General features: G+C 57.7%; 56 protein-coding genes, 1 pseudogene and 1 riboswitch (2 of these 58 running past the window's edge). Of the genes and pseudogenes, 30 read left to right on the top strand and 27 right to left on the bottom strand.

Annotated elements, in window-relative coordinates:
- From ACTNB1_RS07795 to ACTNB1_RS07775, 5 genes are all read right to left on the bottom strand, one after another.
- A protein-coding gene (locus ACTNB1_RS07795; RefSeq protein WP_441168688.1) for a recombinase family protein crosses the window boundary here: on the bottom strand, positions 1–408 show its 5' end (the start). Its footprint begins 795 nt before the window's first position; 408 of the gene's 1,203 nt are visible here — the first part of the coding sequence; its start codon is at positions 406–408; the stop codon falls past the left edge of the window.
- Between the two features lie 204 nt (positions 409–612).
- Complete coding sequence (locus ACTNB1_RS07790; RefSeq protein WP_441168687.1) at positions 613–3,333, bottom strand: DEAD/DEAH box helicase; 2,721 nt, start codon at positions 3,331–3,333, stop codon at positions 613–615.
- Positions 3,266–4,873, bottom strand: coding sequence for a DUF4435 domain-containing protein (locus ACTNB1_RS07785; protein WP_441168686.1), 1,608 nt, complete (start codon positions 4,871–4,873; stop codon positions 3,266–3,268). Before ACTNB1_RS07785 ends, ACTNB1_RS07790 begins: the two co-directional genes overlap by 68 nt.
- 18 nt (positions 4,874–4,891) lie before the next feature.
- Positions 4,892–6,655: a site-specific DNA-methyltransferase gene (locus tag ACTNB1_RS07780; RefSeq protein ID WP_441168685.1), complete on the bottom strand. Its 1,764-nt coding sequence runs from the start codon at positions 6,653–6,655 to the stop codon at positions 4,892–4,894.
- Between the two features lie 208 nt (positions 6,656–6,863).
- Positions 6,864–7,070 (bottom strand): DNA-binding protein, encoded by a 207-nt coding sequence (locus ACTNB1_RS07775; RefSeq protein ID WP_320864358.1) that lies wholly within the window; start codon positions 7,068–7,070, stop codon positions 6,864–6,866.
- Positions 7,071–7,484: 414 nt separating this feature from the next.
- Between ACTNB1_RS07775 and mobC the strand changes: the two genes are divergently transcribed.
- From mobC to ACTNB1_RS07755, 4 genes are all read left to right on the top strand, one after another.
- The gene (mobC, locus tag ACTNB1_RS07770) at positions 7,485–7,814 is read left to right on the top strand and encodes a plasmid mobilization relaxosome protein MobC (RefSeq protein ID WP_320864357.1); all 330 of its coding nucleotides are present in this window, start codon (positions 7,485–7,487) and stop codon (positions 7,812–7,814) included.
- A 19-nt stretch (positions 7,815–7,833) separates the two neighbouring features.
- Entirely contained in the window at positions 7,834–8,049 is a 216-nt protein-coding gene (locus ACTNB1_RS07765) for a hypothetical protein (protein ID WP_320864356.1), read from the top strand.
- 93 nt (positions 8,050–8,142) lie between these two features.
- Complete coding sequence (locus tag ACTNB1_RS07760) at positions 8,143–8,796, top strand: replication initiator protein A (protein WP_441168684.1); 654 nt, start codon at positions 8,143–8,145, stop codon at positions 8,794–8,796.
- Complete coding sequence (locus tag ACTNB1_RS07755; RefSeq protein ID WP_320864354.1) at positions 8,793–9,644, top strand: ATP-binding protein; 852 nt, start codon at positions 8,793–8,795, stop codon at positions 9,642–9,644. Before ACTNB1_RS07760 ends, ACTNB1_RS07755 begins: the two co-directional genes overlap by 4 nt.
- A 38-nt stretch (positions 9,645–9,682) precedes the next feature.
- Here ACTNB1_RS07755 and ACTNB1_RS07750 read toward each other — a convergent pair whose 3' ends face one another.
- Positions 9,683–9,898 (bottom strand): helix-turn-helix domain-containing protein, encoded by a 216-nt coding sequence (locus tag ACTNB1_RS07750; protein ID WP_021899267.1) that lies wholly within the window; start codon positions 9,896–9,898, stop codon positions 9,683–9,685.
- Between the two features lie 196 nt (positions 9,899–10,094).
- On the opposite strand from ACTNB1_RS07750, the gene ACTNB1_RS07745 reads away from it, so the two are divergent.
- The 13 genes from ACTNB1_RS07745 to ACTNB1_RS07685 all read left to right on the top strand — a co-directional run bounded on the left by ACTNB1_RS07745 (position 10,095) and on the right by ACTNB1_RS07685 (position 20,944).
- A complete protein-coding gene (locus ACTNB1_RS07745; RefSeq protein WP_118685717.1) occupies positions 10,095–10,277 on the top strand; it encodes a hypothetical protein in 183 nt (60 codons plus the stop codon).
- A gap of 54 nt (positions 10,278–10,331) precedes the next feature.
- Entirely contained in the window at positions 10,332–12,047 is a 1,716-nt protein-coding gene (locus tag ACTNB1_RS07740; RefSeq protein ID WP_441168683.1) for a recombinase family protein, read from the top strand.
- Positions 12,048–12,077: 30 nt separating this feature from the next.
- Positions 12,078–12,593 (top strand): flavodoxin family protein, encoded by a 516-nt coding sequence (locus tag ACTNB1_RS07735; RefSeq protein WP_441168682.1) that lies wholly within the window; start codon positions 12,078–12,080, stop codon positions 12,591–12,593.
- Positions 12,578–13,180 carry a hypothetical protein gene (locus tag ACTNB1_RS07730; RefSeq protein WP_441168681.1) on the top strand — a complete coding sequence of 201 codons (603 nt, stop codon included), beginning with the start codon at positions 12,578–12,580 and terminating at the stop codon, positions 13,178–13,180. The genes ACTNB1_RS07735 and ACTNB1_RS07730 overlap by 16 nt, the downstream gene beginning before the upstream one ends.
- 38 nt (positions 13,181–13,218) lie before the next feature.
- Positions 13,219–13,878: a YczE/YyaS/YitT family protein gene (locus ACTNB1_RS07725; protein ID WP_441168680.1), complete on the top strand. Its 660-nt coding sequence runs from the start codon at positions 13,219–13,221 to the stop codon at positions 13,876–13,878.
- Between the two features lie 107 nt (positions 13,879–13,985).
- Positions 13,986–15,860 (top strand): heavy metal translocating P-type ATPase, encoded by a 1,875-nt coding sequence (locus tag ACTNB1_RS07720; RefSeq protein WP_441168679.1) that lies wholly within the window; start codon positions 13,986–13,988, stop codon positions 15,858–15,860.
- A gap of 238 nt (positions 15,861–16,098) precedes the next feature.
- Positions 16,099–16,881: a threonine/serine exporter family protein gene (locus tag ACTNB1_RS07715; RefSeq protein ID WP_441168678.1), complete on the top strand. Its 783-nt coding sequence runs from the start codon at positions 16,099–16,101 to the stop codon at positions 16,879–16,881.
- A 1-nt stretch (position 16,882) separates the two neighbouring features.
- Positions 16,883–17,362 carry a threonine/serine exporter family protein gene (locus ACTNB1_RS07710; RefSeq protein WP_441168677.1) on the top strand — a complete coding sequence of 160 codons (480 nt, stop codon included), beginning with the start codon at positions 16,883–16,885 and terminating at the stop codon, positions 17,360–17,362.
- Positions 17,349–18,053: a YjjG family noncanonical pyrimidine nucleotidase gene (locus tag ACTNB1_RS07705; protein ID WP_441168676.1), complete on the top strand. Its 705-nt coding sequence runs from the start codon at positions 17,349–17,351 to the stop codon at positions 18,051–18,053. Before ACTNB1_RS07710 ends, ACTNB1_RS07705 begins: the two co-directional genes overlap by 14 nt.
- A 27-nt stretch (positions 18,054–18,080) precedes the next feature.
- Positions 18,081–19,013, top strand: coding sequence for a GDSL-type esterase/lipase family protein (locus ACTNB1_RS07700; RefSeq protein WP_441168675.1), 933 nt, complete (start codon positions 18,081–18,083; stop codon positions 19,011–19,013).
- Positions 19,010–19,489 (top strand): DUF4358 domain-containing protein, encoded by a 480-nt coding sequence (locus ACTNB1_RS07695; RefSeq protein WP_441168674.1) that lies wholly within the window; start codon positions 19,010–19,012, stop codon positions 19,487–19,489. The genes ACTNB1_RS07700 and ACTNB1_RS07695 overlap by 4 nt, the downstream gene beginning before the upstream one ends.
- A 104-nt stretch (positions 19,490–19,593) precedes the next feature.
- Positions 19,594–20,088, top strand: a complete 495-nt coding sequence (locus ACTNB1_RS07690) for a sigma-70 family RNA polymerase sigma factor (protein ID WP_441168673.1) — start codon at positions 19,594–19,596, stop codon at positions 20,086–20,088.
- Positions 20,081–20,944 (top strand): DUF3298 domain-containing protein, encoded by an 864-nt coding sequence (locus ACTNB1_RS07685; RefSeq protein ID WP_441168672.1) that lies wholly within the window; start codon positions 20,081–20,083, stop codon positions 20,942–20,944. The genes ACTNB1_RS07690 and ACTNB1_RS07685 overlap by 8 nt, the downstream gene beginning before the upstream one ends.
- A 46-nt stretch (positions 20,945–20,990) precedes the next feature.
- Here the strand turns inward: ACTNB1_RS07685 and ACTNB1_RS07680 are convergent, their stop codons facing one another.
- The 10 genes from ACTNB1_RS07680 to ACTNB1_RS07635 form a co-directional block, all read right to left on the bottom strand.
- Positions 20,991–22,829: a glycoside hydrolase family 13 protein gene (locus tag ACTNB1_RS07680; protein ID WP_441168671.1), complete on the bottom strand. Its 1,839-nt coding sequence runs from the start codon at positions 22,827–22,829 to the stop codon at positions 20,991–20,993.
- 14 nt (positions 22,830–22,843) lie between these two features.
- Complete coding sequence (locus ACTNB1_RS07675; protein ID WP_441168670.1) at positions 22,844–25,024, bottom strand: penicillin-binding transpeptidase domain-containing protein; 2,181 nt, start codon at positions 25,022–25,024, stop codon at positions 22,844–22,846.
- Between the two features lie 18 nt (positions 25,025–25,042).
- Positions 25,043–26,497: a DUF6056 family protein gene (locus tag ACTNB1_RS07670; protein ID WP_441168669.1), complete on the bottom strand. Its 1,455-nt coding sequence runs from the start codon at positions 26,495–26,497 to the stop codon at positions 25,043–25,045.
- An 18-nt stretch (positions 26,498–26,515) separates the two neighbouring features.
- Positions 26,516–27,028 (bottom strand): rod shape-determining protein MreD, encoded by a 513-nt coding sequence (gene mreD, locus ACTNB1_RS07665; RefSeq protein ID WP_441168668.1) that lies wholly within the window; start codon positions 27,026–27,028, stop codon positions 26,516–26,518.
- Positions 27,029–27,052: 24 nt separating this feature from the next.
- Positions 27,053–27,898 (bottom strand): rod shape-determining protein MreC, encoded by an 846-nt coding sequence (gene mreC, locus ACTNB1_RS07660; RefSeq protein WP_441168667.1) that lies wholly within the window; start codon positions 27,896–27,898, stop codon positions 27,053–27,055.
- Positions 27,899–27,910: 12 nt separating this feature from the next.
- Positions 27,911–28,504, bottom strand: a complete 594-nt coding sequence (locus ACTNB1_RS07655; protein WP_441168666.1) for a Maf family protein — start codon at positions 28,502–28,504, stop codon at positions 27,911–27,913.
- Between the two features lie 20 nt (positions 28,505–28,524).
- A complete protein-coding gene (gene dut, locus ACTNB1_RS07650; RefSeq protein WP_441168665.1) occupies positions 28,525–28,974 on the bottom strand; it encodes a dUTP diphosphatase in 450 nt (149 codons plus the stop codon).
- 6 nt (positions 28,975–28,980) lie between these two features.
- The gene (locus tag ACTNB1_RS07645) at positions 28,981–31,059 is read right to left on the bottom strand and encodes a DUF3656 domain-containing U32 family peptidase (protein ID WP_441168664.1); all 2,079 of its coding nucleotides are present in this window, start codon (positions 31,057–31,059) and stop codon (positions 28,981–28,983) included.
- Between the two features lie 35 nt (positions 31,060–31,094).
- A complete protein-coding gene (locus ACTNB1_RS07640) occupies positions 31,095–31,409 on the bottom strand; it encodes a cell division protein ZapA (protein ID WP_441168663.1) in 315 nt (104 codons plus the stop codon).
- A gap of 92 nt (positions 31,410–31,501) precedes the next feature.
- The gene (locus ACTNB1_RS07635) at positions 31,502–32,113 is read right to left on the bottom strand and encodes a SurA N-terminal domain-containing protein (protein ID WP_441168662.1); all 612 of its coding nucleotides are present in this window, start codon (positions 32,111–32,113) and stop codon (positions 31,502–31,504) included.
- A gap of 173 nt (positions 32,114–32,286) precedes the next feature.
- On the opposite strand from ACTNB1_RS07635, the gene ACTNB1_RS07630 reads away from it, so the two are divergent.
- Positions 32,287–33,261 (top strand): DnaD domain protein, encoded by a 975-nt coding sequence (locus ACTNB1_RS07630; protein ID WP_441168661.1) that lies wholly within the window; start codon positions 32,287–32,289, stop codon positions 33,259–33,261.
- A 3-nt stretch (positions 33,262–33,264) separates the two neighbouring features.
- Positions 33,265–34,269 carry an ATP-binding protein gene (locus tag ACTNB1_RS07625; protein WP_441168660.1) on the top strand — a complete coding sequence of 335 codons (1,005 nt, stop codon included), beginning with the start codon at positions 33,265–33,267 and terminating at the stop codon, positions 34,267–34,269.
- Between the two features lie 40 nt (positions 34,270–34,309).
- On the opposite strand, the gene ACTNB1_RS07620 is transcribed toward ACTNB1_RS07625, so the two are convergent.
- Positions 34,310–34,639, bottom strand: coding sequence for a hypothetical protein (locus ACTNB1_RS07620; protein ID WP_441168659.1), 330 nt, complete (start codon positions 34,637–34,639; stop codon positions 34,310–34,312).
- A 238-nt stretch (positions 34,640–34,877) separates the two neighbouring features.
- On the opposite strand from ACTNB1_RS07620, the gene ACTNB1_RS07615 reads away from it, so the two are divergent.
- Positions 34,878–36,473 carry an ABC-F family ATP-binding cassette domain-containing protein gene (locus ACTNB1_RS07615; RefSeq protein WP_441168658.1) on the top strand — a complete coding sequence of 532 codons (1,596 nt, stop codon included), beginning with the start codon at positions 34,878–34,880 and terminating at the stop codon, positions 36,471–36,473.
- 21 nt (positions 36,474–36,494) lie between these two features.
- Here the strand turns inward: ACTNB1_RS07615 and ACTNB1_RS07610 are convergent, their stop codons facing one another.
- Complete coding sequence (locus ACTNB1_RS07610) at positions 36,495–37,811, bottom strand: MATE family efflux transporter (protein ID WP_441168657.1); 1,317 nt, start codon at positions 37,809–37,811, stop codon at positions 36,495–36,497.
- Positions 37,812–37,990: 179 nt separating this feature from the next.
- Between ACTNB1_RS07610 and ACTNB1_RS07605 the strand changes: the two genes are divergently transcribed.
- Positions 37,991–38,806 (top strand): hypothetical protein, encoded by an 816-nt coding sequence (locus ACTNB1_RS07605; protein ID WP_441168656.1) that lies wholly within the window; start codon positions 37,991–37,993, stop codon positions 38,804–38,806.
- Entirely contained in the window at positions 38,799–40,853 is a 2,055-nt protein-coding gene (metG, locus tag ACTNB1_RS07600) for a methionine--tRNA ligase (protein WP_441168655.1), read from the top strand. Before ACTNB1_RS07605 ends, metG begins: the two co-directional genes overlap by 8 nt.
- Before the next feature lie 46 nt (positions 40,854–40,899).
- On the opposite strand, the gene ACTNB1_RS07595 is transcribed toward metG, so the two are convergent.
- Positions 40,900–42,078, bottom strand: a complete 1,179-nt coding sequence (locus ACTNB1_RS07595) for a cation:proton antiporter (RefSeq protein WP_441168654.1) — start codon at positions 42,076–42,078, stop codon at positions 40,900–40,902.
- 50 nt (positions 42,079–42,128) lie between these two features.
- Positions 42,129–42,201, bottom strand: a riboswitch (Fluoride riboswitch).
- 82 nt (positions 42,202–42,283) lie between these two features.
- Here ACTNB1_RS07595 and ACTNB1_RS07590 point away from each other — a divergent pair.
- On the top strand, positions 42,284–43,051 hold the full coding sequence (locus ACTNB1_RS07590) for a TatD family hydrolase (RefSeq protein WP_441168653.1): 768 nt from the start codon (positions 42,284–42,286) through the stop codon (positions 43,049–43,051).
- Between the two features lie 14 nt (positions 43,052–43,065).
- Complete coding sequence (locus tag ACTNB1_RS07585) at positions 43,066–43,683, top strand: TatD family nuclease-associated radical SAM protein (protein ID WP_441168652.1); 618 nt, start codon at positions 43,066–43,068, stop codon at positions 43,681–43,683.
- A gap of 45 nt (positions 43,684–43,728) precedes the next feature.
- Here the strand turns inward: ACTNB1_RS07585 and spoIIP are convergent, their stop codons facing one another.
- Positions 43,729–44,889 carry a stage II sporulation protein P gene (gene spoIIP, locus ACTNB1_RS07580; RefSeq protein ID WP_441168651.1) on the bottom strand — a complete coding sequence of 387 codons (1,161 nt, stop codon included), beginning with the start codon at positions 44,887–44,889 and terminating at the stop codon, positions 43,729–43,731.
- Between the two features lie 167 nt (positions 44,890–45,056).
- Between spoIIP and ACTNB1_RS07575 the strand changes: the two genes are divergently transcribed.
- Together ACTNB1_RS07575 and ACTNB1_RS07570 are read left to right on the top strand one after the other, a co-directional pair.
- Positions 45,057–45,530, top strand: coding sequence for a MarR family winged helix-turn-helix transcriptional regulator (locus tag ACTNB1_RS07575; RefSeq protein ID WP_441168650.1), 474 nt, complete (start codon positions 45,057–45,059; stop codon positions 45,528–45,530).
- Complete coding sequence (locus tag ACTNB1_RS07570; RefSeq protein ID WP_441168649.1) at positions 45,527–46,396, top strand: DegV family protein; 870 nt, start codon at positions 45,527–45,529, stop codon at positions 46,394–46,396. The genes ACTNB1_RS07575 and ACTNB1_RS07570 overlap by 4 nt, the downstream gene beginning before the upstream one ends.
- Positions 46,397–46,449: 53 nt before the next feature.
- On the opposite strand, the gene asrC is transcribed toward ACTNB1_RS07570, so the two are convergent.
- The 4 genes from asrC to ACTNB1_RS07550 form a co-directional block, all read right to left on the bottom strand.
- Complete coding sequence (asrC, locus tag ACTNB1_RS07565) at positions 46,450–47,517, bottom strand: sulfite reductase subunit C (RefSeq protein ID WP_441168648.1); 1,068 nt, start codon at positions 47,515–47,517, stop codon at positions 46,450–46,452.
- A 17-nt stretch (positions 47,518–47,534) separates the two neighbouring features.
- Positions 47,535–48,326 (bottom strand): anaerobic sulfite reductase subunit AsrB, encoded by a 792-nt coding sequence (asrB, locus tag ACTNB1_RS07560; RefSeq protein WP_441168647.1) that lies wholly within the window; start codon positions 48,324–48,326, stop codon positions 47,535–47,537.
- A 15-nt stretch (positions 48,327–48,341) separates the two neighbouring features.
- The gene (gene asrA / locus ACTNB1_RS07555) at positions 48,342–49,379 is read right to left on the bottom strand and encodes an anaerobic sulfite reductase subunit AsrA (RefSeq protein ID WP_441168646.1); all 1,038 of its coding nucleotides are present in this window, start codon (positions 49,377–49,379) and stop codon (positions 48,342–48,344) included.
- 188 nt (positions 49,380–49,567) lie between these two features.
- Entirely contained in the window at positions 49,568–50,449 is an 882-nt protein-coding gene (locus ACTNB1_RS07550) for a LysR family transcriptional regulator (protein ID WP_441168645.1), read from the bottom strand.
- A 121-nt stretch (positions 50,450–50,570) separates the two neighbouring features.
- Between ACTNB1_RS07550 and ACTNB1_RS07545 the strand changes: the two are divergent.
- Positions 50,571–50,693 (top strand): annotated as a pseudogene (locus ACTNB1_RS07545) (sporulation transcriptional regulator SpoIIID); the annotation flags it as partial.
- A 648-nt stretch (positions 50,694–51,341) separates the two neighbouring features.
- Here ACTNB1_RS07545 and ACTNB1_RS07540 read toward each other — a convergent pair.
- The 3 genes from ACTNB1_RS07540 to ACTNB1_RS07530 all read right to left on the bottom strand — a co-directional run bounded on the left by ACTNB1_RS07540 (position 51,342) and on the right by ACTNB1_RS07530 (position 54,795).
- Positions 51,342–53,030, bottom strand: a complete 1,689-nt coding sequence (locus ACTNB1_RS07540) for an AlwI family type II restriction endonuclease (RefSeq protein WP_441168644.1) — start codon at positions 53,028–53,030, stop codon at positions 51,342–51,344.
- A 14-nt stretch (positions 53,031–53,044) separates the two neighbouring features.
- Positions 53,045–53,893 carry a DNA adenine methylase gene (locus ACTNB1_RS07535; protein WP_412569580.1) on the bottom strand — a complete coding sequence of 283 codons (849 nt, stop codon included), beginning with the start codon at positions 53,891–53,893 and terminating at the stop codon, positions 53,045–53,047.
- Between the two features lie 92 nt (positions 53,894–53,985).
- The gene (locus ACTNB1_RS07530) at positions 53,986–54,795 is read right to left on the bottom strand and encodes a helix-turn-helix domain-containing protein (RefSeq protein ID WP_441168643.1); all 810 of its coding nucleotides are present in this window, start codon (positions 54,793–54,795) and stop codon (positions 53,986–53,988) included.
- Positions 54,796–54,993: 198 nt separating this feature from the next.
- On the opposite strand from ACTNB1_RS07530, the gene ACTNB1_RS07525 reads away from it, so the two are divergent.
- The 3 genes from ACTNB1_RS07525 to mobV form a co-directional block, all read left to right on the top strand.
- On the top strand, positions 54,994–55,401 hold the full coding sequence (locus ACTNB1_RS07525; protein WP_441168715.1) for a cysteine-rich VLP domain-containing protein: 408 nt from the start codon (positions 54,994–54,996) through the stop codon (positions 55,399–55,401).
- Between the two features lie 111 nt (positions 55,402–55,512).
- Positions 55,513–55,908: a replication initiator protein A gene (locus ACTNB1_RS07520; protein ID WP_441168642.1), complete on the top strand. Its 396-nt coding sequence runs from the start codon at positions 55,513–55,515 to the stop codon at positions 55,906–55,908.
- Between the two features lie 182 nt (positions 55,909–56,090).
- Positions 56,091–56,575: the 5' portion of a MobV family relaxase gene (gene mobV, locus ACTNB1_RS07515; RefSeq protein WP_441168641.1), read on the top strand. It continues 463 nt past the right edge of the window; the window shows 485 of its 948 coding nt (coding positions 1–485); it begins with the start codon at positions 56,091–56,093; its stop codon lies off the right edge, out of view.

The following is a 56,575-nucleotide window of genomic DNA, read 5'->3' as shown; positions in this document are numbered from 1 at the left end:
GGTGAGAATCAGGTCAATCTTCCCGTCAACTGCGTCGGCAATCATTTTCTGAAAGCCAAGACGTTTTTCAACGGTAGTTGCGCTGATGCCCTCGTCTTGATAAATCTCAACCAGCTCCCATTGCGGATTTGCCTCAATCCTCTTGGTAAAATGGTGAATCTGCATATCAAAGCTGCCGACCTGCTGTTCCTCCTGTGTGCTGACGCGGCAATACGCCGCAACACGGAGTTTGGGCGGCTCATCTGCAAGTTCCCGCCGTTTCTGCGGTGGAATAATAATAACACCATTTCCACGCTGGTTATAAGAAATCTCGTCCTGCATCTGGCTGCGTTTCTGTTCCCGGCGTTCAGCTCGGCTGCTGGTTTGCCGCTCTGCCTCTATCGCTTTGGGGTCAAGCGGTTTTGCCATATTCCGCCTCCTGCATCAGAATCCGTCTGCGTTTTCTGCTTTGCATCGGCGCACCACCTCCTTTGAACGGTTTCCAATTTCATTACTACCACGCTCCTTTTTGAAAATTATGACAATCCGCAGACCATAGCCAGCGGAATAGCCATCCAAAGAAAAAGGCAGCAGAATCACTCCTGCTGCCTGAATCCGTATGAATTTTTACACTTACAGTGCCTTTATCGTCTCCACAAACTGGCTCATGCTGACAGCTCCCGGCAGGAGATTTTCTCCATCCCTGAACACCATGTAATAACGGTACTGGCTCCCGGCGGCAGTCCGCCACGCGCGTCCCAATTCAATCTTTTCCCGGCTGTCATCGTTTTTCAGATGCTCGCCCTTGGTTTCTGCAAAGATTACCTTGCCGCTCTGGGTCATAATCATAATGTCCGGGTAGTGCTTGATATAGCCGTTGATGGCAAAGCCATGCCGGGAGAGATTGCGGTGCCACCAGCGAATGTTCGGAAGGGCGGTCAGCTCCATGATCAAATCCTGTTCCAGCTTGTTGATGTTGCCATCCTCGGCTTCATACAAAGAACCGCCGTATATGTCTGTGCTGGTCGTGGGATGAATAACTGACGGCAGCCGATAGGACGGCTGGCATACGATGCGTTCGGTTTCCAGCCATTTTGCAAAGGCTTCCCGATAATGCGCGTCCAGCAGGGATTCAATCTTTTCCTTGATTTTCTTGGCATATCCCAGCGGAGCCTTCTCCATAGCGGCGATCTGTGCCTTGTCCATATCGTCCACGATGCGGTTTATGTAGGATTTCAGTTCGGCGGCGTCCACCATGTTCAGCTTATTAAGCTGATTGAACATCATATCCTTGCACTGGCGCACACGGCTCTCCGGCGGCAGACTGTTGAAATATTCCTTGAAATACCGCTGTTCTGCGCTGGTCATTTTGAACACCTTGGGCAAGCCGCCCTCGTTTGCCCGCACATCGACCTCTGCAATCTCATCATCGGCAGCGCCAAAATCAATGTCGTATGCCTTTCCTTTCAGCGTGAAGCCTTCGGCGAGCTGTTCTTTTTCCAGCAGTTCCAGCGTACCTTCCGTAAACAGGGTATCGGGGATCACTTGGAAAAACTGCGGGATCATGATCGTTTCAAGGTCACTCTGGAATTGGGGACGAACACGGAAAGTAGCCACTTGTTCCCGCACCTCCCAAGGAAGATTTTGAATCTGCGGATCATCCTTCCCCTGTTTTACGGCGTTGTTGTACGCTTCACCGGCTTTATTGGCATCATCCAGCATACTGTCGGCTTTCGGGGTGATTTCTGCGGATTTTTCCTGTTCCCGGCGGCGTTCCAGTTCTGCCCCGATGGATTTCCCATCCAGCCCTGCAAAATCGTCCTGTTCCGTCTCCAAAGGGGCTTCCGTATCGGAAACTCCTTGCAGTTCGGTAATGTCGATCTGCACTGGGGGCTGCTCCGAGACCTGGGGCTTCACAGGTTCAGCCAGACGATAATCCTTGTCGCTGAATCCTGCACTGTTCAATCCCTTGATGATGTGCTGCACGGTAGTGTTAAAATCGTTGGAGGAAGTCAGCACATAGGACATATTCAAAGCCGATTGTGTGTGCTGGCGTGTATGGGGCAGACGGAGGATGCGCCCCAAAATCTGCTCCACATCCACCTGGCTGGTCTTGTTGGCAAGGGAGGCAAGAATATAGGCAAAGGGACAATCCCAGCCCTCTTTCAGTGCATTGACCGTGATAATATAGCGAACAGGGCAATCGGAAGACATCAAATCCACATTTTTCAGTTCGTTCACATCAGCCGTGCGAATGGCAATCTGCTCTGCCGGGATGCCAGCGTCCACCAGCTTGTCCCGCAGCTTTTCAAAAGTGGTAGCGTCCTCCTTGCCTTTCGGCTGCGCCTGGAACAGAGCGATGGGGCGAATATACTTGCCTGTTTTTGTATATTCCGCACAGGCGAGTTCTTCCAGCTTATTTCGCAGATCGATCGCGTCAATCAGCACATCGGTTTGGCTGTCCCGGTTGTAAACAATCACGGGCAGCTTGACCATGTTTTCCGTCTTTAACTGAACCGCGTCCACATAGGAGATAATGTTGCTCTCCTTTTTCGGGGTAGCGGTCAAATCCAGAACAAAGCAGGGATTGAAGTTCTCCAGCATTTCAAGGCTGAGATCAGACCGGGCGTGGTGGCTCTCGTCCACAATGACAAGCGGGTTAAGCTGATTGATAATCTGGAACAGGGCGGTTTCGTCCGCCTTTTCAATGGGGCTGTCGGGCTTGCCAAGCACCTTGGCGAACTCCGCAAGATTGCTGTTCTCCTGATAGGCTTTCAAGCCCTCCTTGCCGCGCCCACGGAAAGAATCATAGGACAGCACCATGATGGAAAGCTGTTCGGTGACGGCAGTGGGATTGAAGTTCTGCCCGTTCAAAAGCTCCTGCTTGGTGTATACCTCCACGCGCCCGCCAAAATCCACATCAATTTTCTGACGGTAGGGATGCTGTGTGTCTTTGAGGGCTTTCAACGTCTGCGCAAGGATTGCGTCTGAGGGAACGAGCCATACCACCGCCTTTGTCTTGGTAACTGGCAGCGCGTCAAAAATGGGACGAATGGCGTTGCAGGCAATAAAGGTCTTGCCGCCGCCTGTGGGCACCTTGAAGCAGAGGTTGGGGACACCGGGCAGAATATCCTGATAGTACCCCAATGTGGGCGCGCTTTTTTCCTGCCAGAAGAAGCGGAACGCCGCTTCATAATTCTTGGTTTCATTCAGCAGTTCCAAATAGCGGGTCAAGTCCGCTATGACCTTTTTCTGATAAGATTTCAGTTCCATAGAGCATACCTCTTTATCTTGGAATTTCCGGAGGCAAATAAGCCGAAATAGCGTTTGAAATTGCATCGCGCATTTTTCCATTGAGAAGCGCCAGTACAGTTTTACAGTACTCCTTATCTACCAATCCGAGAAAATGCCCAACGGAGCTTATTAAGCCCTTTTCGTTGAATACACCAAGTACTTTGGCATAGTCATCTTCACATAATGCTCCGTTGAATTTTGACTCCTCCTCTGCTTTTGTTTTCTCGTAGTCAATATTCTGCAATGCAGCATTTAAGCTGTTTCTTGCTTCGTCATCATTCTTTTTTGACAACTCAATAGCGGTTAACTTATACTTCAAATGCGCAACTACGCTTTGGCAAATTTGCCGATCAATTTGAGAGGCAAAGCGAGTATGGATAATGTACCCTTTTACTTTGGCAAAGCTATCATCAGGCGCTTGCCCAAGATGATCTGCTATCAGGCGTATCAATTTCTCTACCAAAAACAGATTTTCCACCTCTGCGACTTTGAGTGTATAAATCCCGTCATCTTTATATTTTTCGATCTCATAATCGGAGCGGTAATCCCGGTCGATAAGACCATACACTTGACAGTGATGCAGTGAAGGACTATTTCGGAAAGCCTTTGTTCTCGAAATAACCTGTGTACAGCTACCACAGGCAATTACATAGTAGTTCGGATACAGAATGCTATATAGCTGAGTGTCATAGCTGTTTTTTTCGCCCTCAACAAACAGCACATTTTTTCGACTGCCTAATATGTCAAAGAGTAATTCTTCCGGGAGCTCGCTATCTTCCAGCTTTTCAAGCTTCCAATGAGTTCCATCAAAATCTTTGATCCAAATTTTATCTGACTGTCCATGTGCCGCAGCGAATTGCGTATCATGGGTGATATAAATGAACAGGCAATCAGGCCGAAAACTTTCAAGAGCAGACCATAATCTGTTCATAATGGAACGGTGTAAATGTATCTCTGGCTCATCAATAATTAGCGTTTTATTTGCGGGGACGCAAAGTACTTGTGCAGCTAAATATAGAACGGCGCGTTCTCCATCGCTCATTTGATTTGAGCTATACTGAATCTCGGATTCGCCGCGAGTTAAAATAGCTAAGAATTTTGCATCTTCAATTCGCAGTGTTCTTTGGGGAAATATCATATCCCATATTTGAATCAGTTTATCTATTGCAGTAAACGGAGGATCTGGTCTTTCTTCACGGGTAGGAGCGGTTTTACATTCGATTACGAATTTTTCGTTATCATTATTTTTTAAGGCAATTAGTGCAGCTAATACATTGTTGAAATCGTCCATCAATTTCGTTGTATACGATTTTCCCCAATTCCATCGTTGGTTTTTGCCTCTCTGGCTGGATTTATCATCAGTACCATAGAAAACGAAGTCCTCCGCTTGAGAATAGCTCTTCAATGGTATGTTTTCTTGAAAATTCAGATTTCTTTGTGCACCAATACGATGGACCCCCTCCATGTTTTGCTGTTCAATCCATGCACCCAACTTACTCTTTCCCGACCCATTTGCACCAATGATAATTACTGCATTTGAGGAAGTTCCGTATTCAACCTTGTTTCCGTTCTCATCTGGGAGATAGTATGTAAAAGCCATGATAAACCCACGTCCTTTTTACAGTCTGCTGATGTCGCGGGGAATCTTCTTAAAGGTAATTCCCATCTGCGCCAGCTTGTCCTCACCGATGGAGCAGCGGTCGGCATAAATGACCGTTCCATCGGCTTTTTCTTTGATGGTGGCAAGAAACGCATAGTCCAAAACCGTCACGCGCTGCGGCTCATAGTAGAAGTAGTAACCCGTGCTGTTGTGCTTGCCCAGATAATACGGATTGCCGCTGCTGAGTGGGGCATAGGGCGTTTTGGTTTCCATGAACCAGATGTATTCGCGGATTTTTTCGGGGGCAACCGCTTCATTCAAGCAATCGCCAACAAGCAGCGGTTCGCCCAAGTCATAGAAGCTGAAATTGCCGCCCGTGCCCTCTACGGCGTTCTTGCCCTCACCATAGCCATGAATAACACGCTTGACCCGCTCGGCGGTGATGCTGTCGGCGTAGTCCATCATCTCAATCAGGATGAACTTGCGATGTCCGCCATCGGCTTTGTTCATATTCAGAACGGCGTGGGCGGTGGTGCCGGAACCGGCGAAGGAGTCAAGAATAATGTCAGTATCTTTCGTTATTGCTTGAATTACACTTTCAATTAGTGCGACAGATTTTGGATAATTGAACATTTTTGGCGATTCAGGAAAAATGTCTTTAAGTGTCTGCGTTCCATTAACAGTGAAAAAAGCCTTTTCAGCCCATATTGTAGGGATCTGCCCGCCTACGGTCTGATTTTCTCCAAAGAGCAAGGTTGGAACACCATCTTCATGCCCCAAAACTTCCAATTCGCCGTTTTTAATTTTCTTAATGACTCCACTCGGCAAATACTGAACACTGTACTGGTTCTCATTGCTTTCGCTCTTGTTTTTTGAAATCTTTATGTACCCTTTTTCCCAATCTGCTCGCAACCGCCCCGGTATTTGCCGCCAGACACACTGCTTGCCTTTTGCTGTTACAGGCCAAACGGCAACCGTCCCTTTTGGAGCGATAGAGTAGTCATATGGAAAATCAGCTTTTTCACCGGTATATGAGCCATCATCAATTTGCTCTTGTAATGATTTTCCAACTCCGGCAAACACTCCATTTTCATCTATAAAAATTGGATATGTCTGATTCGGACGCTGTGTTTTGTCAAATGTACTTAGCGTAAGCCCCTCAAATGGGGTCCTGCTATTTCCGCCGCAAAAAGCGAGCGCGTTTGCATGAAAGTCCGTAGGCACAACAAAAATTAGATACTCGTGTACATAGTTGAACCCGCCAGATGGTTTTCCGCCGGAGGTTTGCACCGTAACAGTTACAACCTGCTTTGTTCCAAAAATTTCTCGCAAAAGATTCACAAGATTATATAGTTCGTGGTAACCGATGCTTATAATTAGGCAACCATCCTCCGCCAACAGCTTTTGCAGCAGCTTCAGCCGGGGGTACATCATGCATAGCCATTTGTCATGGCGGGTCAAATCCTCGCCCTCTTTGCCGACAACCTCGCCCAGCCACTTCTTGATTTTTGGGTCGTTGACATTATCGTTGTAGACCCAGCCCTCGTTGCCCGTGTTGTAGGGCGGATCGATGTAGATGCACTTGACGCGCCCCTCGTACCGGGGCAACAGGGTTTTCAGGGCCTCCAGATTATCGCCCCGGATAATCATATTTTCGCTGCCGTTATCTTCTTCATGCTGGCCCTGCTCGTCATAGCTGTATTGGCGCTCCAACACCCGGAACGGCACTTCCTGATGGTGATTGATGACTTTACTTTTTCCGATCCATTCCAGTGTTGGCATGGTGTGTTCCTCCACAAATCTATTCTCGTAAAAGACCTGTCCTGTCACGGAAGGGCTAATATTTGTTGAATTGCGTCCAATCTTGTCGTAGTCTGTCGAATAGACGATTTCGGACGTGTTGTAAACCAAGGGTTTAGTGCGCCCATTCGCACCCTTGGGGTGGAATGCACCCCATTATTTCGAGTCGGAGTTGCGTCAAAACGGCGGCTCATTTTTCGTTTTCGGCGGGCTTCTTCTTGATGTACTTTCCGTTTTTAATCCGCGCGTCCGCTGGCTTCTCTGCGTCCTCTGGAATCCCCCAGACCGAGCCGATGCGAATAGCACCGGGGACGCGCCCCTCGCCGCACAGAATCTGAATACGGCGGGTGGAGATGCCCCAGCGTTCGGCGGTTTGCGTGATGGATAAATACTTCATGGTCGGTACTCCTGTCGCAGCTTGTTTCTGCGTCTGCTTATAAAATCACAATATAATTATAATCGTCAAAGCGAATAAAAGCAAGCCCTTTCCGGAAAAGCTCAGTAAGTATCTTCAATTTAGAAATCAAGGGTTTGGGGCTTTCCCCAAAAACAATATGGGCGTATCGGCTACAAAGCTGAAACGCTCATTTTTCCGGTGTGTACGGACACCGGATGTGCTTGCTATTCTCCATAATTTCATATCCGCAGATACAACGCGCTCCCGCTTTCGCAAAAGCAGGGGCGCATATTTTTTAAGAGGGTGTCAAGTTTTTGAGAAAAAAGTCCGTTAAAAAGTAAAAAGAAATTTTTCGCGTTACCCCCCCCATTCGCAGAAAATCTGTCCGTTGTAAAGTGAAAGGAGTGTTTTATCATGCCAGACCGCACGCGGCCCATCCGCAAGGAAATCTGCCTGAATGAGCAGGAACTAAATCTCATCCAACATAAGATGCGCCAGTTGGGAACGCACAACTTCGGCGCTTACGCCCGCAAGATGCTCATCGACGGGTACATCATCAAGGTCAATTACATCGAGCAAAAAAAGCTGGCTGCTGCCGTCAGCCGCGTTGCCTCAAACATCAATCAGATTTGCCGCCGCATCAATCAGACCGGGCGATTCTATGCTGCCGATATTGCCGAGCTGAAAGCACGTCAGGAAGAAATATGGTCGCTTTTGAAAGAATCGCAAAAACAGGAATTATGAATGTAAGGGGGGTCACAATATGCCGCGCATGAGTAAATCAAGAAAGCTGGAATGGTCGTTCTTTCTCAACGACCGTGGCCGCATCACCTTTAACGCCCTCTGCCGGAAATGCGTCCACGACTGCAAGCAGAGTTTCCGGACGGTCTTGATAGAGTGTCCGCACTATCGCTCCAAACGCGCAAAAGCTGAGCATGACGTTTCATTTCCAAGAGGTCCGACGGACAAGCCGCCATAGGCACAATATCCTGCTGTACCAGAGAGGAAGTGATGGAAAATCTATTTCAAACGCAATACCGCGCTGCCACCGTTTATTCCCTTGCCGCGCTTCATGCTGACAGGCGAGTATTCCATCAACGCCAAGCTGTTATACGGGCTGCTTTTGAACCGCACCATGCTTTCCCAGAAAAACGGTTGGGAGTCTGAGAATGGAAATGTGTATGTGATTTATACGATCAAGCAGATGGCGAATGATCTTGATCGGAGCGAGAGGACAGTCAAGACCGCTCTGCGGGAACTGGAAAACGCAGGGCTGATAACCCGCGTCCGTCAAGGCTGGAATCAGGCAAATCGTATATTCTTGCAAATCCCGGATGGGGTGCAGTTTTCTTCCCGCCCAGAGGGAAATATTTGCCCGATGGATGGGCAGGATTCTTCACCCAGCATAGGGCAGGAATTGCCCACAAGTAATACTGAACAGGAATATAAAGATAAAAGCCAGACAGAAAAAGCAGAGAGAACACGCCACCGTTATGGAGAGTTTGAAAATGTTTTTCTCTCGGATGGTGAAATCTCTGCCCTGCAAGCTGATTTTCCCAATCAGTACGATGAGTACATCCAACGCCTGTCGCGATATATGGCATCCAACGGCAGACACTATGCAAATCACTACGCAACAATCCGAAAATGGCTTGACGAGGACAACAGGGGAAAGTCCGCTAAGAACTACACATATGATGATTATAACGAGGGAGAATGTCTATGAAAAATATGAACCCTATTCTATCCGCTATTATTGATACGACCGAAACGCTGAACAGCGCACCTGATGATTACATCGATCCCTCTGATGGGCTGAAATATTGCGGCAAATGTCACACTCCAAAAGAAGCGTTTTATCCCGCCGATCTACAAAATCAGGGCTTCCATAAGCACCCGGTCATGTGTCAGTGCGCTGCCGAAAAGCGAGATCGCGAAGAAGCTGAACGCCGGGATTTTGAACGCATGACCCGAATTACCACTCTTCGCTCCGAAGCGTTCCGCGATATTCCCGCTGCTGGATGGCAGTTTGATCATGCCGTCGTTACACCCCAGCTTGCTAAGGCAAAAGAGTACGCAGAAAATTGGGACAGCTTCAAGCAAGACGGCATCGGCCTGCTGCTGTTTGGGGATGTCGGGACAGGAAAGTCCTATGCCGCTGGCTGCATTGCCAATGATCTCATTGACCGTATGGAGTCTGTGCTGTTCGTGGGAATGGCCGATGTGGTGAATCGTATGCAGGGAAATTTCGGGGCTGACCGTGACCGTTACATTAAATCCCTTATGCGCCCTGACCTCCTCATTCTGGATGATTTGGGGGCAGAGCGCAACACCAGTTTCGGCAAGGAGCGAGTGTTCGATGTGGTTGACAAGCGGCTGCTGACCGGCAAGCCCATGATCGTCACGACCAATATTCCGCTTTCCGTTATGAAGCAAGCTGCCGATCTGGATGACCGCCGCATTTTTGACCGCATCTTGGAAGTCTGCGTCCCGATCCGCTTCGACGGGGAGAACTTCCGCAAAGGCAATGCCAGCGCTAATATCAAAAAAGCCGCAGAAATGCTGAATGGGTAAGCTGTTGCAGCAGCTTACCCACCCATGAGACAGGAATATTATTCAACCGGCTTTCCTGTTTCTTCTGAAATAAAACGACCCTCAAACCGACAGCCGATAGCCGCCGCTATTTCCTGCAACTCGCTTTCCCTGAAATTGTCACGGCGCATTTTGCCGCTGATATTTTGGGTTGTGCAGCCAAGCTGCCTTGAAAGCTGACTGACAGTTACGCCTTGCTTCTTCATAGCAGCCCGGATAACCTGAGCCATACTCATTGACTTCACCTCCGGGAATTATCAAAGTAATTATACATGAGAGCAAGCAGAAATGTCAATTCAGGAGTTACCAGAGAATTGCTCCGGAGCTATTGACCCAAGACTGGAAATAGCATATAATAGTAACTGTTGAGTTACCATTGAAAGAGCGGCACTTCATTCGGCTGACGAACATAACGTCAAATGGAGTGATTACATGGTAGAAAACGAAAACTACAAGAGCTACACTGCAAACAATGGAACCGAGCTTCGCTTTCCCAAGGAGAGCGTGGTTCAGATGACAGCAGAGCAGAGGGACTGCTACCAGAACTTTATCAATGTTCTGGCACAAATCCTGATTAAATATGCTGCCGCAGAAAAGGAAAATCAGAAAATCTGAGCAGAGTATTCCGGGCGGTCGATGACCGCCCGGTCCTGCAATAGGAGGAAATCTATGTATAATACGAAAGAGGGCAAATCGTGTGTAATCTATATCCGTGTCAGCAGTGAGCGTCAGGTAAAGGGGTATAGTCTGGACGGGCAGAAACACTATCTGGCTGAATGCGCCGAGCGTCGGGGTATGACCGTTCTTGATACCTACGTTGAAGAAGGCAAAAGTGGCAAGAGTATCGAGGGACGGACTGAGTTCCAGCGGATGCTGGATGACATTCAGAGTGGAAAAGTGCATACGGACTATGTGCTGGTTTTCAAATTATCGAGGTTTGGCAGAAACGCGCGGGATGTGCTGAACTCCCTTGAGTTCATTATGAAATACGGCGTTCACCTGATGTGCGTAGAAGATGGGCTTGATTCCTCGACCTCTATGGGAAAAATGATGATTACCATTCTTGGCGCGGTAGCTGAGTTGGAGCGCGAAAACATCATTGCACAGAGCCTTTTGGGGCGCGAGGAAAAAGCAAAATCCGGCGGCTGGAACGGTGGCTTTGCACCCTATGGGTATCGTCTGGTAAAGGGCGATGACAAGAGTAAAGGAAAATTGGAGACTGTTCCGGAAGAAAAGGCTGTCGTGCAGTTGGCCTTTGATATGTTCCTAAACCGCAATATGGGATACACAGCAATTTCGGGTTATCTCAATCGAAACGGTTATACTCGCCCACCGGCAAAGAATGCAATCCGCCCCAGCTATGGCGAGTGGAGTTCTGACCACATCAAGAGAATGCTTAGCAATCCGGTTTATACAGGGCGCGTGGCATGGGGCAAACGACGCACAGAGAAAGTTCCCGGCAAAGATAATGAGTATCGGCTTGTGAAACAGGACGAGTATATTTTGAGTGAGGTTATTTCCCATGAGGCGTTTGTTTCTAAAGAGGATTTTGACCGAGTGCAGGAGATCAAAGCCATCCGTGGGAAAAAGGGCAATCACAACATCGGTCAGTATAACGCACATCTGTTGTCTGGTATCGTAAAATGTCCGCAATGCGGCGCACCCATGTACATCGGCATGACCAAGTGGACAAATCAAGACGGTACAGAGCGCCGTACAGAATCTTATGTCTGCTCCTATGCGACAAAACACCGGGGGACTTCGGTATGCCGCAGGAATGGCGTGGTAGCCAGTCAGGTTGAGGACGAGGTGATGGAGTACACCCGGAAGATTGTTCGCAATCCGCAGTTTATCAAAGATTTGCAGGAAAAGGTAATGACCGCCGTGGACATGACCGAGGTCGAGAATGACATTACCGCCTACAAAAACCAGCTATCCGCTTTACAGCGCAGCCGCGACAGCTTGGAGCGGGATATTGACCGCATTGCTCCGGATGATAAGTATGCAGAGCGCCGCCGCGCAGACATGACCCGCCGCCTGAATGACCTCTATGACCAGATTTATAAGGCGGAGGATCTGCTGCAAGAAAGCATGATGAAAAAGGCAACTCTGGAAAGCAATCAGATGTCTGTGCAATCTATGATAGGAATCCTCTCGTCTTTTGACGCAATCTATGATAGAATGAATGCAGCAGAACGGCGCGACCTTGTGAAATACCTGATTTCTGAGGTTGAGTTGTTCCCGCGTGAGGAACAAAAGACACAGAAACGCTTTGTAAAGGCGATTGCGTACAAGTTTCCCATTGAACAAAAGGTGCTCACGCAATTTGATGAATGCGGGGCATCTGTGGAATCCGTAGTGCTGCTGGAGAAAGACCAGCCCTGACCATCAAATACAAGGAGCAAACCCAACTGCATGAAATTAATTCTCAGCGACCGACCCCTTGACCTCACCGTCAAAGATCCCGATCAGATCAAGGTGATCGATCTCTCCGGCCTGAACATCCACAACTGTGTGGGCTGCTTCGGCTGCTGGACCAAAACGCCAGGCCGGTGCGTCATCCGGGACGACGCCGTGACGGTCTATCCTCTGATTGCACAGAGCGACGGCGTGATCTACGTCAGCCGGATCAAATACGGCGGCTACGACACGGTGATGAAAACCATGCTGGAGCGGGCCATCCCCGTCCAGCAGGCCTTTATCCGGCTGGTGGATGGGGAGACCCATCACGTCCAGCGGGCAGTGGCCCTCAAGCAGGCCGTTATCATCGGCTATGGAGCCGGCGGCCCGGAGGAGCAGGAGCTCTTCCGGCGGCTGGTGGAGCGCAACGCCCGCAACATGAATTTTACGGACTTCCAGGTGCTCTTCTCTTCGGAGGAGGAGCTGGAGGCCGCAGTGAGGAGGGAGGCGGCGAAATGGGACGCATCCTGATCCTCAACGGCAGCCCCCGGGCGCCCAAGTCCAATTCCAAGCGGTATGCCGGGCTGTTTATGGACTGCTGCAAAGCGGACTACTGCGACATCACAAAAACCAACCACCGGGAGCTGTGCGCCAAGGTGGGAGCGTACACCGACCTGGTCTTTGCCTTCCCGCTGTACGCCGACGGTCTGCCCGTCACCCTGCTGAATTTCCTCAAAGCTTTGGAGGCGGAACCGCCTCAGCAAAAACCTACCGTGTCCGTGCTCATCAACTGCGGCTTTCTGGAGTACGCCCAGAACCACACGGCGGTGGAGATGATGGCGCTGTTCTGCAAGCAGAACGGCTGGCCCTTCGGCTCCGTGCTGGAGATTGGCAGCGGGGAGGCCATCCTGGACACGCCCTTCCGCTTTCTGGCGGCGGGCAGCATCAAGAAGTTTGCCAAGTCTGTGAAAGAGGGGCGATACGCCTCCTTCCACACCACTATGCCCCTGCCCAAATCCCTGTTCCTGAAGGCGTCCACAGCCTACTGGACGGAATACGGAAAAAAACATAATATTTCCAAAGAACAAATGCAGACGATGCAAATTGAACAGACCTGATCCGCCTGTCCCTCCGTTTGGATAAGGAGGCCCTTTCCTTGCACGATACCAAGATTCCTCTCAAACACATTCCCGCCCGGTGCCTCTGCCTGGCGGTGGGCCTGGCCGTCATGGCCTTCGGTGTGGCCTTTTCCATTGCAGGCGCCCTGGGCACCTCGCCCATTTCCAGCGTTCCTTATGTGACCAGCTGTATTTCCGGGCTGTCGGTGGGCACTACCACCATCATCATGAACTGTATCTTCGTGCTGATTCAGATCGTTATCCTGCGCAGGAGGTACCAGTGGTTCCAGCTGCTCCAGATCCCCGCCGCCATCCTGTTCGGCCTGATGATCGACGTGGGAGAGTGGGTGCTCCGGGGTATTTCCTGGTCCAACTACCTTCAGCAATGGGTTCTCTGTGCCATCGGCATCACGCTGGTAGCCCTGGGGGTGAGCATCGAGGTAATGGCCAAGCTGATCACCACCGCGGGAGAGGGGATCGTGCTGGCCATCTGCCAGGTGACACCCCTGAAATTCGGCAACGTGAAGGTGGCCTTCGACGTGACCCTGGTGTGCATCTCCATTGTCACCGGCCTGCTCTGCCTGGGCCACCTGGAAGGGGTCCGGGAGGGCACGGTGGCCGCCGCTATCTGTGTGGGCCTGCTCACCAAGCAGTTCAAAAAACCGGTGGGAAAGTTTGAGGAGAAGTTCCTGCTGTGACCCCAGCGCCGCACACCCCAGAGGTGTGCGGCGCTTTTTTCTTGACACCGTATACCCCCCAGGGTATAATATACCCATACCCCCATTGGTATAAGGAGGCGTATGGTATGGCACGTCTGGAGGCCCTGCTGGAGTGGGGCGGCATCAAAAGAGACATCCTTTTTCTAATTGTGTCCGGCTTAGCCCTGGCGACCAGCATCTTTGAGCTGGCACCCCTGCCTTTTGACCCGGCATGGATTGCCATCGTGCTGTGCGGGGTACCTATCCTGCTGGAGGCCTTTATCGGCCTGGTCACCGCCTTTGACATCAAGGCCGACCTGCTGGTGTCCATTGCCCTGGTGGCCTCGGTGTACATTGGGGAGGACTTTGCCGCCGGAGAGGTAGCTTTCATCATGCAGCTGGGTGCCCTGCTGGAGGATCTGACGGTGGCCAAGGCCCGGGCAGGCATCGAGAAGCTGGTGAAACTTACTCCCCGCACTGCCCGGCGGATCACTGCGGCGGGGGAGGAGATCATCCCCGCCCAGGACGTGCGGGTAGGAGACCTGCTGCGGGTGCTGCCGGGGGAGACGGTGCCGGTGGACGGGGTGGTGCGCTCCGGTCAGACCGCCATCGACCAGGCGGTAATGACCGGGGAGTCCCTGCCGGTAGACAAGGGCCCCGGAGACTCGGTGTCCAGTGGCACAGTGAACCAGTTTGGCTCCTTTGACATGGTGGCGGAAAAGGTGGGGGAGGACAGCTCCATCCAGCGGATGATCCGCTTGGTCCAGTCCGCCGACGCGGGCAAGGCCAAGATCGTGGGGATCGCCGACCGGTGGGCCACCTGGATCGTGGTCATTGCCCTGTCCGCCGCCGTCCTCACCTGGCTGTTCACCGGGGAGATCATCCGGGCGGTAACCATTCTGGTGGTCTTCTGCCCCTGCGCCCTGGTGCTGGCCACTCCCACCGCCATCATGGCGGCCATCGGCAACGCCACCCGCCACGGCTTCCTGGTGCGGGAAGGGGACGCCCTGGAGCGGCTGGCTCTGGTGGGCCGGGCGGCCTTTGACAAGACGGGCACCCTCACCCTGGGGGTGCCCCAGGTCACCAAGGTAACTTCGCTTCATCCCAGTTGGCCGGAGGAGCGGCTCTTTGCCTCTGCCGCCGCGGCAGAGGCCCGCTCGGAGCACCCCCTGGGCAAGGCGGTGGTGCGCTGCTGCAAGGAGAAAGGGCTTCCAATCCCGGAGGCTGGGGAGTGGTCCATGCGTCCCGGTCGAGGCGTGGAGGCCGTGGTAGCCGGCGAAGTGCTGCTGGCGGGCAATGCCGCCCTGCTGGAAGAGGCGGGGATTTCCCTGCCGCCGGGGGCGGAGAAAGCCGCCCAAATTTGCCGGGAAGAGGGCTGCACCGTCATCTTTGTGGCCGCCGGCGGGGAGGCGGTGGGCCTGCTGGCCCTGGCAGATACCCTGCGGACGGACGCCGCCGACACAGTAAAGCGGGTGCGCCGGGCAGGGGTGGAGCCGGTGCTTCTCACCGGTGACCACGAAAACGCCGCCCGCCATATCGCCGCCCAGCTGGGCATTACCCAGGTGCAGGCGGGCTGCCTGCCGGAGGATAAGCTGGGCTGGATCGCCCGCAGCCAGGCAGATGGGGTACCGGTGTGCATGGTAGGGGATGGGGTAAATGACGCGCCCGCTCTGAAAACGGCCATGGTGGGCATCGCTATGGGTGGCGTGGGCAGCGATATCGCCGTGGACGCCGCCAACATCGCCCTGGTCAGCGATGACATCCGGGAGCTGCCCCACCTGCTGGGCCTGGCCCGGCGGATGATGACCACCATCAAGCTCAATCTGACCTTCTCCATGGCGCTGAACTTCATCGCCATCGTGCTGGCCATTACCGGGATCCTCAATCCGGTGGTAGGCGCTCTGGTTCACAACGCCGGGTCGGTGGCCGTTATCGTCAACTCCGCCTTTTTGCTGGCATGGCGGGGGAAAAATACAGTCTGATTTTGGTATCGTATTTGAAGAACTTGTGTGATATAATAACCGCGGAGCGGGCCCTCAGGTCCGCTCCGCAGGTGCTGTAACAGCAGTCCAAAGACTGCCGCCCTGCGCGGCGGTCTTTTTTTCTTTGTTTTTTTATTTTTCCCGATTTTACGTCAACTTTTTCACCGGCCCTTCCGTCTGTGGGATAGCTCCACACCCGCCCGCAGAAAGGAGGCCGTTTTATGGGTCAGGAAAGGGTGTGCTCTGCTTGGAGCTGGACTATAACAAGCTGCTGTGCCTGGTCAGCGAAATGGGCTACCGGCTGATGGAGAGCGGCGCGGAGATCTACCGGGTGGAGGAATCCATCCGCCGCCTGCTTCAGGCCTACGGCGTGGCGCAGGGTGAGGTCTTTGCCATCCCCAACTGCATCATCATCAGCCTGACCTCTCCCAAAGGGGAGCCGCTGACCCAGATCCGCCGGATGCCCGCCCACGGCACGGACATTTACCTGCTGGAGCAATATAATGACCTGTGCCGCAAACTGTGCAGCCAGGCGCCGCCTTTTGACCAGGCCCTGGAGCAGATGGAGGCCATCCAGCGTAACCACCGGGTCTATCCCCTGTGGATCCAGCTGCTGGCCTACTTCCTGGGCTGCGGCATGTTCTCCCTGTTTTACGGCGGCACGCCCCTGGACGGAGTGTGCGGCGGGCTGTGCGGGGTGGTCATCGGCCTGTGCCTCACCCTCACCTCCCGGCTGGGCGCCAACCTGTTCTTCAAAACCGTGGCCGGCGGGGCCGCTTCCGCTCTGGCGGCGGTGATCCTCACAGGTCTGGGCGTGGGTGCAAACATGGACGCCATCATCATCGGCGCCCTGATGGCGCTGGTACCCGGCATCGCCTTTACCAACGCCATGCGGGATATCATGGCCGGAGACATGGTGGCGGGCATCAGCAAGGCGGCGGAGGCCCTGCTCATCGGAGCGGCCATCGCCCTGGGCACCGCCCTGTCCCTGGGTCTGACCCGGATGTTTATGGGAGGTTGACATGAGCGAGCTGACTTATTACCTCCCGTGCCTGTGGGCCTTCCTGGCCTGCATCGGCTTCTCCCTGCTGTTCAACATCCACGGGGTGGGCATGCTGATCTGCGCCGGCGGCGGAGCCCTTGGCTGGCTGTGCTACCTGCTCACCGCCCCGCTGGTCCACAGCGATATCATCCAGTCCTTTTTCGCCGCCCTGGCCATCTCCGCCTGGTCGGAGCTGATGGCCCGGCTGCGGAAGTGCCCGGTGACCAGCTATTTGCTGGTGGCGCTCTTCCCCCTGGTGCCCGGCGGCGGCATCTATTACACCATGGAGCACGCTATGAGCGGAGAGACCTCTCTCTTCCTCTCCTCTCTGCTCCACACCCTGGGCCTGGCAGGCGCTCTGGCCACCGGGGTGCTGATGGTATCCTCCCTGATGCGGCTGTTCATCGTCTCTCAGGATAAGCGCCGGACACGTCTGGAGGGAAAGCATGGCAAACTTTGATTTTATTCTGTTTGACGCGGACAACACCCTGTTCGACTTCGACAAGGCCGAGCATGAGGCCCTGCGGGCCGTGCTGGAGGCCAGAGGCTATCCCTTCAACGACCAGACCCGGGACCTCTATCTGTCCATCAACCGGGAGCTGTGGGCCCGGCTGGACCGGGGAGAGGTCAAGCAGTCCTGGCTGGTGGTGGAGCGCTTTGCAGCCTTTTCCCGGGCCATGGGCCGGGACGACGACCCAGTGGAGTTCAACCGGGATTACTTAGACCACCTGGCTCAGGGCGCCTTCCTGCTGCCGGGAGCGGAGGAACTGTGCCGCCATCTGGCGCCCCACTGCACCCTTGCCATCATTACCAACGGAGTGGCCCGCGCCCAGAAGGGCCGTTTTGCCCGCTCGCCGCTGGCCGGTGTGATCCCCTATCTCTTTATTTCGGAGGAGATCGGGGCCTCCAAGCCCTCTCCCGACTTTTTTGAGCCGGTGCTCCACCGGCTGGGCGATCCCTCCCGGGACCGGGTACTGGTGGTGGGCGACAATCTGTCCACCGACATCCGGGGCGCTCTGGACTGCGGCCTGTCTACTGTATGGTACAACCCCAAGCATCTGCCCAACACCACGCCCTGGACCCCCAGGTGGGAGGCGGCAGACTTCTCCCGGCTGGAGGAACTGATCCTGGATCCGGCCGCCATTTTATAGAATTACAGAAAATGAGGTGTCTTACCCTTGTCCTCTTACTCCTATCAGCCTAAACGGGTCCGGCACAGCCGCAGGAAGCGGCGGCCGCCTCTCCTTCCCCTGATCGCCGCCGCTGTGGTGGTGTGCCTGGGTCTGATTATCATTCCCTCCCTGGGCCAGTCTCCGGAAGAATCCCAATCGGCAGCCGCCAAGTCGGCGCCTCCTGTCGTGGAGAGCTCCACGCCGGAGCCCACCCCTACTCCTACACCCACACCCACTCCCACACCGGAGCCCACCCCCGAGGCCTTTGACTTTACCCAGCCCGCCCCCGCCAGCGAGGCGGTGGAGATGGACTATTTCTCCGACGCGCTGTTCATCGGCGACTCCCGCACCGACGGCCTGCGGCTGTACAGCGGCATCAAGGGCGCCGACTTCTACTGCTACAAGGGCCTGACCATTTTCGAGATGGACAGCAAAGAAGTCATCGAGCTGGACGGCGGTAAATACACTGTGGTGGATGCCCTGGCACGGGGCAAGCAGTACAAGAAGATCTACATCTCCCTGGGCATCAATGAGCTGGGGTATTACAACGACGACGCCTTCCACAATACCTTTGCCTCGTTCCTGGAGAAGGTGCGCCAGCTCCAGCCTGACGCCGTGATCTACCTGGAAAATCTGGTGCCGGTGAACGCCGAGAAGTGCGCCGCCAACAAGCAGCCCTCCTATGTGAACAACGACCGGGTAGCGGCCTACAACGCCATCTTCCCCCAGCTGGCTGTGGAAGAGCACGTGATCCTGCTGGACGTAGCCGACGCCCTCACCGATGAAAATGGCATCCTGCCCGCCGACGCCACGGTGGACGGAGTCCACTTTACAAAAGCCTGGTATCAAAAATGGCTGGCCTTCCTGATGGAACACACCGTAGAGCCCGAGGTGTATGAAGCCGGGATCGCCGCCGCGGAAGGAGCAAACGCATCATGATAAAGCACATTCTGACCCGACTGGTACCCGCCGCACTGGTTCTCTGCCTGACCCTCACCGCCTGCGGCAGCAAGGACAGCGGCAGCGCCGGCTATGACCCCGCCGCCACCGCCCAGGCTCTGCTGGACAGCGGCGCCTTTACCGACACTCTGGAGACCACCGAAAAGGATACGGTGGCCGCCCTCTACGGGGTGGAAGCCGACACGATCACCGATTACGCCTGCTACACCTCCCTGTCCGCCGGAGCGGAGGAGATCGCCGTACTTACCATGGCTGACGCCGATTCCGCCAAGGCCGCCATGGAGGGGCTGGAGGCCCGGGTGGCCGACCAGAAGGCGGCCCTGGAGAGCTACCAGCCCGACGAGGTGAGCAAGCTGGACAACGCCATCCTCACCCAGTCCGGCAACACGGTGGTGCTGGTTGTGGCCGCCGATGCCGACAAGGCCCAGTCCGCTCTGGACGGTCTGAGCAAGTAATCTTCCGGCGGGACCCTGCAAGGTCCCGCCGGTTTCTTCTCCCCATCAACTTTTTGCCTCTCTCAGCCGTCTAAGAATCAGAACCAGGAAGGAGCGCTCCTCACTTGGATCAGACCACCCATCAGCAGCTTACCGATTATATCGTAGCCCACCAGGAGGATTTTTACCGCCTGGCGTACAGCTATGTCAAAAATCGGGACGCCGCCCTGGATGTGGTACAGGAGAGCATCGTCCGCGCCCTATCCAAGTCGGACTCGCTTCGCAACCCGGCTTTCCTCAAAACCTGGTTCTACCGCATTTTGCTCAACGAGAGCATGAACTATTACCGGCAGAACCGGCGGTTGGTCTCTCTGGAGGATTCCCCGCCGGACACACCCGCGCCCCAGAAAGACCACGCCGCCCGGCTGGACCTGTACGCCGCCATCGACCGGCTGGATCAGCGGGAACAGACCGTCATCCGGCTGCGTTTCTTCCAGGACATGAAGCTGGAGGAGATCGCCCAGGTCACCGAAACCAACCTGAACACCGTCAAATCCCGGCTGTACAAGAGCCTGCGCAAGCTGCGGGAGCTGACAGGAGAGGAGTATCTTTATGAATGATCCTTGGAAAGAGGCACGCTCCGCCTATGAGCAGATCCCTGTTCCGGATGAGCTGGAGTTCGCGGTCGCCAGCGCGGTACGCGCCGGCAACCGGCGGCGGAGCCGCCGCCGGGCCGTCCACCGGGGTCTGACTGCCGCCGTGGCCAGCTGTGCCTGCTTCGTGCTGCTGGTCAACGCCAGCCCCACCTTTGCTCAGGCGGTGTCCAACGTGCCGGTGCTGGGGAGCCTGGCCCGGGTGTTCACCGTAGAGGAGTACACCGTGGAGGACCGGGAACACCTCATTGACGTGCGCCTGCCCGCCCTGGACATGGAGGGAGACACCGACCTGGAGCAGCGGATCAACACGGAGATCCAGACCCGCATCGACCAGGTGCTCCAGGAGGCGGAGGACCGGGCCCGGGAGACCAAGGCGGCTTTCGTGGCCACCGGCGGCGACCCGGACGAGTTCATGCCTATTATCATCAGCGTGGACTATGAGATCAAGTGCCAGAACGACCAGTATCTCTCCTTCATCATCACCAAGACCGAGATTCTGGCCAGCGCCTACAGCGAGTATTACGCCTACAACATCGACCTGCAGGCCGGCAAGAAGCTGACCCTGAAGGATGTGCTGGGCCCCGACTATATGGAGCTGGCCAACGAGGCGGTACGGGAGGGCATTGCCCAGCGGTCTCAGGACCCGGACAACATTTACTTTGAGCCGGGCGAGGGCGGATTCGAGTCCATCGACGAGGATCAGACCTTCTACCTCAACCAGGCGGGCAACGCCGTGGTGGTCTTTGAGAAATACGAGATTGCCCCGGGCTATATGGGCATGCAGGAGTTTGAGATCCCCCTGCCCACCGCTGCGGACTGACAGCAAAAAAGGAGACGGCTTACGCCGTCTCCTTTTTTTGTTCTGTTCAGCTCTGCCGGGGGGTCAGCAGCCACCCGCTGAGAGGCGGCAGCAGCCGCCGTCCGGGGGCAATAATCTTGCCGGTCATCCAGTCCACAGCGGGCCAGGGCACCTCCACCGCCGCCGCCTTTCTCCCGGCGTTGACGGCGGCCAGCACCTGGCTTCCCTCTCCCTGGCGGAAGAAGGTGAGCAGCCTGCCCTGGGTCTGGCCCCAGCGCAGGTCGCCCCGCCGCAGGGCGGGCAGCTCCTTTCGGGCTTTTCCCAGGGCGGTGTACCAGTCCAGCAGGGTCTGGTCCTCGTTTCCCCAGGGATAGGTGCGGCGGTTGAAGGGGTCCTCGAACCCCTCCATACCCACCTCGTCCCCGTAATATACCGTGGGGGAGCCGGGGAAGGCAAAGAGCACCAGGGCGCCCAGCATCAGCTTGGTGCGGCCCAGCAGGTACTGGCTCTCGGTCATGCGGTAGGACGCCCGCCAGTCCTTGTCATGGTCCTGGCCGTCCCCGCCGTAGCCCAGCAGGGTAAGGATGCGGGGGGTGTCGTGGGTGCCCAGGAAGTTCATGGCGGTGCGCCAGGCGAAGGGCGGATAGTTCTCCCGGATGGTCTCCATGGCCTCTCGGAAGTGGACGGCGTCCCCGCCCATCAGGTAGGCCAGCAGGGAATTGCGGAAGGGGTAGTTCATCAGCCCGTCGCAGTGGCCGCCCAGAATGTGCTTGCGGCGGACGCCGTAGGCGATCTTGGTGGAGCCGTCCTCCCACACCTCACCGATGATGGTGGCGTTGGGGTCGGTCTCCCGGGCGGCCTGGTGGATACCGTGGACGAAGTCGTCAGGCAGCTCATCGGCCACATCCAGCCGCCAGGCGTCCGCCCCCGCCCGCAGCCAGCGGCGGACGATGCTGTTCTCCCCGCCGAAGATATACTCCCGGTAGCTGGGCTCGGACTCGTTGACAGCGGGCAGAGAGTAGATCCCCCACCAGGAGTCATACTTGTCCGGCCAGTGGGAGAAGTTGTACCACTTATAGTAGGGGCTGTCCTGGGACTGGCAGGCGCCCGGTTCGGGATAGAAGCCGTCGCCATTGAAGTAGCGGCTGACGAAGCCCTGGTGATTGAACACGCCGTCCAGCATCACCTTCATCCCCAGCCGGTGGGCGGCCTCGCACAGGACCTTGAAGTCCTCCTCAGTACCCAGCATGGGGTCGATCTTCTCATAGTCGCCGGTGCCGTAGCGGTGGTTCTCCGGGGCCTCAAACACCGGGCAGAAATAGATGGTCTCTACCCCCAGGTCCTGGAGGTAGGGCAGCTTTTCCAGCACGCCCCGGAAATCGCCGCCGAAGAAGTCCCGGTTACGCACCTCGCCCTTGGCGTCCGGGCGGTATTCGGGCAGATCGCCCCAGTCCCGGTGAACGGTGCGCCCTCCCACCATACCGGCGGGGTCGGGAATGGAGGAGCGGCGGAAGCGGTCGGGAAAGATCTGATAGGTCATGCCCTGTCCAAACCAGCCGGGCACCTGGTCGGACCCGTCGTATACGGTGAGCTGATAGGGACCCAGCTCCTCCTGGCGGCCGTCCAGGCCCATGAGGCGGAAGGAGTACCACACCAGGCCCACATAGTCCCCGGTGTCCAGCACCACGCCGAACACATCCCGGTCGCCGTCCATGCCCTTCCACTCCATGGGCAGCTCCAGCCGCTCCTCATTGCTGCTTTCAAAATAGGCAATGAGCATGCCCTCCGAAAATCCCCCGGTCCGCAGGGGCCGCAGGGCTAAATTCACCCGGGTGCCGGACGGCACGGCGCCGTAGGGCTGCTTATACCGGACATCCCGGCTGTCAAAGGTCTGTGCATCCAGCAAGTGGAAAACTCCCTTCAGCGGAGCAGGGTATTCTCGGTCCCCACCGTTTCCATGGTGTGCTCCGCACTGAAATAGTAATTGGCGATCTCCGCGGTGGCCTGAGCCAGCTTACTGCCCGAGGCGCCCCGCTCTACCACCATGCAAATGGCGATCTGGGGGTCGTCGTAAGGGGCAAAGCAGACAAACAGGGCGTTGGCTTCCACGTTGGAGGCCACCTGAGCCGAGCCGGTCTTGGCGCCCACCTCCACCGGCAGGTCCTTGAAGTAGACGGAGGAGCTGCTCTTGGGGTCGTTGGCCACCTCCCACATGCCCTTCTTTACCGCCTCCACATTCTCCGGGTCCAGGTCCAGGGTATTGAGCAGTTCAGGCTCGTACTCATAGACGGTGGAGGAGTAATCGCTGGATTTGACGGTCTTGAGCAGGTGGGTGGAATAGTGCTTGCCCCCGTTTACCAGGGTGGAGATGTAGTTGGTGAGCTGGATGGGGGTAACCATGTTGTTGTCCTGGCCGATGACGGCGTTGAGCAGGTTGCCGCCGTACCACTCCATACCCAGGGCCTCGCTGGTCTCCGGCCCGGCTACCCAGCCCTTCTCCTCTCCCAGCTCCAGGCCGGTGGTCTGGCCCAGGCCGAAGGCTTCGGCATACTCCACCACCCGGTCGATGCCCAGCCGGTGGCCGATGGTGAAGAAGTAGATGTTGCAGGAGTCCCGCAGGGCGTCGGCCAGGTTCTCCAGGCCGTGGGTCTGGCGGTACTGACGATAGTACCAGCACTGGGGATGCCAGTCGCCGTAGGGGTAGTGCTCCTCCTCAGGCAGCTGGAAATATCCGGTATCCCGGATCTTTTCCGTGGGAGTGACCACTCCCTCCTCCAGGGCCGCGATAGCCACCAGAGGCTTGAAGGTGGAGCCGGGGGGATAGGTGCCTTTGGTGGCCCGGTTGTTGAAGGGCTTCAGGGGATTGTCAGCCACCTGCTGGTAATTTTCCGTACTGCTGTACACAGTGGACAGGTCGAAGGTGGGATAAGATGCCATGGCCAGGATGCCGCCGTCATTGACGCTCTGCACCACCACCGCGCCGCCCTGGGTGTCGGCAGAGTCGATGGTCTCGATGGTCTCGGCCAAAATCTCCTCTACCTTCTCCTGGAGGCGCAGGTCCAGGGTGAGCATCACGTTGTCGCCGGGCTCGGGCTCCAGGGACTCCCCTGTCTGGGTGTCTGTCTTCCAGTACTCACTGACCACCTTGCCGCTGGTGGACAGCTCCTGGACCAGGGTGCCCGACTCGCCCCGCAGGTAGTCCTCAAAGGCGGCCTCCACGCCGCCGATGCCCACGGTGTCGTTCATATTATAGCCCTTGTCCTTGTACTGATCCCAGTTCTCGCTCTGGATGGCGGCCACCCGGCCCAGCAGGTGGGCAGCGCTGGTGGTGTTGTACTGGCGCACCGTGGTGGAACGCACCGTCACGCCGGTGAGGCTGCGCTCCTTGATGGCGGTGATGGCGTCGATATTCACATCCTGGGCGAAGATATACTCCGTCTTGCGGATGTCCTTGCTGCGGAGATTCACCTCGTACAGTACGCCGATGAGCGCCCGGGCGTCGGCGTCAGACAGGGACTCGTCAATGAGGAAATATTTGCGCAGGCCGGTAATGACCTCCTCCGCCGTCAGGCCCTCTCCAAGATCCTCCAGGGAGGAGGCGGCATTCAGGTCCTCCTGACTCCAGCGGTCGGACAGGTTGTCCTTGCCCAGAGGCAGGGCGGCCAGCAGGGCGCCCAGGTAGTTGAACTGCAGCTTTCCCTCACTGTCGGTATACACCAGAGGGCTGCCGCTGGTGTAGGTGAAGGGGGCATCCTTGGAGATGGGCAGGGTATCCGTCCAGGTAATGCCGTTGTCCTGGCAGATGTGGATCAGCTCCAGAAGAATGGCGTTGCGTTCTTCCTCCTTGCCCATGATGGAGGTATTGAGGGTGATCTCATAGGTAGCCCGGTTGCTCACCAGGGTACGGCCGTACCGGTCCACGATCTCGCCTCGGGCGGCTTCCACCGTCTCCGTATTGGCGATCTTCACCGTGGAGGCGGCCCGGTACTCGTCTACCTTGATGATCTGCAATTGATAGAGTGCGCCGGCAAAGACCAGCAGCAGCAGAGCCAGCAGGCCGGCCACGGCCAACGTGCGAAAATGAAACTGTTTTCCTTCCATGGGTTCCCTCCTTGGGGGTCACTGGGACAGGGTCACACTGTTCTTATGGTAAAACATACGCATCAGGTTGTTCCGCCAGTCTGCCGGGTCGGTGGTAATGTCGGAGTTATACAGCAGAGGCGGCCGGTTCTGGATGGGGTCAAACACCGGATCGGTGACTTTGGGGTTCAGCAGGTCGTCCATCCGGGCGGTCTGCTCCTGGTAGTAGGCGGCGGCAGAGCCGTCGGCCAGGGAGGCACAGGCCCGGACGCTGGTCATGGAGCCCCAGCACCGGCCCAGCCCCACCACCAGCAGCACCAGCACCACCGGGGTCAGCTGCCAGCACCGGCGGAGCAGCTTTTCCGGCTCCTTCACCCGGGGAAGGACCGCCCGGCGGAGCCAGCCCAGCCAGTACCACAGGTTGAGCACCACCAGCCAGTAAAAGGCGTAGTACACGATGCTCCGCAGCCGCTCGGGGCCTGCCTGGGACAGAGCGTAGTAGTGGGGGGCGTTCTGGGCGGCAAAGAGCAGGAATGTAAAGATGGAAAAGAGCAGGGGCAGGCGGAAGGAGAACTTCACCTTGGCGGTAAGTCCCCACACCGCCGGAATGAGCAGCAGCAGGGCAAACACATCCACCCAGTTGGGCCAGGTCAGGCAGTCCTTCCCCGCCTGGAGGATGGACATAATCACCGCGCCCACCGCGCCCAGGGGCTCCGTGGTGGTATCCTGCCGCACCTGGTTGCCTGGCGCCAAAAAGCTGATGGCAAAGGGGATGGCCAGGGAGAGGAAGAGCACCAGGCCGGGGAAAAACTTTCTCCGCTCCTTCCACAAAAACCACAGCAGGAACAGCCCGCCGATCAGGGTGCCCAGCAGGGCGGAGACATAGTTGCTTCCGCCCACCGTAATCCCGGCCAGGATGCCGGGCAGCACCGCCCACAGGATCTGCCGCCGGTTCCCGGCCAGCTTGAGGGCGGCGAACCGCTCCACCAGCAGCAGCATGATGCCGTAGGTAAAGGTATAGTACACCGCCCCGTTCCACCAGTAAAAGCTGTCCTTGGGGGATGAGATAAACTGAATGGAGAGGATCAGCATGGGAGCGGCGATAAACACCGTCTGCCGCCAGGTGGCGCCCAGGCCCCGGCGCACCAGGGTATCGGTGAGCTTAAAGGTACCGATGCACAGGGAGGCCAGCATCACCACCGGGGTGAGCCAGTAGAGGTACTCGGAAAAGGTGAGGGGGGTCACCGACATCAGCCCCAGGGCCATGAAGGTACCCTGCCAGCTCTTGTAGTAGCCCCACATGGTGTGCCACACCTCGCCCCAGAAGCTGCCCCCCTGGAGCAGGGCCTCATGGGGCAGGTAGGCGTAGCAGTAGTCGTCGGAAGAAGGCCAGTCGTACCGGCCCAACAGCAGAATGGGCACCAGGCTGGCCGCCAGCAGAGCCAGCAGCAGCCAGGGCCCATATTTTTGCCAAAATGTGCGGATGGATTCCATGGATTTCTCTCTTTCCTATTACAAAACCGTCTTCTTGGGTACCCGGCGGTACACCCACAAAAACAGGGCGTATACCGGGAATACAAAGATCAGGGAGATCAGGATCTCCCGTCCCGCCAGGGAGAGCATGGCGCCCAGCTCCCGGTTCCCCCAGAACAGCCGGGTCAGGATGCGCACCATGTCGATGGCCATCAAAGCCAGCAGGGAGCACAGCAGGCAGCCCAGCAGATTCTGGCGCAGCAGGTACTGGGCCAGGGCCCCGGCCACCATGCCCGCCACGCAGATGCCCAGGGTCATGGCGCCGTTGGTGCCGAAGTACACCGCGTCGCACAAAATGCCCACCGCCAGGCCAAAGCCGGCCCCGGCCACCGCTCCCTCCAGCACCGCCACACACACGGCGGCCAGAGGGAGAAGCATGGGCGTCACAGGCAGGAAGGGGATGCGGTTGAGGAGAAAGCACTCGCAGAACCACACCGGCAGCAGAGCCAGGCCGTACACACCCCATTTGATCAAAAAGTCCTGGGTAGTCACGAAAGGGCGTCCTCCTTACCTGGTTTACTCCACAATGGTGAAATCCTTGATGATAAAGACCTGCTTGAGATTGTCCAGATCGGTCTCAGGCACGATAACGGCGTACTGGTTGATGCCGGAGGCATCGGTGCGTACCTCCTCCACATGGCCGGCAGCGATACCTGAGGGGTAGACGCCGCCCCGGCCGGAGGTGGTCACCAGGTCCCCGGACATGAGCTGGCTGTTTTCCGGCAGGAAGGTGAGCTTCAGCTTGCCCTCCCCCATGAGGGCCAGATCGCCCTCCAGAATGGCGGCGCCGCCGGTGCGGGTGATCTGCCCGCCCATCTCGGTGTCCGAATCAATGAGAGTACGCACCGTACACCAGTTCTCTCCCACCTCGGCCACCACGCCTACCAGATTCCAGTACTCGTCCACCACGGTGTCGTCCACCTCCACCCCCTGGGCGGAACCCTTGCTCAGGGTGAGGGTGGAGGCCCAGTTGGAGGTCTCACGGGCGGTGACCATGGCGGATTCCAGCTGGTCAAAGCTGCGCTCCTTGGGCCGCAGCTCCAGCACGTTGCGCAGCCGCTCGTTCTCCTGGAGGGCGGCCTCGTATTCCCGCTCCTTCTCCTCCAGCTCGGAGACCCGCTTTTTCAGTTCCTCATTCTCCTGCTTGAGCTGCTCCTGCTCAAAGGCGTCGGAGTACTTCTCCTCCGTCCAGTTCACCACCGCGTTGATGCCGCCCCGTATGGGGGTGGTGAGGATGTTGGCCAGATTGGAGAAGGGATCGGCCACCCCTCCCAGCAGGGCGGACACCACCGCCGTCACCAGGGCCAGCAGGATGGCCGCGATGAGGATCAGCAGTCCGTTGCGCCGGAAAAAATCTTTCACGCTCTTGTCCCCTTATCCCTGCCCGGCGGCCAGGGACAGGCAGTCCACCCCCAGCTGACGCAGCAGGCAGCCCAGCCGGCACACCGGCAGGCCCATCACATTGTAGTAATCGCCCTGGATGCCCTCCACCAGCAGGGCGCCGTAGCCCTGGATGCCGTAGGCACCCGCCTTGTCCATGGGCTCTCCGGTGGCGATGTACCGGTCGATCTCCTCAGAGGTCAGCTCCCGGAAGGTGACGGTGGTCTCCTCGCTGACGGTGTACCGCTCCTCGCCCCGGAGCACCGTCACGCCGGTGTACACCTGATGGCGGCAGCCGGAGAGGGTGGAGAGCATCTTGAATGCCTCCAGCTGGTCCGCAGGCTTGCCCAGCACCGCCCCGTCCAGGGCCACCACGGTGTCGGCGGCAATGATAATGGGGGAATTCCCCTCCTGCTCCTGCACCGCCAGGGCCTTTTCCAAGGAAATGCGGCCCACCAGCTCCTGAGGCGGCAGGTCCCGGTCCATATGCTCGTCGATGTCGGGGGTGACAATGCGGAAGTCCCGCACCCCCATGCGCTCCAAAAGCTCCCGCCGCCGGGGGCTTTGGGAGGCCAAAATGATATCCATGTGCTTGTTGTTCCTTTCTGTTACCGTCCGGTGGAGCCGAAGCCGCCGGTTCCCCGGTCGGTGTCCTCCAGCTCCTCCACAACCTCCACCTCCGGGGTCATCACCGGAGTCACCACCAGCTGGGCGATCCGGTCGCCGGGCTGGACCGTATAGGGGGTGTGGGACAGGTTGGTGAGTCCCACCTGGATCTCCCCCCGGTAGTCGCTGTCGATGACTCCCACTCCGTTGGACAGGGAGATACCGTGCTTGATGCCCAGTCCCGACCGGGCAAACACCAGGGCCACATACTCCGGCCCCGGCAGGGCAATGGCGATGCCGGTGGGGATGCGCACCAGCTGCCGGGGGGAAATGACCACCGGCTCGTCCAGGCAGGCCATCAGGTCCAGCCCGGCGGAGCCCGATGTGCCCCGGCTGGGGAAGGGGATATCGGTGCCTACCTTGGGGGACACCGCTTTGAGTTTCAGCTTCATCTATGGTTACTCCACGTCTCGATAATATAGACCCCTGGTGTACTCATTGGGGCTCCAGCTGCCCTGGTCCAGATACCGCTGGGCCACCTGGACGCACTCCCGGGGATTTTCGGTGGTAAACAGCAGCCGCTGCGCCCACAGGCCCAGCCGCTTGTAGTCGGCGGCCTTGTCCGCCAGGAAGAGCTTTTGGGAATTCAAAAGCTCATTGCGGCACCCAGGTGCCTTCACCACTGGGAACCGGGCGCCCTTGCGGTCGGTGAGAATGTTGCTGTTCTGGCAGTTGCAGGAGCTGGTGCGGTTTTTGATGATGCAGTTCTCCATGATCATCAGGGGCAGCCGGCCGTAGGTAATGAGCTCAGTGTCCAGGCTCTTGGAAATATCCCGGATCTGGGGGAATTTCAGCTCAAAGGACAGGGTGAGGGAGGCAAGACCCAGCCTCTTATATTCTTTCACAGCCTGGGAATTATAGACCTCCAGGCCAAAATCTCCCCGCAGGGTGAAGCCCAGCTCCCGGGCAACGGGCAGCATACCCAGGTTGCCCACCAGGGCGTCGGTCACTCCCAGGTCCCGTACCTGACGCAGCTGCTCCTCCACCTGGCCCATCTCCCGGTCCCAGGCGATGCGGGGCAGGATGACCCCGATGCGGGTACCCGCCGGGGCCTGGGCCTTCTCCGGGTGGGCGGCCAGCTCCTCCAGGGGGATATACACCATAGCCGGACCCAGGTCCAGCAGCTCCTTTGTCACCTGCTCCGCCGTGCGCACGGAAATGGTCAGCTCCGGCGGCTCCTTCCGGTTTTCATACCGGGCGCCGGGGTGATACTCGCCCTGACGGCGGCGGGGCAGCGCCTCCCGCTGCTTCGTCAGGCCGTCCAGCGCCTCCCGCCGCAGGGCGTTGAGGGCCGCCAGGGGCAGGGACAGGTCGTCCTCCACCAGGGCGCGCACCTTGGCGCAGCGGTAGGGGGTGCCGCCGGTGCGGGAGAGCTGTGTCTCCACCGCTTCAGGGGTCAGGGGGCGGGTGCGGGCGGCCTCGGGCACCTGGCCCTCCACCGTCACCACTCTCCCCTGGGGATCCTCCACACCCACCCGGGCGGGCTCGCCGGGGCGGATCATGGCGTAGAAGGTCACCGGCACCCGCTGGGCTTCCCCACTCTGGTAGGTATTGCGGGCGGCGGCAAAGAGCTCTTTCGGCTCCTTCTCCTCTTCCCGGACGCCGAACATGTCGGGGCCCTGCTGGTCCAGGTAGTAGCCCTGGGTGAAGCCCTGCCGGGAGAAGGCTGCCCGGAGCTGCTCCAGCTCCTCCGCCGTGGGCTCCCGGTCCTCTTTGATGGCTCTGGAATAAATACCGGTGACCACCGCCACATATTCCGGCCGCTTCATCCGGCCCTCCAGCTTGACGCAGGCCACACCCATCTTCCGCAGCTCCCGCAGGTGGCCTGCCAGAGACAGGTCCTTCAGGGACAGGGGATAGGAGTCGGCCTTGTCCATCCAGCCGTACTTCAGACGGCAGGGCTGGGCGCACAGGCCCCGGTTGCCGGAGCGACCCCCGATGACGGAGGACAGGAAGCACTGGCCGGAGTAGCACATGCACAGGGCTCCGTGGCCGAACACCTCGATCTCAATGGGGGAGTGCTGGCAGATGTATTCGATCTGATCCCGGCTCAGCTCCCGGGAGAGCACCGCCCGGGTCATGCCCAGGTCGGCGGCCATCTTCACTCCGTCCAGGTTGTGGACGGTCATCTGAGTGGAAGCATGGACCGGCAGGTCCGGGGCCGCCTGCCGCAGCATGCGCACCACGCCCATGTCCTGCACCAGCACCGCGTCCGCGCCCATCTCGCTGGCGTGGACGGCCACCTGGGCGGCGGCGGGCAGCTCCCGGTCGGTGAGCAGGGTATTGAGGGTCAGGTAGACCTTTGCTCCCCGCACATGGCAATAAGAAACCGCCGCCGCAAACTCCTCCTCAGAGAAATTTTTCGCGTTGCGGCGGGCATTGAAGTCCCCATATCCCAAATACACGGCGTCGGCGCCGTTCTGTACGGCTGCCGCCACGGCCTCCATGGACCCGGCGGGAGCCAGCAGTTCCAGCATGGTATCCCTCCCAAAAAGGGGGCCTGCGCCCCCTTTTATTTCTTGTTCTGCAGCTTGAAGATCTCCCGCTTGGCCTCAGACAGCTCCAGCTTCATCTTGGTGGCTTCCTCCAGGTACTCCTTCAGCTGGCGGCGCAGGTTCTCCGCCGTCTCCACCTCTTTGAAGTACTCGTCAGCGATATTGACCGCCGCCAGCACCGCTCCGTCCACCAGAGACACCCTGGATCCGTCCAGGATCTCCTGCACCTTGGCGTCCACATGAGCGGCCACCTTCTCGGTGTAGCTGGGCTCCTCGCTGCCCACCAGGGTGTATTCCTGGCCGGCAATGGTGACGGTGACGCGGTTTTTCATGGGTACCCCTCCTGACCATAGTCATAATAAGTTACACTATTATATCACAGATACAGGAAGATGAGAAATAAATTCTTCGTGAATTTTCCGGCCTAACCGGCGCCGTTGTAGTATGTGATTTCGCCCCGTGCCTGTGCAAACAGGTCGGCCACATAATCCTCCCTGGCTTGCACCAGTTCCGGCGACGGGTTGACTTTCGTAAAGGTCAGTCCGTTTTCCTCGCAGAATTCCTCCCCCACCGCGTTCAGGAGCTTCTGACGGGCGATGGTGCTGGGAGCCTGGGCCTCCAGCTTCGCAAAGTATTCGTCCATCGTCATGCCGGCCCACTCACAGTACTCCTCCAGCAGGGCTTTGCCTTCGGCGAGCGCATAGCCCTGTTTCGCGCCTTCCACCATGGCGTCGATCTCGTCCTGGGTGGCGGCGTATCCAAGCCGCTGTGCTTCCTCCAGCAGAACCATATTTTGCAGAAGCTCCGTCAGAATCTCCTGCTCTGTCGGAAGCTCGGCATCCTCCCCGGCAAGAAGCCGGGCCGTGTCGGAATAGGCCTCCACATCCGACTGGTACACCTTTTCCCCGTGATATTCGGCCAAAAGGCCAGGTTCACCTGCCTCTGACCCGTCTTTATGAGACGCACCAATTCCTACGAAAAGTACAGCAAGCAGGCACACGCAAATGACAGCCGCAAGGAGGGGAGACTTTTTCACGTTCAGCACCTCTCTTTTCAACCGCTTCTTTACTATTATTTTAACTCATTCGGCCTGTTCCCGCAATCCTGGCTCCCTGCTCTGACGGAAATGTTTGCTGCGGGATTGTGTCGTCCCCCCGGAATGTGGTATGATATAAAATACGAAATTCCAGGAAAAAAGGGGGGAGGACCATGTCTGAGCTGCTGCTGCCCGGAGGGATCATCGCCATGGACCGGCGGGCGGCCGACCGGCTTATTGCCGCCGGCAGCGGGGACGGCGCGCTGCTCTACCTGTGGCTGCTGGGCCACGGTGGGGAACTGGTCCCCTCCGCCGCCCGGGCGGCTCTGAAGTGGGACGAGGTGCAGCTGAACGAGGCCGCTGCCGCCCTGAAGACCCTGGGCCTGTCCGACGGCAGCGTGAAGGAGGAGGCGCCTCCTCCCGCCGCCCCCGACGGCCCGCCGGACTACACCGCCGCCGACATCACCCGGGAGCTGGAGCAGGAAAACTCCTCTTTCCCCGCCCTGGTGAACGAGGTCCAGCGGCGGCTGGGCAAGATCCTGTCTACCGCCGATCTGAAGATCCTGTACACCCTCTACGACTATCTGGCCCTGCCGGCGGAGGTGATCTGCCTGCTGGTGAGCTGGTGCGTGGAGGAGTTTGAGCGGAAATACGGCGCGGGGCGGAGGCCCCGCATGTCCCAGATCCAGAAGGAGGGCTTTGCCTGGAAGCGGCTGGGAGTGGACACCGCTCAGGCCGCCGAGGCCCACCTGAAGCGGCAGGAGCTCTATCGCACCCGGGAGGTGGAGGTGCTCCGCCTGCTGGACATTCCGCCCCGGCCCCTGGTGGAGGGGGAGCGGAAGAAGGTGGCCGCCTGGACCGACATGGGCTTCGAGGACCCCGCTCTCCGTCTGGCTTACGAGAAGACGGTGTACAAGAAGCAGAAGATGGACTGGGACTATATGAACGGCATCCTGGCCCGGTGGCACCGGGCCAATCTGCACACCCTGGCGGAGATCGAGGCTGCGGACAAGCCCCGGCGGAAGGCCGCCTCTCCCGCCATGCAGGACCAGCCCAACCCGCCGGGAGAGGCCGACCGCCGGGTGCGGGAGGATCTGGAACGGATGCGGGAATTCATGCGCAAGCAGAACAGTCAGGAGGGGAAGTAAGCCATGGGATACGAACCTGCCGTCCTGCGCCGGGCCGTCAAGCGGCTGGAGGAAGGGCGCAAGCGCCGGGCCGCAGAGCAGGAGAAGGCCCAGCGGGAGATCTACGCCCGGCTACCCCGGGTGGCGGAGATCGACCGGGAGCTGAAGGGCACCATCTATCAGATCATCGCCGCCTCTCTGAAGGAGGGCCGGGACCCGGTGCCCGCCATCGGGGTCATCAAGGACCAAAACCTGGACTTACAGGCAGAACGGGCCAGGCTGCTGGCCGACCACGGCTATTCCCCCGACGTTCTGGACGGCCGTCCCGCCTGCTCCAAGTGCAACGACACCGGCTGGGTGGGCAGCCAGATGTGCTCCTGCCTGCGGGCGCTGTGCGCCGAGGAGCAGATCAAAGAACTGTCCAAGCTGCTGGACCTGGGAGAGCAGTCCTTTGACAGCTTCTCGCTGGACTTCTATTCCCCCCTACCCTGGCCGGGAGAGACCGTGCCGCCCCGGGAGAACATGGAGTTCATCTACGAGGTGTGCCTCAACTACGCCCAGAAGTTCGGCAAGTTCTACTTCCGCAATCTGTTTCTCACCGGAGCTCCGGGATTGGGCAAGACCTTCCTGTCCGCCTGCATCGCCCGCACAGTGTCGGAAAAGGGATTTTCCGTGGTGTACGACACGGCGGTAAACATTTTTACCCAATTTGAGGAGCAGAAGTTTGCCCGGGACCGGCTGGAAGCCGGGGAGGCCAGGGACGAGACCAAGCGCTACCTGGGCTGCGACCTGCTGATTCTGGACGATCTGGGCAGCGAGCTCACCACCCCCTTCGTCCAGTCCGCTCTGTACACCCTGGTCAACTCCCGGCTGTCGGCGGACAAGCAGACCGTGATCTCCTCCAACCTGAGTATGGACCAGGTCCGCCAGCGGTACACCCCCCAGATCGCCTCCCGGCTGGAGGGGGAATACCGGGTGCTCCCCTTCTACGGGGAAGACATCCGCCTGCTGCGGAAAGGACAGCTGTAAATAACATGCCCGGCGGAATGAGCGTTCCGCCGGGCATGTTTTATTTGTCAGTCTGCTGTCTGGCTGGCAAGGCACTGAACAGTCCAGCAGCCAGGAAGGCAATGCTCACGGCCCAGTAGATTCCCGCCCAGCCCACCATGTAGCTGACGTTCTCGGTCAGCATAGGGCCCAGGTCGTTGGGCCGGGCCGTGGCCATCAGCTGGAAGAAGGCCAGGGCGGTAAAGACCCACTGAAGCAGAAACAAGGCAACGCTGGCCTTTTTCCGCAGGCGGCCTTTCCGGTAGAGTACGGCGATCAGCACTACAAAGCATACCGTCACACAGAGGAAAGCGATGGTAAAGAGAAACGGGGCGTCCGCTTCGAGCAGCATCGTTGTGTACCTCCTTCTTTTTATCCGCTGGCATTTGGGCCGCCCGTCTGTCAGAAAAGCGGCCTTTTCTGACTCACATTATATATCTCCCCTTCAAAAATACAATATTTGTTATAAAAATGTAATAATTTCCCCGTTTCCCCGGACTGCCGTCCGGTTTTCTCCTTGCTTTCCGAAAAAAGTATGATATACTATTTGGGCTGATTCTTTCACTTTTCTGTTTTATAAGGAGTTCTACATGATCACTGTTTCCGATTTGACCCTGGCTTACAGCGGTCAGCCTCTTTTTTCCCACGTGGATCTGCAGTTCACCAAGGGCAACTGCTACGGCATCATCGGCGCCAACGGCGCGGGTAAGTCCACCTTCCTGAAAATCCTCTCCGGCCAGCTGGAGCCCACCTCCGGCGAGGTGTCCATCCTGCCCAAGACCCGCATGTCGGTGCTCAAGCAGGACCAGAACGCCTACAACGCCTACTCCGTGATGGACACCGTCATCATGGGCAACAAGCGTCTGTACGACATTGGCAAGGAGAAGGACGCCCTCTACGAGAAAGAGGAGATGACCGAGGAAGACGGCATCCGGGCCTGCGAGCTGGAGGAGGAGTTTGCCGAGCTGGGCGGCTGGGAGGCCGAGAGCGACGCTTCCCGCATCCTCCAGGGTCTGGGCGTGGGCACCGAGTTCCACCAGACCTCCATGGAGACCCTGGACCCCCGGCTGAAGGTGAAGGTGCTGCTGGCTCAGGCTCTGTTCGGCAATCCCGACATCCTGATGATGGACGAGCCCACCAACAACCTGGACATCGCCGCCACCAACTGGCTGGAGGACTTTTTGCTGGACTTTGAGGGCACCGTCATCGTGGTATCCCACGACCGGCACTTCCTCAACACTATCTGCACCCACATTGTGGATATCGACTACAACAAGATCAAGCTCTATGTGGGCAACTACGACTTCTGGTACGACGCATCCCAGCTGATGCAGAACCTGATGAAGAACCAGAACAAGAAGAACGAGGAGAAGGCCCAGGAGCTGAAGGAATTCATCTCCCGGTTCTCCGCCAACAAGTCCAAGAGCAAGCAGGCCACCGCCCGGCGGAAGCTGCTGGAAAAGATCACCCTGGAGGAGATCCCCGCCTCCTCCCGCCGCTATCCCTGGGTTGCCTTCTCTCCCGACCGTGAGGTGGGCAAGGACATCCTGTTCGTCACCGACGTGTCCAAGACCATCGACGGAGTGAAGGTGCTGGACAAGGTGAGCTTCATCGTGGGCCATGGGGACAAGATCGCCTTTGTGGGCGACAACGAGAACGCCCAGACCGCCCTGTTCAAGATCCTCACCGGGGAGATGGAGCCTGACGAGGGCACCGTGAAGTGGGGCCAGACCGCCACCTTCTCCTACTTCCCCAAGGACAACACCGAGTTCTTCAAGGACTGCGACGACAACCTGGTGGAGTGGCTGCGCCAGTGGTCCACCGACCCTCACGAGGCCTATCTCCGGGGCTTCCTGGGCCGGATGCTCTTCTCCGGCGACGAGGTGTACAAGCCCGTGAAGGTGCTCTCCGGCGGCGAGAAGGTGCGGTGCATGCTGTCCCGGATGATGCTGTCCGGCGCCAACGTGCTGCTGCTGGACCAGCCCACCAACCACCTGGATCTGGAGTCCATCGCCGCACTGAACAACGGCCTGGAGGCTGTGAAGTGCAACGTGCTGGTGGCCTGCCACGACCATCAGCTGATCCAGACGGTGTGTAACCGGGTGTTTGACTTCACCGACGACGGCAAGCTCATTGACCGGAAGATGACCTATGACGAGTATCTGGAAAGCATGAAGGAGGGCTAACGCCCTCCTTCTTTTTCTATCTTATATTGGTTTTCTGCGGTAAAAGACCAGGCCTGTCAGGTCGGCCAGACCCCAGCCGATAGGCACTGCCCACCAGATACCTTTCAGGCCGATGGCGGGGATGGGGGCCAGCAGGTAAGCCAGTGCCACCCGGGTCCCCAGGGAGACCACGGTGAGCACCACCGACACTCCCGGCCGCCCCAGGCCCCGGAACAGGCCGTAGAGCAGGAAGAGGATGCCGATGCCGCAGTAGCACATGCCCTCAATGCGCAGGTACTCCACGCCCACCGCCACGATCTCGGCCTCAGACGGGTCCACGAACAGTCCCATCAGGGGCGCGGCGAAAAGGCAGACCAGCAAAGAGCTGACGACACAGAAGCCCACGGACACCCACACCGCGGAGCGGATGCCCCGGCGGATGCGCTCCGTCTTTTGGGCTCCGGTGTTCTGGGCCACGAAGGTGGAGAAGGCGTTGCCGAAGTCCTGGACGGGCAGATAGGCGAAGGCGTCGATCTTCACCGCCGCGGCAAAGGCCGCCATTACGTTTACACCGAAGGAGTTTACCAAGCCCTGGACCATGAGGATGCCGAAGTTCATCACCGACTGCTGCACGCAGGTGAGCAGGGAGTAGCTGACGATCCGTTTCAGCCCGGTCACCCGCAGGTGCTCCCGCTTCAGCCGCAGCAGATCCAGCCGCCGCCAGCAGTACAGGGCGATCCCGGCGGCGGACACCCCCTGGGCCAGCACCGTGGCCCCGGCGGCTCCCGCCACCCCCCAGCGCAGGCCCAGCACGAACCACAGATCCAGGCCGATGTTCAGCACGGTGGATACCGCCAGAAAGACCAGCGGGGCGGTGGAGTTGCCCAGTGACCGCAGCAGGCAGGCAAAATAATTATATAAAAAGGTAAAACACACCCCGAACAGCACCACCCGCAGGTAGGTGTAGGTATCCGACCAGGCCTCCTCAGGAATGCGGAGCAGGCCCATGATGGGGGTCAGAAAGATCTGTACGCCCACGTTGAGGATCACCGCTGCCCCGCCAATGAGGAGGAAGGAGGCCACCAGGCAGCGCTTGAGCTCGTCGGTCTCACCCGCCCCGTGGAGCATGGACCACAGGGCGCCGCTGCCCATGCACAGGCCCAGCAGCACCGAGGTGAGGAAGGTCATCAGGGTAAAGGAGAAGCCCACCGCCGCCAGGGCAGTGGGACCCAAAGCCCGGCCCACGATGAGGGTGTCGGCAATATTGTAACACTGCTGGAGCAGATTGCCGGCGATCATGGGTCCGGCAAAGAGCAGCATGGGGCGGGTGATGCCGCCCCGGGTCAGGTCGATCTGCATGGTACTTCCACATCCTTTTCCAAGGCATGATAACAGGCCGTGGGAAAAAATACAAGAGTGCCCTTGCCTTTTCGCCGGGGAAACGGTAAGATAAAGGATAACAGAAAATCCGTGCGCTTTTTACCAAACCGTGCTATACTATAGATTCGGACCGATTTCATCCGGAAAGGATGCTGACCATGCGAAAAGAAATCATCGTCCCTGCCGTGGCCGTCATCGGTGGCGGCGTGGGATTTGCCCTGCGGCGGTGGGGGCTGGATACCGGGTTTGAGCCGGATACCGGCCTGCCCATCCCCGGCGCCCCGGCCACCATGGCCCTCATCGCCCTGTCGGCGGTGATGGTGGTGGTGCTGGCCCTGCTGTGCTGGAGCGGAAAGACCGCTTTTTCCGGCTACGGCCAGGCATTTCAGGCTAAGGGAAACACCCTGTACGCCACGGCGGGGGTGCTCTCCGGCTTTCTGCTGCTGGGCGCGGGTGTTCTGCTGGCCGCCGAGCCGCTGATGGGCGGCGGGCTGGTGTACACCCGGCTGATCACCGCTGTCCTGGCCCTGGTGGCCGGCGGATGCGTGGTGCTGACCGTGCGGGACAACTTCCGGGGCGAAAGCGAGGGCAAATACAGCTTCAAGCTGCTGATGCCGGCCTACGCCTTCTGCGTGTGGCTCATCGCCGCCTATCAGGTGCGGGCGGGAGACCCGGTGCGTCTGGACTACGTGTACGAGCTGTTCACCATCATCACCGGCCTGCTGGGCCTGTACGGCGCGGCCAGCTTCTCCTTTGAACGGGGCCGCACCTTCCTCACCGCCCTGTTCTCCATGCTGGGGGTGTACTTCTCCCTGGTTACCCTGGCCGACGGCCACCAGCTGGCAGACCTGCTGCTGTACGCCTTCACCATTCTTTACCTGCTGACCAATACCGTTACACTGCTGCACAACGCCGCCCGGCCGGAGCTTCCCGCCCAGGGCGAGCACGATACGGAGGGATCTTCTGATGCCTGAGAACAAGAAATTCTATATTACCACTCCCATCTACTACCCCTCGGACAAGCTCCACATCGGCCACACCTACTGCACCGTGGCCACCGACGCCATGGCCCGCTATAAGCGGCTCCAGGGCTATGATGTGATGTTCCTCACCGGCACCGACGAGCACGGCCAGAAGATCGAGGACAAGGCCAAGGAGGCCGGCGTCTCCCCCAAGGAGTTTGTGGACCGCATCGTGGAGGGTCCCCAGGGAGTCAAGGACCTGTGGAAGCTGATGAACATCTCAAACGACCGGTTCATCCGCACTACCGACGACTACCATGTGGCCGCCATTCAGAAGATCTTTAAGAAGATGTACGAGAAGGGCGACATCTACAAGGGCAAGTATGTGGGCAAGTACTGCAAGCCCTGCGAGTCCTTCTGGACCGAGAGCCAGCTGGTGGACGGCAAGTGCCCCGACTGCGGCCGCGAGGTGCAGGACGCGGAGGAGGAGGCCTACTTCTTCCGGCTGAGCAAGTACGCCGACCGCATCCAGGATCTGCTGGAGAATACCGACTTCCTGGAGCCCCGTTCCCGTGTCAACGAGATGGTGAACAACTTCATTAAGCCCGGCCTGGAGGACCTGTGCGTGTCCCGTACCTCCTTCAAGTGGGGCATTCCGGTGGACTTCGACCCCGGCCACGTGGTCTATGTGTGGATCGACGCCCTGTTCAACTACACCACCGCCCTGGGCTTCATGAACGACAAGTATGACGACTACGACAAGTTCTGGCCCGCCGACGTGCACTTCATCGGCAAGGAGATCGTGCGGTTCCACTCCATCATCTGGCCCGCCATGCTCATGAGCATGGAGATGCCTCTGCCCAAGAAGGTGTTCGGCCACGGCTGGCTGCTGCTGGACGGCGGCAAGATGAGCAAGTCCAAGGGCAACGTGGTGGACCCCTATCTGCTGGCCGAGCGCTACGGCGTGGACGCCCTGCGGTACTTCCTGCTGCGGGAGTTCCCCTTCGGTACCGACGGCAACTTCTCCAATGAGACTCTGATCAGCCGGATCAACACCGATCTGGCCAACGACCTGGGCAACCTGGTGAGCCGCACCACCGCCATGGTGGGCAAGTATTTCGGCGACCATCTGCCCGAGGGCAGCGGTGTCACCGCGGACGAGCAGGACCTGGCCACCATGCTGGCTCAGGCCAAGGGAACCATCGGCCTTACCGCCAACTTCCCGGAGGACGATCCCCGGAAGTTCGACGTGGAGCTGATCTCTCTGGCCGCCGTGCTGCGGGACGCCTATGAGGACGCCATGGAGCAGTACGCCTTCCAGAACGCCCTGATGGAGGTCTTCAAGGTCATCGGCCGTGCCAACAAGTATATCGACGAGAACAAGCCCTGGGTGCTGGCCAAGGACGAGGCCCAGAAGGGCCGGCTGGCTCACGTGCTCTACAACCTGCTGGAGTGCGTGCGCATCTCCGCCGTGCTGCTCACCCCCTTCATGTCCGACACCTGCGCCAAAATCTTTGATCAGATCGGCGCCGACGCCGATCTGCGCACCTGGGATTCTGCCAGGGTCTGGGGCCTGCTGCCCACGGACGCGGCGGTGAACAAGGGTGAGAATCTGTTCCCCCGCATTGATTTGGAAAAGGAGCTGAAAGAGTTGGAAGAGCTGCAGAAGAAGCCCGTAGAGGCCGAGGCCCCCAAGGCTGAGGAGCCCAAGGAGCCCGAGTATATCACCATCGACGATTTTAATAAGGTGAAGTTTGTCACCGCCAAGATCCTGGCCTGCGAGGCGGTGCCCAAGTCCACCAAGCTGCTGCGGTTCACCCTGGACTGCGGCGAGGCCTTCCCCCGTCAGATCCTCTCCGGCATCCACGAGTACTATGAGCCCGAGGAGCTGGTGGGCAAGACCGTGGTGGCCTGCACCAACCTGAAGCCCCGGAAGATGATGGGCATCATGTCCAACGGCATGCTGATCTCCGCGGTGAAGGAGGAGCCCGACGGCTCCGAGAAGCTCCACCTCATCATGCTGGACGACAAGGTCCCCGCCGGCTACGGCCTGTGCTGAGTAAACGATAAAACGGGAGGCGCTGCTGATGCAGCGCCTCCCGTTTTTATTTCTCTGCCCGCTCCAGCAGCTTTTTGTAGCTGGCATCGATGGCCAGGGCACCCAGGGGTGCGGTGACCAGGATGGCGATGACCGCCACGGTGAGCACCACCTGTCCGCAGGAGAGACCCATAGCCAGTGGCACGCCGCCGATGGCGGCCTGCACGGTGGCCTTGGGCAGGTAGGCCAGCACAGCGAAAAGCCGCTCCTTTTTGGTAAGCTTGCTCCCCGCCACGCACAGCAGCACGCCCAGCGCCCGGAAGCACAGCACACCCAGCACAGTGGCCACAGCGGCCAGCCCGGCGGCAGCGGCGTATTTCAGATCCACCTCAGCGCCCACCAGCACAAAGAGCATGACCTCCGCCCACACCCACAGCTTGCCGAACTTGGCGGTGAGCCGCTCGGCCACCGGCAGCCGCCACCGGCGCAGACCCAGGCCCATACCCAGCACCGCCAGCAGGCCGGAGAAGGGTACCGGGATCACATCCTCCAGGGCCACCAGCAGGAAGGCCACCGAGAGGAGGAGCACCACCTTCACCGAATCCCGCATGTGGAGCTTTTCAAAGAGCTTCGCCAGCAGGAAGCCCACCGCCAGGCCGAAAACAGCCCCCAGGACGATGGACACCGGCACCCCCGCCAGGGCGGACACCGAGAAGGAGCCGCCCTGAGCCATGGAGGTAAAGGAGGTAAAGAGGACGATGACGAACACGTCGTCCACCGAGGCCCCCGCCAGGATCATCTGGGGGATACCCTTCTTCGTGCCATAACCTTCGCTCATGAGCTTGAGCATCCGGGGCACGATGACGGCAGGGGACACCGCCCCCACCACCGCCCCCATGATGGCGGCGTCCAGCACGCTGACCCCCAGCAGCCGGGGCGCCAGCACCACCATGCCCAGCACCTCAAAGCTGGCGGGCAGGAAGCACATGAGCACCGCGGGCCGTCCCGCCCGGCGCAGGTCGTCGATCTCCAGGCTCAGGCCCGCCCGGGTGAGGATGATGATCAGGGCCAGCTGCCGCAGGTCGGCGGAGATGTTCAGCAGGTCGGGGGAGAGCAGATTGAGGACGCAGGGCCCCAGCAAAATGCCCGCCGCCAGCATCCCCACCAGGGGCGGCAGGCGGACCAGCCGGGCCAGAGCTCCCAACCCCAGGCCCAGCAGCAGTACATAGGCGATACTTGTTAACATAACACTTCATCCCTTCCAGAGGGCACAAAAAAAGCCAATGCCCCCTGCAAAAACTTGCAGAAGTCATCAGCCGTTCGGCGGTTCGGGCGCATGCCCCGGGAGGACCTCATCCCCGTATTTCGGAGGCAGTATACCACAGCTTACGCCCCCTTGTCAACGGTGGGAAAAGGGAGTATGATGGAAAAAACGAATTCAGGAGGCCCTCATGATCTTCGACACCCACGCCCACTACTATGACGACGCCTTTGACGCCGACCGGGACGCCCTGCTCTCCGCCCTGCCGGGGCAGGGAGTGGACCTGGTGGTCTGTCCGGGCTGCGATTTGGAGAGCTCCCGGCAGTCCATGGCTCTGGCGGAGCGGTATGACTACCTCTACTTTGCCGCCGGGCTCCATCCGGAGAATCTGGAGGGGGCGACGCTGTCCCATCTGGACCAGGTGCGGTCCCTGTGCGCCCACCAGAAATGCGTGGCGGTGGGGGAGATCGGCCTGGACTACTACTGGGTCAAGACCCCGGAGGAGCGGGCCAACTCCCGGGACTTCTTTGACGCCCAGCTCTCCCTGGCGGAGGAGCTGGACCTGCCCGCCATCGTCCATGACCGGGACGCCCACAAGGACTGCATGGACATCGTCAAAGCCCACCCCAACGTCCGGGGGGTGTTCCACTGCTGCGCCCTGGGGATCGAGGACGTAAAGCGGGCGGTGGACTGGGGCTGGATGCTCTCCTTTACCGGCAACATCACCTTCCACAACGCCAGAAGGGCCCCGGAGATCATCCGCTGGCTGCCCATGGACCGCATTATGCTGGAGACCGACGCCCCCTACATGGCCCCCGAGCCCTACCGGGGCCGCCGGTGCGACTCCACCCTCATTCCCATGACCGCCCAGACGGTGGCCCAGCTGAAGGGGCTGACCACCGAGGAGGTCCTGCATATTACCCTGGAAAACGGCAAGCGGTTTTTCGCCATCCAATAAAGGAGGTATCTGTGATGGAGACCATTTCCTACGAATACGAAGGTTCGCTTTATGTCAACCTGACCAACAAGTGCGACTGCTCCTGCGTGTTCTGCCTGCGGCACAACGGCCACAAGGGGTCCATCTACGCCGATGACCTGTGGCTGGAGCACGAGCCCACCCGGCAGGAGGCCCTGGACGACCTGCTGGCCCGGGACTTTTCCAAGTACCGGGAGCTGGTGTTCTGCGGCTTCGGGGAGCCCATGTACCGCACCGACGACATCCTGTGGCTGGTGGATCAGCTGAAGGCGCAGGTACCCAACCTGCCCCCAGTGCGCATCAACACCAACGGCCACGCCAACGCCATTCTGGGCCGGGACGTGACCCCGGAGCTGAAGGGCCGCATCGACACCATTTCCATCTCCCTCAACGGCTCCACGCCGGAGGAGTACTGCGCCGTCACCCGGCCCCGCAGCGGGGCCAAGGCCTGGGACGACATGCTGGACTTTGCCAAAAAGTGCCGGGACTATGTCCCCAATGTGGTGATGACCATTGTGGACAAGGACAAGACGGAAGAGGACATCGCCCGCTGCCGGGCCATCACGGAGGAGCTGGGGGTAAAGCTCCGCATCCGGGCCTACATCCCCGACTGACACAGCAAAAAAGAGGGACAGATCAGCTGATCTGTCCCTCTTTTCTTATTCCTCCAGGCCCAGCAGCACCTGCCCGGCGGCCCGGGCGAAGAGCCGGGCTGCGGCCAGGGCCTCCTGGAGGGTGTTGCCGTGGGTACCCACCTCCACCAGCAGGGAGCCGGAGCACAGCTGCTGGTTGTACCGGGAGGACCGGAGGGTCATGGGCCGGGCCAGGGTGGGGTACAGGGTATTCATGCCGTTCTGGATCTTGCAGGCCAGGGTGAGGTTCTCCATCCAGTTAGGGTGCTCGCCGCCCTCGCTGGAGCCCAGCACCAGCATCACCTGGGCGGTGGAGGTGCCGTCCACGGTGGTCACCGCCTTATATACCGTACCGTCCTCTCCGATGAGGGCGTCCCGGTGGACGTCCAGGACGATGCGGATGGTGGGGTACTGCTCCAGGTAGGCCGCCACCGTCTTGGCCGAGCGGTCATAGGCCCCGTTGTACTGGGGATAGTCGTGGAGGGTCTCGTCGTGGATCACTCCCAGGCCCATTTCGGTAAAGACCTTCTCCATCTCATCCCCCACCCGCACCATGTTGTAATTGTTGTCCAGGGTGCGGGTGTTGTTGTCCGACGGGGTATACACATCGGTGCCGTCGGGGGTATAGGCCTCGGTGGCGTGGGTGTGGACAATGAGGATCTGGGGTCCCTCGTCGGGCAGGGTAATGGGCACCGAGGCGGAGGCCGCGGAGGCCAGATCCACATCCAGGCTGGTACGGTTGTAGAGGTACAGCCCCCCCGCCACGTCATAGCCGTCCGGGCTGGTGGGTACCAGGGTGCGGGCCACAATGTCGGAAGGTGCCGCGGTGGTCACCGGCGGCTGGGTAATGTCGTCCAGGTCCCGGGCGGGCTGTCCGGCGGGCAGATCCAGGGTCTCCTCTGTCTCCTCATCTACCGGCTCCGTTCCGCCGCCCGCCACCAGCAGGGGAGACTGGCCCACCGCCAGCCGGCCCCAGCCGTCCAGAGCCGCCAGCGGGCCATCCTCCGGCGCCAGACCCAGTTCCGCGCCCAGAGCCGCCGCCACAAAGTCCGGGTCCTTGCCCAGCTCCCGCAGGGCATTGGCCGCCCCCGCCCCGGTACACAGGGGGAGCACCCACACCGCCAGGGTAGCCAGAAACAGGGCCGCCGCCCGGCGCAGCAGCCGCCCCCACAGGATCTTTTCCTTCATGTCGCATCATCCTTTGTAGCTTGATAGTCATACCTATGCGCCGCCGCCGGGAAATATGAGCCTGTCCTGCTCCTTTTTTCCATCGCACGGAAAAAGTTTGATGTTCAAAGTATCTTGACTTTTGCGGCGGTGCGAGTATAATGCTTAACAGCATAGGAGGGGATGACGTGGAGCAGGGCAAAGAGACCCTCAATCGCTTTGTAACCGAGCTGTTGGACCGCTTTCAGCGGGCGGAAGCCGGATTTTTGTCGGGTGCCGACCTGTCCCCTCAGGAGGCTAGGCTGCTGGAGACCGTGTGCCGTGCGGTGGACGGCGGCCTGGATAACCGCTCTACCGCCATTGCGGCCGCCCGGCGGGTCACCGCGGGGACGCTGACCTCGGCAGTGAAGCTGCTGGAAAAGAAGGGGTATCTCACCCGCCGCCGGGACGAGCAGGACCGGCGGGTGGTACGGCTGGCGCCCACCGAGCTGGGGCGGAAGGCCAGTGAACGATACATTGCATTTCGGAAGAAACTGACGGAAAGCGCCATTGCCTGTCTGAGCGAGGACGAAGCGGCGGGTCTGATCCGGACAGTGGATAAGCTCTCCCATGCCCTGCATGGGAGCATCGGGGAACAAACAAAGATGGAGGAATATATATGAGCAGAATTGCCATTGCCACGGACAGCAACAGCGGCATCACCCAGGCTCAGGGCAGGGAACTGGGGATCTATGTGCTGCCCATGCCCTTTTATATCAACGACGAGCTGTTTCTGGAGGACATCACCCTGAGCCAGGATCAGTTTTATCAGCGCCTGGCGGAGGACGCCGACGTAAAGACCACCCAGCCCGCCCCCGGCGACGTCATCGAGCTGTGGGAGAAGATTTTGAAGGACTACGACCAGATCGTGTACATCCCCATGTCCAGCGGCCTGAGCTCCTCCTGGGAGACTGCCGAGATGCTGTCCCAGGACTACGAGGGCAAGGTCTTTGTGGTGAACAACCAGCGCATTTCCGTCACCCAGCGCCAGTCGGTGCTGGACGCCAAGGCTCTGGCGGAAGCCGGCATGGGCGCGGCCGCGATCAAGGCGCTGCTGGAGCAGACCAAGTTTGAGTCGGATATCTACATCACGGTGGACACCCTGAAGTACCTGAAGAAGGGCGGCCGGTGCACCCCGGCAGCCGCGGCCATCGGCACGGTGCTGGGTCTGAAGCCGGTGCTGCGCATTCAGGGAGAGAAGCTGGACTCCTTTGCCAAGGCCCGTGGCTGGAAGGCAGCCAAAAAGACCATGCTGGACGCCATCCACAAGACGATGGACACCCAGTTTGCCGGTCTGTCCGGCCCGGAGGAGCTCCACATCGCCGCCGCCTTCACCGGCAAGCGGGAGGACGCCCAGGAGTGGCTGGAGGAGCTGGAGCACGAATTCCCCGGCTATCCTATCCATGCAGATCCCCTGTCCCTGTCGGTAGCCTGCCACATCGGCCCCGGCGCCCTGGCTGTGACCGTTACCAAGGCTCTGAAGGCCTGAAAACAGCAAAAACCGGCCTGCCGCACAAGCGGCAGGCCGGTTTTCTGTTATGCTCACTCCTGAGGACCAGCGGTGTGATGCATGCTCAGGGGCTTGACGTTGAAGTTGGAGCGGTACTCGGTCTCGTGCCAGAAGATATCCTCGGCCACCAGGCACTCGGGGTTGAGCTCCACCCCGTCCAGGATGATCTCCTTGAACTTCTTGTAGCCGGCACGATCGATCAGGTGACCGCCGTGGAGATACTCGGGCTTGTAGTCCATGACCCAGGCGGAGAACTTTTGCCAGTTCTTCAGCACCCCCAGGATCACGTCCTCGGTGGCCCAGTTCAGGAACATCTTGCCGGTACGGGGGGTCTGGCGTCCGGTACGGCCGCCCAGGATGACCCGGTAGAACTTGGTCTCCTGGCGGGTCCAGGCGGAGGTGGGGCACACCCGCACGCACTCGCCGCAGCCCACGCAGCAGCAGGGGTCCTTCTCCACCTTGCCGATACCCTTATTGGCGGACAGCACCCGGGTAGCGCCGTGCTCGCAGGCCCGAACACAGGCGCCGCAGGCGATACACCGCTCGGGGTGGTAGGTCATGCGGGCCACACCGATGATGCCGAAGTCGCACAGGTGGGCCTTGTTGCAGTCGTTGGGGCAGCCGGCGATGTTAATCTTGATGTGGTAGTGGCTGGGGAAGATAATGGGCTCGATCTTCCGGGCCAGCTCGAAGGTGTTGCAGTTGCCGCAGATGCAGTGGTAGTTGCCTACGCAGGCGGTGATGTTGCGGGCGCCGATGGTGGGGTAGCCGGCCTTGGGGTCCCAGGGTTGGGGCTCGTGGGCCACGGTGTCCATGTCCACGCCGCACAGCTCGGCGTCCACTTCCTTGATGTACTGCTCCAGGTACTCGTTCACGGCGGGCACGTTCTCGTACTTGATGCCGGTGATGTCGAAGGTCTGGCGGGTACCGAAGTGGAAGTTACCGTCGCCCCAGGTGTCGGCAATGTGCTGGACGTAGCTGAGGTACTTGGCATCCACCATGCCGCCGGGGACACGCATCTGGAGCATGAACTCACCGGGTACCTTGGACTGCCGGAAGCAGTTCAGGCGCATCTTTTTAACGTTGATATCGTGATTCATCCTTCCCTACTCCTTTCTCAGTCCACCAGGTCACGGGCCACGGTGTAGGGGAACACGGGGCCGTCCAGGCATACATACACCTCGTCGATGCGGCAGTGGCCGCACTTGCCCACGGCGCAGGACATCTTGCGCTCGAAGCTCATCCACACCTTCTCGGCGTCCACGCCGTTGTTCATCAGCTCCAGGCCGGTGAACTTCATCATGGGCGGGGGACCCACCACCACAACGGCGTAGTTGCCGTCGAAGGAATCGAAGGGGATCTCCTTCACGAAGGTGGTGACCAGGCCGGTGCGCCAGCCCTCCTTGGCGTCGTTGTCCAGGGCGTAGATGGTGGAGAACTTGTCCTTCCAGGCCTCCAGCTCGCTGTGGAAGACGATGCCCTCCTCATTCTTGAAGCCGGAGATCAGGTGGACGGACTTGACATAGTCGGGGTCGTCCGCCAGCATGTTCAGCATAGAGCGGACGGGAGCCAGGCCGGTGCCGCCGGTGATGACCACCAGGTGCTTGCCCTTGAACTGCTCCACAGGCCAGCCCTTGCCGTAGGGGCCCCGGAGGAAGAGGGTGTCGCCGGCTTCCTTCTGGAAAATCACGTTGGTGACCTTACCTACGGAGCGGATGGTGAACTCCAGCCAGCCGTCCCCCTGGGCGGACACGGAGATGGGAGCCTCGCCGATCATGGGGATGGACAGCTGCATGAACTGGCCGTGGGCGGGCTTGGCGTCGGTGGCCACGCGGAAGGTCCACTCGTGGACACTCTCTTTCTTGACGCTCAGGATGGTACAGGCCTGAGGCTGCACGGGATTCATCATAGCTTCTGCCCTCCCTTACTGATTGGCCATGGAAGCCTTGATCTCTTCCACAGCGGCGTTGACCTTGTTGACGGTAGCGGAGATGGAAATGAGCTCCGGGCAGCGGTGAGTGCAGCGGCCGCAGCCCACGCACATGTGCTGCTCACCAAAGCGGGCCTTGTAGTCGTGGAACTTGTGGAGCACCTTGTAGCGCATCCGGTCCCCGGCGGTGGAGCGGAACTCCTTCTGCCCGGCCATCTGATCAAAGCCGGCGATCTGGCAGGAGGCGGTGACCCGGCGGCGCTCGCCCACCTCGGGGTTGTCGCCGTAGATCACGTCACGGGTGGTGAAGCAGGTGCAGGTGGAGCAGGCCACAGTGCAGGCGCCGCAGGAGATGCAGCGGCTGTTGAATTCCTTCCACATGGGGTGGCTCTTCAGAGCCAGGCGCACAGCCTTGTCGTCCAGGTCGGGTACGGTGACCTTCAGCTCGTTCTCCTCCACGAAGGCAGGGGTGTAGTCGGTCTCGGTCATACCGGCAAAGTAGGGGGCAAAGGTGTCGTCGGTGACCTGCACCTGCACGCCGTTAGCGGAGAACTTCAGGGCCAGGGAGTAGTCGTCGGTCTTGTTGGTGCCCATGGACACGCAGAAGCAGGTGTCGTCGCCGCCGTTGCACTCCATCATGGCGAACTTCACCAGGTCCCGGACCCGCTTGTAGTACAGGTCCTCATAGCCGCCGTTACCGGCGTAGATCTTGGCCTGGATGTGCTGGGCGTTGATGTCGCAGGGGCGGGCCAGGATGAGGATGGGCTTCTCCTTGACCTTGCTGGCCCGGTACTCGTCCTCAGTGAAGTAGAAGATGGCCTGCTGGATGGGGGTGATGACCTCTTTGGCGGGGTAGTCGGACTTCACGTCCCACACGATGTCGGCAAAGCAGTCCACCTCGGCGTACTTCACCACATCCGTGTCGGAATAGCGGCCCGCCTTGGGGAAGCGCTTGGGGGCGTAGATCCGGTAGTCCTTCTTGAGTGCGCTCAGCACGGCGTCCGCCTGAGCGGCGGTGAGGGAGAAACCCATGCTCCGTACCTCCTTAATAAAAATAAATTAGATTCTGTTAATAAAATAACATTGTCCGCACCCAAAAGGAAACTTTTATTTTATTATGCTTTCATAATCTTTTCTAATGGCATAAGCAAAAGAAGCCGCATTCCGTCTGAAAGAACGAAATGCGGCTTAAATAGTTCTCTTTTCTGCTAAAAAATGATTTATTGGCCGGATAATTCCCGAAAAACCTGTCGGAATTCCTCCTCAAATACGCTGTCCTTCCGCCACAGGAAGGTAAACTCGTGGGAGACCTGAAAATCGGCCAGCTCCACCTGGAGGATGGAGCCGTCGGCCAGCTCCCGCTCCACCGCCTTGTGGTAGAGGAAGGTAATGCCGCAGCCACGCTTGACCAGCTCCTTGATGACAAACAGGTCGCTGATCTCGATGATGTGGCGGAAGTCGGACAGGTGGTAGTTCATCCCCTCCAGGGCCTTCACCAATACGTCCCGGGTGCCCGACCCGTCGTTGCGGAGGATCAGCTCCTGGGAAAACAGGTCCCGCAGGTGGAGCGAACCCTCAGGCAGGGGGTAGCCGGGACTCCGGACGCAGATGTAGGGCTCATAAGACCAGAGGATATAGTCATACTCGCTCTTGTGGAAATAGCCCTCCACCACTGCGAAGTCCAGCTCTCCCTCGTTGAGCCGCCGCAGCAGGCTCTTGGTGTCCTCCACCACCATGTGCACATCGGTGGCAGGATTGCGCTTCATGTAGTCGGCCACCCGCTGAGGCAGCAGGTACTCCCCGATGGTGAGGGTGGCTCCGAAGCGGATGGACCGCCGTCCCGCCTTCAGGTCCCCCATATCCCGCTTCAGCTTCTCCTCGTCGTGGCGCATGGTGAGGGCAGCCCGCTGGAGCAGCTCGCCCTCCGGGGTGAGGGTGAGCTGCTTGTTCCGATAAATAAACAGCTTAACGCCGTAGTAATTCTGCAAATACTGGATATGCTGCGTCACCGCCGGCTGGGTGATATTCAAATTCTCCGCCGCCCGGGTGTAGTTTCTGCACCGGCACACCTCCAGAAAGGTATCCATGCGAAAGTCCAGCACAGGCCTCCCCCCTTTCTTTTTTCCTAGTATACTCCATTTCCCTCCGGCGGGAAAGGGGAATCTCCGGCGGCGTGGGCGCATATACATGCCCCGTGAGAAACATTGCGGGGAGTGTTGCTGTGTGAAAGGGAACATCGAGGAGCGCGCCTGCCGGCTGGCGCTTTACATCATAGAGAACAAAGCGACGGTGCGCGGCGCGGCCAAGAAGTTCGGCATCAGCAAATCCACGGTGCATACGGAAGTAATAAATTAGAACGGTTGATATGGGCGATCCAGTAAGCGGCCATATCAGCAAATAGGCGGCATAGATCAGCACCGGGGACGGGCTGGCCTATGCCGCCTATTTCGTTTTGGAGGGAATGGGTACAGCTGCTCCTATGCAGGCTGTACCAGCTTCCCGACAAAATAGGGGTTTCCAAAGGGGATATCCCTTTGGCACACGACTTTGCAACGCAAAGTGTAGTGTGTTATACCTGCTGGCGTGGCTGGCGGAGAGAGCGGGGCGCGGTGCTTTTTGCGATCCACTTGCTCCGGCAGGAAACCAGGCTGACTTTTTGTGGATGGGAATGAACAAAAATCAGGCTGGTTTCAGAGAACGGCGGCAGGTATATGAAAGCCTCCGTCCCTCGTCCTGCGCTCCGACTTGTGGACAAAATATCCCGAAGTTGTGGCCACACTCCCGGAAAAGTAGCAGGACAGCGGACAACCGTCAAGGCTGAAATAAACGGGTTTACATCCGGTCTTGACTGTCGCCCTCAGTCCCGCTGAACGGGCAGACAAGGCGGCTAATCCCTCAAAGTGCATGGCCGCATTCTTTTAATTTAGGAGCGGTCTCCCTCGCAAAATTGAAATAGGCGGGAAGCCATTTTAGGGCTTTCCCGCCTTTGCTATTTTATGATGCCAGCCACATATCAACACAAGCTTGGATGCCAGAACGCCAGTTGTTTTCATCAGTTGCTTTTTCACATAGCATAATGGCGTAATCAAGAAAACGTCGAATGTCTTTTGGCTCTGGCTGAGTTTCGTAATTGTACGAATTCTCAATAAGACGCATGAACTGGTCTAATTCTAACGGGATAATTTTAGACTTCCCGCCATAGAGCGCAATAGAAAGATGGTTTAATCCATAAAAATGCGCTAAAGTCGCTGCGTTGATTGTTGGCGCGATAAAAAGACAGTAGGTTTCTTTTCCGCTTTTCTTTTTTAATTGTCCGTAATGTCGTGCAACGGGCTCTCCTTCCGATTCGTACTGGCGTTGACCGGACTGTAATGTCACTTCTACGGATAGGGCAAAATCATCATAGTCACATTCAATATCCGGCATATTTCCAGCCGCAGTAGACAGCGGTTGTCCGGCATCATCAAAATTGAAGTTGCCTTTGATATTTCCACCGTCAAGCATTGTCATAGCTCGCCATGTGTTATACTCAAACATCAAAGGAGCGTCATAATATTCATCGGCAATAATTTCGTTGAATGTATCTATGATTTCTGAATACAGAGCATAGGACTTTATCTCGGCCACTTGCTCATGAATAACAGCATCTTTGTGCTGTTTAACTATATCGTCGCGTAAATCTTTTAGTTCTTCAATGGGTTTCCCAGCTAATTCTCGTCTTGTGAAAGAGCCAATACGCATAAGGACATCCACAATATTGGCTTCGTTATCTGTATAGAGAACAGGAGAGTTAGCAGAAAATAAATATGCCTTGTAAGCATTTGCATCATCAATATAAACAGGGTCGCGTGATACTGTCGAAAGGATAAAATCTACTTCGACAATCTTATCCTCAAAAATTGATATAGACCGACTTTTGTGTGAAATGGAGATTAGTCCAGTATATCTCAAATATCTGAAACAAGCATCTGCATAATCTCTCATATTGCTTTTTTGCGTAGCAATAAATTTTTTGAGGCTGGCGTCGTTAGTCTCTCTTGTTCTCGTTTTACCAGCCGCAATCCTATCTTTATGTATTTCTAATATTGCATTTTCCCATATATCGTTAACAAAACGCTTGTATTGCCCTCTATTTTGAGATTTTTCTTCCCTGAATCGCAAAATAGAATCTCTTATCGCTTCAAATTTGTGATAATCTGTCATTTGAACGGCAAATATTTTGAATTCATCAAAAGTAATATATTCTAATTCTCGAACCAGTCGTAAGATTTCAAGATAAGGTCGAATATAAAAAGTCCCTACAATATTTCTGTTCTCCGAATGATATGGAGAAGGTAACTGAAACTTTAGTAACTGCCGTAAAAATATCTCCTGTGGACGCTTCCCGTAAATGAAAGAATTCCCTGCTTCAGTTAATGCCACACAGGGATTTAGATCGATAAAACCTAAAGCCTTTGGTGCTCGATTGATACGATCTCGAGCACTAAAAGCCTTATCAGACGGTGATCCTTTTCCTTCAAAAAAATCGCTTTGAGCCAATTCGTCTATAAATTCTTCTTGGGTTAGTTTGTTCCATGGCTTTCCTGAAAACCTTTCAGACAAAAGTTTTATTTCAGGGATCATCTTAGCAGGTGTCCTCGGTGAAGTAGTAAAGAACAGCAATTTATTATCAATTCTTGCCACAACGACACCTCCTGTTAATAATTTTTAACGATAATGTGCATTTTATCGTTGTTAAATCGATTTTTTATATTGACTGAGTAGTTCTTATAATACTCATCAAATATATACCCTCCATACAATTCTTCGGTTAAGGGCGTTTTCCCTATTACCATTAGAGCACGACACGGCAAATTTCTAAAATCAGCAGCTAAACGCCTATGTTCTGCCTCATCGAAACCGTTCATCATATCAATATTGCCATAATCATTGAAAACGCAGTCATACGGCGGGTCAAGGAAGATAAAGTCATCAGCCTCGGCCATATTGAATATATCATTGTAATCAAGATTAAACAATTCCGCTCTTTGTAACAATTCGCTATGTTGTTGCGTTACTAATCTGGTATTGAGATTTGGATAACGGCCAAACGGAACATTATATTCTCCGTTGTTATTATAGCGAATCATTCCAGAATATGCCGTTTTATTGATGAAGAAGTATAAAACTCCATCTAAATAGGTATCGTCAGGATGGTTAAACAACTCCCTCATGCGATAGTATAGATCTTCATTTGCGTTGGGAACCCTCTCATCAGGGGTCAATGCTTTTAATCTCTTAAATTCTGCTTGGTTAGCTTCGTATAATTGTTGAAGTGTATCAAGCTGTGTACGCATGGTTGGATAGTCATCTCTCAGCTGCTGATAAAATGTCATTAGCCGCGTATTAGCATCGTTGATAATTGCAGTATCAGGTTCGAGATAAAAGTAAACGGCTCCGCCGCCAAAAAAAGGCTCAATATAGCGGTTGAAATCATCTGGTATATATTGAAGAAAGCGGGGAATTTCTCTCGATTTTCCTCCACGATATTTCAAAACTGGGTTCATCAGTACACCTCGCTTTCTAAAGTTCGGAAAAAGTAATCAAAATAATCCATCTTCATTGTAACACACAAAGCTATCCGCTACAACCGATGTTTCTATTTTTCCACCTGCTCAATCATCCTTTTCGCCAACTGCTGGAACAGGTCGGCAGTTTCCTCGTCCATCGGGGCAAGCTGTCCGATCTGTCCAGCAACTATTTTTGTTACATCGTCTATGGTAAGCGGGTTTTGCTTCTGTTCCGCCAGTGTATCCCTCATGGTCTGAAGCATTGCGGCGGTGGCTACTTCTCCCGGCTGTCCACCGCTATCCATATCTTTTTTAACATCCCGCAGGATGGTAAGGAACACATTCTTGATTTTTTCAATCTCCGCTTCATGTTCCCCCATCTTCTGGGCGTTCAAAAGCTGCAAATCCGGCTTTGCTTCTGCCCGATATTCCGGGTGTTCTTTCATCAGGTCAGACAGGGAAGCCGTTGCCATCTCGATAATCTGGTTTCGTGCCATTATCCCCTTTGCTGCCGTGTCCTGAAAATATATCCGTATCAAATCTATCAGTTTGGGGAAATTCCTGTGTTCTAACAAACGATTGAGGATTTGTACATCGATAGCGCCCGTCACAAGCCTTTTAACCGCTTCATTAGACAGGCCCAGTTCAGAAATATCATAGCTTTTCGGGACGCTGACAGGGGTAAGGCCCAGGATATAATCCGTAGATGTTTTCAATTCCTTTGCCAGCTTTATCAGATAATCGCTGCTGATAGTTTTGAGGCTGCCATTTTCAATGCGGGTGATCTGGGATGCATCGATCCCGGTTTTCCGGCTCAATTCTTTCTTTGTCATCCCCAGGTTCGTCCTCAAATCGCCAATCCGGTCGCCTGGATGTTCCTCAAACTGTTTTGCCGCCATATTTCCCCCTCCTTGCCTGTATTTCTTTCAGTTTACCACACCATTCCACATTTAGGAATAGCAGTAATTGCAGATTTACAATTTTGAAGGTCTACACGATGGCATAAATGCAATTCCCGCAGAAAAACGGGAATTGCATTTTTTCATGATAAACTGATCTCACAACCGGTTGAATACAACAAGAAAAGAGGGGTCAGCATCCATCCTACCAAAACTTTGCCGCCGCTGGAACGCAGGCCAGACGGTTCCCTTTACCGCATGACACCAGCGCAGCGGAAACGGGCAAGCGCCCTGATACGCCGGGAGTGCTGTTGCTGTGAGGACGGCAACTGCATTGCCCTTGATGATGGGGACGCCTGCACCTGCCCGCAGACGGTTTCTTTCTCGGTCTGCTGCAAGTGGTTCCGATGGGCGGTCTTGCCGCTGGACGGGGCGTTGGAAGCAGAGATTTTCCGGGACAAGGACTTGAAACGCTGTGCGGTCTGCGGTAGCGTGTTCGTCCCCAAATCCAACCGGGCTAAATACTGCCACGGCTGTGCCGCCAGTGTTCACAGGCGGCAGAAAACAGAAAGTGAACGGAAAAGGAGGTCTTGTGTGGACAGTTAGGAGTGAAAAAAGCCTTGATTTATCAGGCTTCGCAAGCCCCAAACCGGGGCGGGTGGTATAAACTATCGCCCACCCCGGAAAACGGGCTTCTAATCGTCCACAAAACACGCTATGACAAACACGATTTACATTCATCAGCCGGAACAGGCGTTCAGCTTCACCCGGCTCCCCAATTTCCTTTTTGAAGCCCCTACATTCCAGCCTCTGTCCAACGAGGCAAAGCTGCTGTACGCCTTTATCCTGCGACGGGCGGAGTTATCCCGGAAAAATGGGTGGGCGGACGAATGCGGGCGGATTTATCTGTACTATCCCATCTGTGAGGTGGTAGACCTGCTCCGCTGTGGGCGGCAAAAGGCGGTGAATACCCTGCGGGAACTGCAATACGCCGGGCTGGTGGAGATCCAGAAGCAGGGCTGTGGAAAACCCAACCGCATTTACCCAAAATCCTATGAAGCGGTTTCAAACACCGACTTCAAGAAATCCGGTTATGGTACGCCGGAGGGCTGAAAACCGTACCCATAAAGTACGGAAATCACCCTTGAGAAGTACGGAAACCGGACGGTATATAGAAATACAAAGATTAAAAGATTGATTTAGATTCTATCCATTCCAATCCTATCCGAGCTATTTCCTGCGGGGTTTTCCCTGTGGAAAACCCCGGATGGGAAAGGAATGGGGAAAGGAGTTTCATGGCACAACACGCAATTTTGCGTTTTGAGAAGCACAAAGGCAACCCGGCAAGGCCGCTGGAAGCCCATCACGAACGGCAGAAAGAGCAGTATGCCAGCAATCCCGACATTGATACAGCCAAGAGCAAGTACAACTTCCATATCGTCAAGCCGGAGGGATGCTATTACCACTTCATTCAGAGCCGCATTGAGCAGGCTGGATGCCGTACCCGCAAGGACAGTACCCGGTTTGTCGATACCCTGATTACTGCCAGTCCGGAGTTTTTCAAGGGGAAATCCACAAAAGAAATACAGGCATTTTTCCAGCGAGCGGCGGATTTCCTCATTGACCGGGTAGGCCGGGAAAATATCGTGTCGGCGGTGGTACACATGGACGAGAAATCGCCCCACCTGCATTTGACCTTTGTGCCGCTAACAAAGGACAACCGCCTGTGCGCCAAAGAAATCATCGGTAACCGGGCAAACCTGACGAAATGGCAGGATGA

The sequence above is a fragment of the Flavonifractor sp. HCP28S3_F3 genome (assembly GCF_052065355.1).
In the GTDB taxonomy this organism is placed as follows: domain Bacteria; phylum Bacillota; class Clostridia; order Oscillospirales; family Oscillospiraceae; genus Flavonifractor.
This window is presented reverse-complemented; position numbering and strand designations above follow the sequence as displayed.

Coding starts and splice junctions, on each gene's coding strand:
- ACTNB1_RS07790 (WP_441168687.1), bottom strand. CDS start 3,333: ATGGAAAAATGCGCGATGCAATTTCAAACGCTATTTCGGCTTATTTGC.
- ACTNB1_RS07785 (WP_441168686.1), bottom strand. CDS start 4,873: ATGGCTTTTACATACTATCTCCCAGATGAGAACGGAAACAAGGTTGAA.
- ACTNB1_RS07780 (WP_441168685.1), bottom strand. CDS start 6,655: ATGCCAACACTGGAATGGATCGGAAAAAGTAAAGTCATCAATCACCAT.
- ACTNB1_RS07775 (WP_320864358.1), bottom strand. CDS start 7,070: ATGAAGTATTTATCCATCACGCAAACCGCCGAACGCTGGGGCATCTCC.
- mobC (WP_320864357.1), top strand. CDS start 7,485: ATGCCAGACCGCACGCGGCCCATCCGCAAGGAAATCTGCCTGAATGAG.
- ACTNB1_RS07765 (WP_320864356.1), top strand. CDS start 7,834: ATGCCGCGCATGAGTAAATCAAGAAAGCTGGAATGGTCGTTCTTTCTC.
- ACTNB1_RS07760 (WP_441168684.1), top strand. CDS start 8,143: ATGCTGACAGGCGAGTATTCCATCAACGCCAAGCTGTTATACGGGCTG.
- ACTNB1_RS07755 (WP_320864354.1), top strand. CDS start 8,793: ATGAAAAATATGAACCCTATTCTATCCGCTATTATTGATACGACCGAA.
- ACTNB1_RS07750 (WP_021899267.1), bottom strand. CDS start 9,898: ATGAGTATGGCTCAGGTTATCCGGGCTGCTATGAAGAAGCAAGGCGTA.
- ACTNB1_RS07745 (WP_118685717.1), top strand. CDS start 10,095: ATGGTAGAAAACGAAAACTACAAGAGCTACACTGCAAACAATGGAACC.
- ACTNB1_RS07740 (WP_441168683.1), top strand. CDS start 10,332: ATGTATAATACGAAAGAGGGCAAATCGTGTGTAATCTATATCCGTGTC.
- ACTNB1_RS07735 (WP_441168682.1), top strand. CDS start 12,078: ATGAAATTAATTCTCAGCGACCGACCCCTTGACCTCACCGTCAAAGAT.
- ACTNB1_RS07730 (WP_441168681.1), top strand. CDS start 12,578: ATGGGACGCATCCTGATCCTCAACGGCAGCCCCCGGGCGCCCAAGTCC.
- ACTNB1_RS07720 (WP_441168679.1), top strand. CDS start 13,986: ATGGCACGTCTGGAGGCCCTGCTGGAGTGGGGCGGCATCAAAAGAGAC.
- ACTNB1_RS07710 (WP_441168677.1), top strand. CDS start 16,883: ATGAGCGAGCTGACTTATTACCTCCCGTGCCTGTGGGCCTTCCTGGCC.
- ACTNB1_RS07705 (WP_441168676.1), top strand. CDS start 17,349: ATGGCAAACTTTGATTTTATTCTGTTTGACGCGGACAACACCCTGTTC.
- ACTNB1_RS07695 (WP_441168674.1), top strand. CDS start 19,010: ATGATAAAGCACATTCTGACCCGACTGGTACCCGCCGCACTGGTTCTC.
- ACTNB1_RS07685 (WP_441168672.1), top strand. CDS start 20,081: ATGAATGATCCTTGGAAAGAGGCACGCTCCGCCTATGAGCAGATCCCT.
- ACTNB1_RS07675 (WP_441168670.1), bottom strand. CDS start 25,024: ATGGAAGGAAAACAGTTTCATTTTCGCACGTTGGCCGTGGCCGGCCTG.
- ACTNB1_RS07670 (WP_441168669.1), bottom strand. CDS start 26,497: ATGGAATCCATCCGCACATTTTGGCAAAAATATGGGCCCTGGCTGCTG.
- ACTNB1_RS07655 (WP_441168666.1), bottom strand. CDS start 28,504: ATGGATATCATTTTGGCCTCCCAAAGCCCCCGGCGGCGGGAGCTTTTG.
- dut (WP_441168665.1), bottom strand. CDS start 28,974: ATGAAGCTGAAACTCAAAGCGGTGTCCCCCAAGGTAGGCACCGATATC.
- ACTNB1_RS07645 (WP_441168664.1), bottom strand. CDS start 31,059: ATGCTGGAACTGCTGGCTCCCGCCGGGTCCATGGAGGCCGTGGCGGCA.
- ACTNB1_RS07640 (WP_441168663.1), bottom strand. CDS start 31,409: ATGAAAAACCGCGTCACCGTCACCATTGCCGGCCAGGAATACACCCTG.
- ACTNB1_RS07630 (WP_441168661.1), top strand. CDS start 32,287: ATGTCTGAGCTGCTGCTGCCCGGAGGGATCATCGCCATGGACCGGCGG.
- ACTNB1_RS07625 (WP_441168660.1), top strand. CDS start 33,265: ATGGGATACGAACCTGCCGTCCTGCGCCGGGCCGTCAAGCGGCTGGAG.
- ACTNB1_RS07620 (WP_441168659.1), bottom strand. CDS start 34,639: ATGCTGCTCGAAGCGGACGCCCCGTTTCTCTTTACCATCGCTTTCCTC.
- ACTNB1_RS07615 (WP_441168658.1), top strand. CDS start 34,878: ATGATCACTGTTTCCGATTTGACCCTGGCTTACAGCGGTCAGCCTCTT.
- ACTNB1_RS07610 (WP_441168657.1), bottom strand. CDS start 37,811: ATGCAGATCGACCTGACCCGGGGCGGCATCACCCGCCCCATGCTGCTC.
- ACTNB1_RS07605 (WP_441168656.1), top strand. CDS start 37,991: ATGCGAAAAGAAATCATCGTCCCTGCCGTGGCCGTCATCGGTGGCGGC.
- metG (WP_441168655.1), top strand. CDS start 38,799: ATGCCTGAGAACAAGAAATTCTATATTACCACTCCCATCTACTACCCC.
- ACTNB1_RS07595 (WP_441168654.1), bottom strand. CDS start 42,078: ATGTTAACAAGTATCGCCTATGTACTGCTGCTGGGCCTGGGGTTGGGA.
- ACTNB1_RS07590 (WP_441168653.1), top strand. CDS start 42,284: ATGATCTTCGACACCCACGCCCACTACTATGACGACGCCTTTGACGCC.
- ACTNB1_RS07585 (WP_441168652.1), top strand. CDS start 43,066: ATGGAGACCATTTCCTACGAATACGAAGGTTCGCTTTATGTCAACCTG.
- spoIIP (WP_441168651.1), bottom strand. CDS start 44,889: ATGAAGGAAAAGATCCTGTGGGGGCGGCTGCTGCGCCGGGCGGCGGCC.
- ACTNB1_RS07570 (WP_441168649.1), top strand. CDS start 45,527: ATGAGCAGAATTGCCATTGCCACGGACAGCAACAGCGGCATCACCCAG.
- asrC (WP_441168648.1), bottom strand. CDS start 47,517: ATGAATCACGATATCAACGTTAAAAAGATGCGCCTGAACTGCTTCCGG.
- asrB (WP_441168647.1), bottom strand. CDS start 48,326: ATGATGAATCCCGTGCAGCCTCAGGCCTGTACCATCCTGAGCGTCAAG.
- asrA (WP_441168646.1), bottom strand. CDS start 49,379: ATGGGTTTCTCCCTCACCGCCGCTCAGGCGGACGCCGTGCTGAGCGCA.
- ACTNB1_RS07535 (WP_412569580.1), bottom strand. CDS start 53,893: ATGAACCCAGTTTTGAAATATCGTGGAGGAAAATCGAGAGAAATTCCC.
- ACTNB1_RS07530 (WP_441168643.1), bottom strand. CDS start 54,795: ATGGCGGCAAAACAGTTTGAGGAACATCCAGGCGACCGGATTGGCGAT.
- ACTNB1_RS07520 (WP_441168642.1), top strand. CDS start 55,513: ATGACAAACACGATTTACATTCATCAGCCGGAACAGGCGTTCAGCTTC.